The organism is Actinomadura sp. NBRC 104425, assembly GCF_030269545.1.
Lineage (GTDB): Bacteria > Actinomycetota > Actinomycetes > Streptosporangiales > Streptosporangiaceae > Spirillospora > Spirillospora keratinilytica.
This window is the reverse complement of sequence record NZ_BSTN01000039.1, coordinates 1-41,550: the sequence shown is the minus strand read 5'-3', so window position 1 is coordinate 41,550 and position 41,550 is coordinate 1. Positions and strand designations below refer to the sequence as shown.

Genomic DNA, 41,550 nt, shown 5'->3' with positions numbered 1-41,550 from the left:
TACGCCAACGCACCCCACAGCTCCCACACGGTGAAGTCGAAGGCGTAGGAGTGGAACAACGTCCACACATCATCCGGCCCGAAATCGAACCAGCACTCCGTCGACCGCAGCAACCGCACCACATTGCCATGCGGAACCACCACACCCTTCGGACGACCCGTCGAACCCGAGGTGTAGATGACGTACGCCGGATGGTCCGGCGACAGCGGGACGTTGAGGTTCGTGTCGTCGTAGCCGGGCGCGTCCACATCCTCCGGCCCGAGGACCAGCGCGGGACGGGCGTCGTCGAGCATGAAGGCGATCCGGTCGGCCGGATAGTCCGGGTCGATCGGCACATACGCCGCCCCCGCCTTGAGCACCCCCAAGACCGCCACGACCAGGTCCACCGAACGCGGCAACCGCAACGCCACGAACCGCTCCGGACCGGCCCCCCGCTCCACCAGGCGACGCGCCAACCGATTCGCCCGAGCATTCACCTCCCCATACGTCAACGACACACCCTCACACGACACCGCCACCGCACCCGGACGAACCGCCGCCTGCGCCTCGAACAGATCAACGATCGTCGAGGAATCCGACGGTTCGCCGGCGGTGCCGCCGGCCCACTCTTCGAGCAGGACGCGGCGTTCGGCGGGGTCCAGGACGTCGATCGCGCTGATCGGGGTGCCGGGGTCGGCGAGCAGCGCCGCGAGGAAGCGTTCGAAGCGGGCGGCGAGGCGTTCGACGGTCGGCGGGTCGTAGAGGTCGAGGGCGTATTCGAGTTCGCCGTCGAGCCCGGCGGGCCGGCCGGAGGGGTCGAGCCGCTCGGTGAGGATCATGAGCAGGTCGAAGCGGGACACGCCGGCGTGCAGCGGTTCGGGTTCGGCGCTGAAGCCGGGTGCTTCGAGCCGGGCCTGCGGGTTGTTCTGGAACGTCAGGCCGACCTGGAACAGCGGGTGGCGGCCCATGTGGCGCGGCGGGTTGAGCACCTCCACCAGGCGTTCGAACGGCACGTCCTGATGGGCATAGGCGGCCAGATCGGCCTCCCGCACCCGCGCCACCAGCTCGCGGAACGACGGATCGCCAGAGGTGTCGGTCCGGAAGACGAGCATGTTGACGAACATGCCGACCAGGTCGTCCAGCGCGTCATCCGTACGCCCCGCCACAGGCGACCCGATCGGAATGTCGGTCCCGGCACCCAGCCGCGTCAGCAGGGCGGCGAAGGCGGCCTGGGCGACCATGAAGGGGCTGGCGCCGGTCTCGCGGGAGACCCGCAGCAGGGCCTCGTGCAGGTCGGCGCCGAGCCGGAAGGGGACCGTGCCGCCGCGGTAGGACGCCTCGGCCGGACGCGGCCGATCAGCAGGCAGCGCCAGCTCCTCCGGGGCGCCCGCCAACGCCTCACGCCAGAACGCGATCTGCCGCGAGATCAGACTGTCCGGATCGTCCTCCGAACCGAACAGCTCCCGCTGCCACAACGCATAATCCGCATACTGCACCGGCAGCTCCGCCCACCCCGGCGCACGCCCCTCCACCCGCGCCGCATACGCGCCGATCACATCGCGCGCCAGCGGCGCCATCGACCAGCCGTCACCCGCGATGTGGTGCAGCACCAGCAGGGCGACATGCTCGTCGGGGGCGAGGCGGAACAGGTGGGCGCGCAGCGGCGGTTCGGCGGAGATGTCGAAGGGGTGTCCGGCGGCGGCCGCCAGCAGGACCGGCAGTTCGGCGTCGGTGGTGTCGGTGACGTGCAGTTCGGGCCGGGCGGCGGCCGGGTCGAGGATGAGCTGGCGCGGCACGCCGCCGCTGTCGGGCAGGATCGTGCGGAGCGACTCGTGCCGGGTCACCACGTCGCCGAGGGCGGCGCGCAGCGCGTCGTGGTCGAGGGCGCCGCGGATGCGCAGCGCCAGGGGCATGTTGTAGGTGGCGGACGGGCCTTCGAACCGGTTGAGGAACCACAGGCGCCGCTGCGCGTACGACGGCGGGATCACCTCGGGCCGGTCCCGGCGTTCCAGCGGCGGGCGTCCCGTTTCGCGGGCGGCGCCGAGGAGGGCGCACAGCCCCGCGACGGTGGGCGCCTCGAACAGGGCCCGCACGGGCAGTTCGACGCCGAGGGCGCGGCGGACGCGGCTGACGACCCGCATCGCGATCAGCGAGTTGCCGCCGAGCGCGAAGAAGTCGTCGTCGATGCCGACGCGGGCGACGCCGAGCAGGTCGGCGACGATGGCGGCGACGGTCTTCTCGCGGGCGTCGCGCGGCGCGCGGTAGGGCGCCGCGGCCGGCGCCGCCGCCAGGTCGGGGCGCGGCAGGGCCTTGGTGTCCACCTTGCCGTTGGGGGTGAGGGGCAGCTCGTCCAGCACGACGACGGCGGACGGCACCATGGCCTCGGGCAGGTGCTCGCGCACGTGGGCGCGCAGTTCCTCGACGTCGATCGTCTGGCCCGGGGCGGGGACGACGTAGGCGACGAGCCTCTTCACCGGTGGCGGGGCGGCGGGGCGGCGGAGGTCGTCGGCGCCGGGCAGCCGCAGCGCGCCGATCGTCACCTCGGGGTCGGCGGCGACGGCCTCCAGGACGTCGACGTACCAGGTGGCGAGGCGTTCGGCGGTGTCGCGGTCGAACAGGTCGAGGGCGTACTCGACGGTTCCGGTGAGGCCGCCGCCGTCCCGGGCCGGTTCCAGCATGAACTCCAGGTCGAACTTGGCGACCGCGGCGTCCACCGGTTCCACGGCCACGCGCAGGCCGGGCAGGTCGGTCGACGCCTCGGGGTTGTTCTGCAGGGTCAGCATGACCTGGAACAGCGGGTGCCGGGCCAGGGACCGCCGCGGGTTCAGCACCTCCACCAGACGCTCGAACGGCACGTCCTGATGGGCGAACGCCGCCAGGTCCGCCTCCCGCACCCGCTCGAGCAGCTCGGCGAACGCCGGGTCGCCGGAAGTGTCGGTACGCAGCACGAGAGTGTTGACGAACACGCCCACCAGGTCGTCCAACGCCCGGTCCGTGCGTCCCGCGACCGGCGAACCGATCGGGATGTCGGTGCCCGCGCCGAGCCGGGTGAGCAGCCCCGCCAACGCCGCCTGCAGCACCATGAAGACGCTGACGTGGTGGCGGCGGGCCAGGTCGGCGAGCGCCTGGTGGAGCCGTTGCGGCACGTCGAAGGAGACCTGGCCGCCCCGGTAGGAGGCGCGGTCGGGGCGGGGCCGGTCGGCGGGCAGGGCGATCTCGTCCGGCAGGCCCGCCAGCGCCGTGCGCCAGAACGCGATCTGCCGTGCGGCCAGGCTGCCCGGGTCGTCCTCGTCGCCGAGCAGGTCGCGCTGCCACAACGCGTAGTCGGCGTACTGGACGGGCAGCGGCTCCCAGTCGGGGGCGTGCCCGTCGCGGCGGGCGAGGTAGGCGGTGATGACGTCGCGGGCGAGCGGCGCCATAGACCAGCCGTCGCCGGCGATGTGGTGCAGCACGATCAGCAGCACGTGCTCGTGCTCGCCGAGCCGGTACAGGTGGGCGCGGACGGGCAGGTCCCGGGACAGGTCGAAGCCGCGGGTGGCGGCCGTGAACAGCGCGCCGGGCAGGTCGCCGCCGGGCGCGATGCCGGTGATCTCCAGCGGCGGGTCGGCGTCGGCCAGGACGCGCTGATGGGCGCGGCCGTCGTGGTCGCCGAAGACGGTGCGGAGCGACTCGTGCCGGGCCACGACGTCGCGCAGCGCGGCGCGCATGGCCGCGTAGTCGAGCGCGCCGGTCAGCCGCAGCGGGATCGGCATGTTGTAGGTGGCGGTGGGTCCCTCCAGGCGGTTGAGGAACCACAGCCGTTCCTGCGCGTGCGAGACGGGCAGCGGGTCGGGGCGCTGGTCGGGGGGCACGGGCCGCAGCGGGGGGCGTTCGGCCCGTGCGCCGGACGCGGCGCGTTCGGCGAGCCCGGCGACGGTGGAGTTCTCGAACACCGCGCGGACGGGCAGCTCCACGCCGAGGGCGGCGCGGGCGCGGGCCGCGACGCGGGTGGCCTTGAGCGAGTCGCCGCCGAGGTCGAAGAAGTCGTCGTCGATGCCGACCCGTTCCACGCCGAGCACGTCGGCGAAGATCCCGCACAAAATCTCCTCGCGGGCGTCGCGCGGGGCGCGGCCCCCGGCGGAGGCGGCGGCGAGGTCGGGGGCGGGCAGCGCGGCCCGGTCCAGCTTGCCGTTGGGAGTGAGCGGCAGCGCGTCCAGCACGACCACGGCCGACGGGACCATGTAGTCGGGTAGTGTCGTGGCGGCGAACGTGCGCAGTGCCGCGGTGTCCGGGGCGGCGGCGCCCGGCGCGGGGACGACGTAGGCGACCAGGACGGTGTCTCCGGCGGCGTCGGTGCGGGCGATGACGACGCTCTGCGCCACGTCCGGGTGGCCGGTCAGGACCGACTCGATCTCGCCGGGTTCGATGCGGAACCCGCGCACCTTCACCTGGTGGTCGACGCGGCCCAGGTACTCGATGTCGCCGGTGCGGGTCCAGCGCACCAGGTCGCCGGTGCGGTACATGCGCTCACCGGGCGGGCCGAACGGGCAGGCCACGAACCGTTCGGCGGTGAGCGCCGGGCGGCCCAGGTAGCCGCGGGCCAGGCCGTCTCCGGCGATGTACAGTTCGCCGGGCACGCCGACCGGCACCGGCCGCAGCGCCCCGTCCAGCACGTAGGCGCGGGTGTTGGCCATGGGGCGGCCGATCGGCGCCGTGCCCTCGGCGTTGCCGTCGTCGAACCAGCCGGTGACGAACACGGTCGCCTCGGTGGGCCCGTAGATGTTGGACAGGCGCGCGCCGGGCACGCGTTCGCGGGCGTCCCGCAGCAGCCGCGCGGGCAGCGCCTCGCCGCCGAACGCCAGGTCGTCGACGCGCAGCCGCAGGCCGTCGCGGGCCAGCAGCACCGCCAGGGCGGAGGGGACGCCGCTGACCAGAGTGCCCTCCCAGCCGCCGCGTTCGGCGACCTCCAGCAGGTCGCGCACCACCTCGACGCGGCCGCCGACGGTGAGCGGGACGAGCCACTCGAAGACCGACACGTCGAAGTTCAGCGACGTGGAGAACAGCACGCGGCGCAGCCGGTCGGCGCCGTAGAACGCCGTGCCGCCCGCGCAGAAGTCGGCCAGGGCGGAGTGCGGGATGACGACGCCCTTGGGGCGGCCGGTGGACCCGGAGGTGTAGATGACGTACGCGGCGTGGTCCGGGCGAAGGGGCCGCACCCGGTCGGCGTCGGTGACGTCGGCGTCGGAATGCGCGGCCAGGTCCAGGGCGTCCAGCTCGACGCGCGGTGCACCTGCGGGCAGCGTCGTCGCGGTCGTGGTGACGACGCAGGCCGGGGCGGCGTCGTCCAGCATGAACGCGATACGGTCCGCCGGATAAGCCGGGTCGATCGGCAGGTAGGCGGCCCCGGTCTTCAACACCGCAAACGCCGCCACCACCAGGTTCACATCACGCGGCAGCGCCAGCCCCACCCGATCCTCCGGGCCGACGCCCAGACCGATCAGATGACGCGCCAGCCGGTTCGCCCGCGCGTTCAGCTCCCCATACGTCAGCGTCGCCCCGCCGTGCGCGACGGCAGGCGCGTCGGGCGTGCGGGCGGCCTGCGCCTCCACCAGCTCGGGTGCCAGGGCGTCCGGGACGGGCAGCGCGGTGTCGTTCCACTCGCCGAACAGGCGGTGCCGTTCGGCCTCCTCCAGCAGGTCGATCTCGCCGAGCCGGCGGCCGGGGTCGGCGGCGACGGCGGCGAGCAGCCGTTCCAGGCGGGCGGCCATGGACCGGGCGGTGTCGGCGTCGAACAGGTCGGCGGCGTATTCCAGACGGCAGTCGATCCCAGCGGGGTTCCCGGCGGCGTCGCGGCGCTCGTCCACCAGCAGCGCCAGGTCGAAGCGGGACACGCCGGTGTCGACCGGCTCCAGCGCGACCGTCAGCCCCGGCAGCTCCACCCGCGCCGACGGATTGGTCTGCATCGAGATCATGACCTGGAACAGCGGGTGCCGGGCCAGGGACCGCCGCGGGTTCAACACCTCCACCAGACGCTCGAACGGCACGTCCTGATGGGCGAACGCCGCCAGGTCCGCCTCCCGCACCCGCTCGAGCAGCTCGGCGAACGCCGGGTCGCCGGAAGTGTCGGTACGCAGCACGAGCGTGTTGACGAACACGCCCACCAAGTCGTCCAACGCCCGGTCCGTACGACCCGCGACCGGCGAGCCGATCGGGATGTCGGTGCCCGCGCCGAGCCGGGTGAGCAGCCCCGCCAACGCCGCCTGCAGCACCATGAACAGGCTGGCGCGGCGCTCGCGGGCCAGGTCGGCGAGCGCGGCGTGCAGCCCGGCGGGCAGTGTGAACGGCACCTGTGCGCCCCGGTAGGAGGCCCGTGCGGGGCGCGGCCGGTCGGCGGGCAGTTCGAGCTGGTCGGGCAGCCCGGCCAGGGCCTGTTTCCAGTAGGCGAGCTGCCGTGCGGCCAGGCTGCCCGGGTCGTCCTCATCGCCGAGCAGGTCGCGCTGCCAGACCGCGTAGTCGGCGTACTGGACGGGCAGCGGCTCCCAGTCCGGCGCCCGGCCCTCGGCGCGCGCCGCGTACGCGGTGATCAGGTCGGCGGCCAGCGGCTCCATCGACCAGCCGTCCCCGGCGATGTGGTGCAGCACGATCAGCAGCAGGTGCTCGTCGCCGTCGTCGCGGCGGCCGAGGCGGAACACGTGCGCGCGGACGGGCAGGTCGCGGGTCAGGTCGAAGCGGCGGGTGGCGGCGGCGAGGATCTCCCGGCGGCGTTCGTCGTCGGTGGCGTCGGCGAGGTCGGCGACCGTCAGCACCGGGTCCACCTCGTCGGGGTGGCGCAGGATCCGCTGGTGCGGCTCGCCGCCGATCTCGGTGAACACGGTGCGCAGGGCCTCGTGCCGGGCCAGCATGTCGTCCATCGCGGCGCGCACCGCGTCCAGGTCGAGCCTGCCGGTCAGCCGCAGCGGGATGGGGATGTGGTAGACGGCCGAGCCGCCGTCCAGGTCGTTGACGAACCACAGCCGCCGCTGCGCGTACGACACGGGGAGGGGGTCGGGCCTGGGCCCGGCCGTCAGCGCGGGGCGCCGCCCGCCGGAGGTGTCGAGGCGCGCGGCCAGGGCGGCCACGGTGGGCGCCTCGAACACCGCGCGGACGGCGAGATCGCCGCCGAGGGCGGCGCGGGCGCGGGCCGCCACGCGGGTGGCCTTGAGCGAGTCGCCGCCGAGGTCGAAGAAGTCGTCGTCGATGCCGACCCGTTCCACGCCGAGCACATCGGCGAAGATCCCGCAGAGGATCTCCTCGCGGGCGTCGCGCGGGGCGCGGCTTGCGGGGGACGCGGCGAGGTCGGGGGCGGGCAGCGCGGCCCGGTCCAGCTTGCCGTTCGGGGTGAGCGGCAGCGCGTCCAGCACGACCACGGCCGACGGGACCATGTAGTCGGGCAGTGTCGCGGCGGCGAACGCCCGCAGCGCCGCAGGCTCGGCGGTCCGTCCGGGGGCGGGGACGACGTAGGCGACCAGGGTCGTGTCCCCGGCGGCGTCGGTGCGGGCGATGACGACGCTCTGCGCCACATCCGGGTGGCCGGTCAGGACCGACTCGATCTCGCCGGGTTCGATGCGGAACCCGCGCACCTTGACTTGATGGTCGGCCCGGCCCAGGTACTCGATGTCGCCGGTGCGGGTCCAGCGCACCAGGTCGCCCGTGCGGTACATGCGCTCACCGGGCGGGCCGAACGGGCACGCGACGAAACGTTCGGCGGTGAGGGACGGGCGGCCGAGGTAGCCGCGGGCCAGGCCGTCGCCCGCCAGGTACAGCTCTCCGGGGGCGCCCACGGGGGCCGGACGCAGTGCCGCGTCGAGCACGTAGGCGCGGGTGTTGGCGAGGGGCCGGCCGATCGGGGCCGTGCCTTCGGCGTTGCCGTCGTCGTACCAGGCGGTGACGTAGACGGTGGTCTCGGTCGGGCCGTAGATGTTGGAGATGCGCGCGTCGGGCAGCAGCCGCCGCAGCTCGCGCACCAGCCGGGGCGGCAGCGCCTCGCCTGCCAGCACCACGTCCGTCGCCGACAGGTCCAGGCGGCCCGCGCCCAGCAGCGCCGCCATCGCCGACGGCACACCGCTGATGAGCGATCCGTGCCAGCCGCCCCGTTCGGCCACCTCCAGCAGGTCGCGCACCACCTCGACGCGGCCGCCGACGGTGAGCGGGACGAGCCACTCGAAGACCGACACGTCGAAGTTCAGCGACGTGGAGAACAGCACGCGGCGCAGCCGGTCGGCGCCGAAGTCGCGCGCCGCCCACGCGCAGAAGTCGACGGCGTTGGCGTGGGACACCACGACGCCCTTGGGCCGGCCCGTGGAACCGGAGGTGTAGATGACGTAGGCGGCGTTGCCGGGGCGCAGCGGGCGCACCCGGTCGGCGTCGGTGACGTCGGCGTCGGAATGCGCGGCCAGCTCCAGGGCGTCCAGCTCGACGCGCGGTGCACCTGCGGGCAGCGTCGTCGCGGTCGTGGTGACGACGCAGGCCGGGGCGGCGTCGTCCAGCATGAACGCGATACGGTCCGCCGGATAAGCCGGGTCGATCGGCAGGTAGGCGGCCCCGGTCTTCAACACCGCAAACGCCGCCACCACAAGGTTCACATCACGCGGCAGCGCCAGCCCCACCCGATCCTCCGGGCCGACGCCCAGACCGATCAGATGACGCGCCAGCCGGTTCGCCCGCGCGTTCAGCTCCCCATACGTCAGCGTCGCCCCGCCGTGCGCGACGGCAGGCGCGTCGGGCGTGCGGGCGGCCTGCGCCTCCACCAGTTCCGGCACGACGGCCGGCGGCACCGGCACGGCGGTGTCGTTCCACTTCTTCAGCACCAGGGCGCGCTCGGCGGCGTCCACGATCTCCACGTCGCCCAGCCGCGTGGCCGGATCGACCCGGCCAAGCGCCCGCAGCAGCCGCAGGTACCGCTCCTGGTGGGCGGCGACCTCTTCGGGCGTGTAGAGGGCGGGGTGCGCGTCGAAGTCGACGCGCAGGCCGGCGCCGTCGAAGTTGTCGTAGATGTTGATCGACAGGTCGTCCACCGGCCCGGTGGTGAGGGCGTGCATCCGCCCGGGCAGGCCCGCGAAGTCCAGCCGGTAGTCGAAGGGCATGATGTTGATGACCGGGCCGTGCAGGCGGCGCCGCTCGCCGAGCAGCCGCAGGTCGCGCAGCAGGTCCTCGCGCCGGTAGCGCTGGTGGCGCAGCAGCCGGGCGGCGGTCCGGGAGGTGGTGCGCACCAGCTCCTCGACGGTCATGCCGGGCCGGACGGCCACCCGCAGCGGCAGGATCGTGGCCAGCATCGCGGGCGTGGCGAGGGCCAGCTGCGACGCGCGGCCGCTGACCGCCATGCCCAGGATCACGTCGTCGGTTCCGGTCATCCGCGCGACGTACGCGGCGGTCGCGGCGATCGCCAGCGCGGGCGAGGCGGTGCGCAGCCGCCGCGCGCCGGCCGCCAGCGCGGCCGTCTCCTCCGGTGACAGCCGGGCGATGCGGCTGAGGTAGTCGGCGGTCGGTTCGGCCAGGCCGTCGCTCAGGCCGACGGCGAGGGGGCGGTCGGCGAACCGCTCCGTCCAGTAGGCGCGGTCGCGCCGGAAGCGGTCGGACGCGCGGTAGGCGGCCTCCTCGGCCAGCACCTCCCGGTACGAGCCGCGCGGGGCGGGCCGGTACTCCTCGCCGCGGGCCAGCCGCGTGTACAGCTCGGCGGCGCGGCGGCTGATGATCGAGCCGCTGTAGGCGTCCTGGATGACGTGGTGGGCGCGCAGGAACCACCAGTGCAGGCCGGGCGCGAGGCGCAGCAGGGCGGTCGTGTACAGCCGGTCGGCGTCCAGCGGCAGCGGCTCGGCCAGGCGGGTGCGCATCCAGGCGCGGGCGGCGGCGCGCGGGTCCGCCTCCCCGGTCAGGTCCACCAGCGGGATCGCCGCCGTCGGGTCCGGGTCGAGGATCTGGCAGGGCTCCCCGTCGCGTTCGACCAGGCGCACGTGCAGCGCCTCGACCTCGTGCGCGGCGATACGCGCCACGCGGTCGAGCAATTCGTGGTCGACCGGGCCCTCGATCTCGATGTACTGCGCGATGTGAATCGGCGTATCGGGCGCCAGCTGCTGGGCGTACCAGATCGCCCGCTGCGCCGACGAAAGGGGCACGTACTCAATGGAGGACATCAAGGCAAATGCTTTCCCGGTCGCGGGGGGATTCGATTTTCGCGAAGAGTGACCACCGAACTTCGGGCCGTTTCTCCGTCCCCTTTCCCCGAGTACCGCCCGGCACCCCGTGCACCGAGCGCGCCGCCGCGGTCGCGGTCCGGCTGGACGGACGGGTGCGCGCGACCGCCACTCCGCCGGCCCGGATGGGGGTCCGCCCTCCGACCTCGCCTACCGCCGAGTAGCGGGCCCACAGTCAACCAGCCCGCGCAGCGCACTGGCAATCCCCCAAAAAGTAGAAGTTGACCACGTGAAATGCTCACGACCGTGACAAAAGAGCGGGCACACCGCCCCGCCCCGCGGCCTCCGGACGCGCAGGATGTGACAAAGGAGGACAACCGAAAAGGGACGGCGTGATTACGCTGCGTTATGATCCGGGGGGCGCCTCGTGGACGACGACGGCGGCGGCGCCGACGGACGGATGCCGCCGCAGCACGGCCTCGATCTCGCCCAGCTCCATCCGGACGCCCGCGATCTTGACCTGGCGGTCCACCCGGCCCAGGTACTGCAGCACGGGCCGGTCCCGTCCGCCCTCCCCCGGCGGCAGCAGCCTGACCGCGTCGCCGGTCCGGTAGAGGCGTCCGCCCGAGTCGAACGGGTCGCGGTAGAACGCGGCGCGGGTGCGTTCGGGGTCGCCCAGGTAGCCGCGTCCCACGCAGATGCCGCCGACGAACAGCTCGCCGGTCTCGCCGATCTCGCAGGCGCTCCAGGGGCCGCCCTCCCCCTCCTCGGGCGAGGGGGCGCGCAGCACGTACAGGCGCGCGTTGATGATCGGTGTGCCGATGGGCAGGCGCAGCAGGTCCAGGTCGCCCTCGGTCACGGTGTGGTGGGTGACGTCGTCGGAGCACTCGGTGGGGCCGTAGGCGTTGAGCAGCCGCGCCTGCGGCATCGCGGCCAGCCAGCGGCGGGCCAGCTCGGCGGGCAGCTCCTCGCCGGTGGCGATCATCCAGCGCAGCCCGGCCAGCGCGTCGGCCTGGCCGGGCGCGGCCGCCAGGTCGTCCAGCAGGTGCCGGACCATGGTCGGCACCAGCTCCGCCACCGTGATGGCGCGGCGCCGCACGGCCTGCGCGAACGCGACCGGGTCGTGCGCCGTCGCGTCGTCGACCACCTCCACCCGGCCGCCCACCAGCAGCGGGCACAGCATCTGCCAGACCGAGATGTCGAAGCCGAGCGGGGCGGTCTGGGCCACCGCGTCGGCCCCGGTCAGCCCCAGGTCGACGATCTTGGCGTACAGGTGGTTGATCATGCCGCGGTGCTCGACGACCGCGCCCTTGGGGCGGCCGGTCGAGCCCGAGGTGAACAGCACGTACCGGGGCTGGTCCAGGGACTCCAGCCGGGCCGGGCCCGGCCACGGCGGGCACCCCGCGGCGTCCCCCGCGCGCACGATGCGGCAGCCCGCCGCGCGCGCCCCCTCGGCCAGCGCCGAGCCCTCCGCTGAGGCGTCGTCGGCGGCCAGCAGCAGGCCGGCCCCCGCCTGGGTCAGGACGTCGCGGACGCGGGCGGCGGGCCAGGCGGCGTCGGCGGGCACGTACAGCGCGCCGACCAGCTCGATCGCCAGGAACGCGGCCACCACGGCGGCGCACCGCTCCCCGCCGACGCCCACGACCGTGCCCGGACCGGCGCCCGAGCGCTCCAGCAGCGCGGCCAGGCGGCGCGCCTCGGCGGCCAGCTCGGCGTAGGTCAGCGCGCGGTCGCGGTCGCGCACGGCGGGCCGGTCGCGTTCGGCCGCGATCCGCTCGATCCGCGCGATGACGGGTTCGTCCAGGTCGACGGCGTGCTCGCGGGTCATCTTGTGCCGGTCGGCCAGCCGCCTGGCGCGGGCGACCTCGGTCTCCGGCAGCGGCGGGACGGGCAGTTCGTCCAGGGTGAGCAGCCGGTCGACGGCCCGTCCGCGAACACTCATGATCACTCTCCGTGAGATCAGACGTCGTCCCCGTCATCGGCGGAAAACCGCCGCGGCGTCAGCTTATGGCGCCTTGTGGGCAGATTCCCGCTTTCCACACTACCCACGGGTAAGCAGGGGGTTGCGGGGCGACATGCCCGAAGGTACGGTGATGATCCGCCATGGGACTCTTCGTCTCGGGCGTGGATTCGGGGGGAACTCGGGAAGCGCACGGAAAGTCATTCGCGGAGAATTCGGCACGGTTCCGGGGGCCTCCACCGAACCGCTAATTGATATTTTGTTCGAGGGTGGCAGCGTGCCCATCATCAGCTCGCCGCAGGACTTCAATGTCGAGGATCTCTACGTGGACCTCCGGCCGGTGCTCGGCTGTCCCCTCTACCTCAAGTGCGAGGGCTTCAATTTCGCCGGGTCGGTCAAGCTGAAGGCGGCCGCGCAGATGGTCGACGCGGCCGAGCGGGACGGCTCGCTGACCCCCGACTCGATCCTGGTGGAGTCGTCCTCGGGCAACCTGGGGGTGGCGCTCAGCATCATCGCCGCCGCCCGCGGCCACCGGTTCGTCTGCGTCACCGACCCGCGCTGCAACCCCGCCACCATGCGGCTCATGCGGGCCCTCGGCGCCGAGGTCCGGGTCGTCTCCCGCCCCGACGCGGCCGGCGGCTACCTGGCCAGCCGCATCGCCTACGTGCGGGAGCTGTGCGCCTCCGACCGCCGGTACCTGTGGCTCAACCAGTACGCCAACCCCAACAACTGGCTCGCGCACTACCGCGGCACCGCGCCCGCCATCGACCGCGGCTTCCCCGGCCTGGAGGTGCTGTTCGTCGGCGCGGGCACCACCGGCACCCTGATGGGCTGCGCCCGCTACTTCCGCGAGCGGGGGCGCCCGGTCACGATCGTGGCGGTGGACGCGGTCGGCTCGGTCACCTTCGGCGGCGTCCCCGGGCGGCGGCTCGTCCCCGGCCTGGGCACCAGCTGCCGCCCCGCGCTGGTCGACGAGTCCTACATCGACGACGTCGTGCACGTCCCCGAGGCCGACACCATCCGCACCGTGCACCGGCTGTCGGCGCACGGCTTCATGTTCGGCGGCTCCACCGGCACCGTGGTGTCGGGCGCCGAGCGGTGGCTGGCCGCCAAGTACCCCGGGGCCGACCCGGTCGCCGTCGCGATCGCACCCGACCTGGGCGAACGCTACCTGGACTCGCTGTACGAGGAGCACTGGCTGCGCCGCCACTTCCCCGACCTGGTGCCCGAGCTGTTCCCCGGCGCCGAGCCCGACCTGCAGGAGCCCGCCGAGGAGCCCTGCGCCGCGCCCGTCGGCGCGCCCGCCGACGCGCCCGGCGGCGAAGCGGCCCGGGAGCTGACCGCCGTCACCGACCTCACCGATCTCACCGACCCGCACCGGAGCCGCCCATGAACCAGCCCCCCTCCTTCGCCGTGATCTCCGGCGACCAGGTGAAGGACGCACTCGACGGCCGCGAGCAGCGGGTCGTCGAGACCGTCGAGGCCGCCTACCGGCGGCACGGCGAGGGCGGCACCGTCAACCCCGACTCCTACTTCCTGCGCTTCCCCGACCGGCCGTCCAGTCGGATCATCGCGCTGCCCGCCTCGCTCGGCCACGTGCACGGCATCAAGTGGATCTCCAGCTTCCCGGAGAACGTCGCGGCCGGGCTGCCCCGCGCGTCCGCCGTGCTGATCCTCAACGACGCCGAGACCGGCTACCCGTTCGCCTGCCTGGAAAGCTCGATCATCAGCGCGGCCCGCACCGCCGCGTCCGCCGCCCTGGCCGCGACCCGGCTCGCCGACGCGCGCGGCGCCCGCCCCCGCCGCGCCGGGTTCGTCGGCGCCGGGCTGATCGCCCGCTACATCCACACCTACCTGCGCGCCGCCGGGTTCGCCTTCGACGAGGTCGGCGTGCACGACCTGGCCGCCGCGCACGCCGAGGGCTTCAGCGGCTACCTGCGGCGCGCGGGCGAGACCGCCGTGACCGTGCACGACAAGGCCGAGGACCTCATCCGCTCCTGCGACCTGGTGGTCTTCGCGACCGTGGCGGGCGAGCCGCACGTCACCGACCCCGGCTGGTTCGCGCACGCGCCGCTGGTGCTGCACATCTCGCTGCGCGACCTGTCCCCCGAGATCATCCTGGCGTCCTGGAACGTCCTGGACGACGTCGACCACTGCCTGAAGGCCCGCACCTCCCCGCACCTGACCGAGGAGCTCGTCGGGCACCGCGACTTCGTCGCCGGGCCCCTGTACGACGTACTGACCGGCGCCCTCGTCCCGCCCGCCGACCGGCCCGTGGTCTTCTCCCCGTTCGGCCTGGGCGTGCTCGACCTGGCCGTGGGGCTGCACGTGTACGAGCACGTCGCCGCCGCGGGCGGGCTGCGCACCGTCCCCGGCTTCTTCCGCGAACTCGACCGCTACGGCTGAATCGCCCGCCCCCCGGCGGGCATGGGCCGGGCATGACCGAACAACGCGGCGACGTCCAGGAACTCACCGACTTCGAACTGGCGGTGTACGAGGCGGTCGCCGAGATCGACACCGACGGCGGCACCGCCGGCCTCGCCACGCTGACCCGGCAGCTCGACCGCCCCGAGGAGGACGTCCGCGCGGCGCTGGCGCACCTGCTGGCCGTGGGCCATCTGCGTACGTGCGGCACGGGCTTCGTCCTGGGGCCGCACGACTGGTCCCCGTGAGGCGCGTCCGATCAGAAGTGGCCGCTGACGGCGTGCGGCCGGTAGGGCGCCTCCAGGCGGGCCTTCTCGTCGTCGGTGAGCGTCAGCTCGGTGGCGGCGATCGCCTCGGCCAGGTGGGCCTCCTTGCTCGCACCGATGATCGGCGACACCACCCCGGGCCGGTCGAGCAGCCACGCGAGGGCGACCTGCGCCATCGACACGCCCCGCTCGCCGGCGACCGCCCGCACCGCGTCCACGACGTCGAAGTCGTTGTCGTCGGTGTAGAGGCTCTCGGCGTACCGGTCGGTGCGGGACCGAACCGTGTGGCGGCCGCCGTCGCGGTCGCGGGTGCCCGCGAGCAGGCCGCGGGCCAGCGGGCTCCACGGCGTGACGCCCACCCCCTGGTCGAGGCAGAACGGGATCATCTCCCGCTCCTCCTCCCGGTAGACCAGGTTGTAGTGGTTCTGCATGGACACGAACCGGGTCCAGCCGTTGAGCCGCGCGACGTACTGGGCCTTGGCGAACTGCCAGGCGAACATGCTGGACGCGCCGATGTAGCGGGCCTTGCCCGCCCGCACGACGTCGTGCAGCGCCTCCATCGTCTCCTCGATGGGGGTCTCGTAGTCCCAGCGGTGGATGATGTACAGGTCCACGAAGTCGGTGCCGAGCCGCCGCAGCGACGCGTCGATCCCGTCCATGATGTGCTTGCGCGACAGGCCCCGGTCGTTGGGCCCGGGCCCCACCGGGTTGTAGACCTTGGTGGCGAGCACGTAGTCGTCGCGGCGGGCGAAGTACTCGCGCAGCAGCCGCCCGGTGATCTCCTCGCTGGCGCCCTCGTTGTACATGTCGGCGGTGTCGAAGAAGTTGACGCCCGCCTCGACCGCCGCCCGCACGATCGGCGCCGCCGCGGCCTCGTCCACCGCCCAGGGCCGCGTCTGGCTCACCCCGAACGTCATCATGCCCAGGCAGATCCGCGACACCTTCAGCCCGCCGGCGCCCAGCCGCACGTACTCCATTGCACCGCCCCCGCGTAGACGATCTTTTTCAAGATCCTACGCGGGCGTCAGAACAGCTCGGAGGTGTCCAGCTCGAAGGCGAACGGCTCGGGCAGCCCGATCGGCCTGCCGAACGGCACGCGCACGTCGGCGAAGTAGTCGTCGTCCTTGGGCTCGCTGAACAGCGTGACCGTCTTCTTCTCCCGGTCCACCAGCAGGTACAGCGGTATCCCGGCGCGCGCGTAGCAGTGCCGCTTGTTCACCCGGTCGCGCTCCGGGTTCCTGGCGGTGACCTCAAGCACCATGTCGACGCCGTCGGCGGGCGACCACGAGCTGTCATCGTTGTAGAGGTCGGCCTCTTCACGGGCGAACGTGCCGTCCGGGGTGACGTGGTTCTCCGGGCTTCGGCCGTCGCCCGGAGCGACGAGGCCCTTGCTCCCCCAGAAGTCGAACCGGGTGTCGCTGTTCTGGTGGACCTGCCGGACGATCCTGCCGATGTTCTTGTCATGCCCGCCGCCGGGGGGTGGTGTCACGACGATCTCTCCGTCGATCAGCTCTGCTCGGTAACCGTCCGGGGTGTCAAAGGCGAGGAAGCCTTTGAGGAGGGTGCCCTCCTGCGTCCATGGTTCGTGGGCCGCGACGGTCATGCCCTGCTCCCTTCCTCGTCCCCGAGATTGTAGTCGCAGAACGCCACAGTTCATGTGCAGTTCGTAACGACCGACTCGCCCCCCGCGAGCCCGAGGTGGCACGTGCCCGCAGCCGTGCGGCAGGATGTGATTACCAAGCGGGCGTTTGGTTGGGAGGTTGGGAGATGGGGCCGGCTGTCGGCACCGAGGAGCAGCGGGAGCTGCGGGAGACGCTGCGGCGGTTCTTCGCCGACAAGTCGCCGAGCGCGCAGGTGCGGCGGCTGATGGCGACGGACGAGGGGTACGACCCGAAGGTCTGGGCGCAGATGGCCGAGCAGCTGGGGCTGCAGGGCCTGGCGATCCCCGAGGAGTACGGCGGGGCCGGGTTCGGGATGCGGGAGCTGGCCGTCGTCATGGAGGAGATGGGGCGGGCGCTGGTGTGCGCGCCGTTCCTGTCCTCGGTGGTGCTGGCCGGTTATGCGCTGCTGAACTGCGGCGACGAGGACGCCGCGCGCGAGCTGCTGCCGGGCATCGCCGACGGAAGCACGCTCGCCGCGCTGGCGTGGATGGAGGACGAGCGGTGGGACGTCCGGCACGTGCAGATGACCGCCCGGCCCGCCGAGGACGGCTGGGTGCTCGACGGCGTCAAGACCTACGTGCTCGACGGCCACGTCGCCGACCTGGTCCTGGTGGTGGCGCGCCGGGAGGGGCGGCCCGCGCTGTTCGCCGTGCACGGCGGCGCGGACGGGCTCACCCGGGCGCCCCTGACCACGCTGGACCAGACGCGGAAGATGGCGCGCCTGGAGTTCGACGGCGTGCGGGCCCGACCGGCCGGGGTCTACGACCCGCGCGTCATGGACATGGCGGCGGTGGCGCTGGCGGCCGAGCAGCTCGGCGGCGCTCAGCGGGCGCTGGAGATGACGGTCGAGTACGTCAAGGTGCGCCGCCAGTTCGGCAGGCCGATCGGCGGCTTCCAGGCGGTCAAGCACCGGTGCGCGGACATGTTCGTGCTGGTGGAGTCGGCCCGGTCGGCGGTGCTGCACGCCGCGGACACCGCCGACCGCGACCCGGACGGGCTGCCCGTCGCCGCCGCGCTGGCCAAGGCGTACTGCTCGGAGGCGTTCTTCCGCGTCGCCGCCGAGGCCGTCCAGCTCCACGGCGGCATCGGCTTCACCTGGGAGCACGACGCGCACCTGTACTTCAAGCGGGCGAAGGCGTCGCAGGAGCTGTTCGGGTCCCCGGCAGCGCACCGGGCCCGGCTGGCCGGGCTCGCCGGCATCACGGGTGCAGCGGCAGGCCCTTGAGCATCTTGTCCAGGGGGTTCTTCTTCTCGTACAGGGCCAGACCGACCAGCGGCATCTCCTCGGCGGCGACGGCGCGGACGGTGGCGCGGTTGTCGGCGTCGTTGCCGGTCTTGAACATGTCCTCGATGTAGACGGCCATGCTCGTCCCGCGGGCCAGGGCGCGGGCGTGGACGCGGGCGAGGTCCTCGGCGGTGCCCGCGTACACCAGCACGGGCTGCCGGAACATCGGCAGGTAGCGGTCGCCCGAGGCGTTCTCGTAGGGCTCGCCGATCAGATCCGGGTGCCCGGCGGCGACCGCGCCGGCCAGGAACGCGGTGACGTTCATCCGCTGCCAGGCGGCCAGGTCGTCCCGCACCACGATGGCGATCTTGGTGTCGAAGCGCATGCGGGCCATGCTGGCCGGGGGCGCCCTGGGCCGTCTTGTACGCTCGTGCGCATGACCGGCGAGTGGACCCGCTACTGGCGCGCCGGGGACCGGCCGCTGGAGGCCATGCACGCCCGCTTCGAGCGGCGCTCCTACCACCGGCACAGCCACGAGACGTACTCCTTCGGCGTCACCGAGGAGGGGCAGCAGGCGTTCCGGTGCCGGGGCGCGGCGCACACCAGCGCGGCCGGGATGGTCATGGCGTTCAACCCCGACGACCCGCACGACGGCGGGCCCGCCGACCGGATGGGGTTCACCTACCGGATCGTCCACCTGGGGCCCGAGCTGGTCGGCGACGTGCTCGCCGACATCGCCGGGCGCCCGGCAGGGCTGCCGCTGTTCGCCTCCCCCGTGGTGGAGGACCCGCTGCTGGCACACGGCCTGCGGGCCCTGCACCGCGCGCTGCTCGGCGACGCGACGCGACTGCGCCGGGACGAGCTGCTGACCCGCACCGTGGCGTCGATGGTGCGCCGCGCCGCCGCCCGCCCGGGCCGTGCGCCCGCACCCGTCCTGCCGCGGGGTGACGCACTGGTCGTCGAACGGGCCCGGGCGCGGCTGCACGACGGCCTCCTGGACGACCTGTCCGCCGACGAGCTGGCCCGCGAGGCCGGATGCAGCCGGTTCGCGCTGTACCGGGCGTTCCGGCGGGCGTACGGGATGGGCCCCAGCGACTACCAGCGCCAGCTGCGGCTGCGCGCAGCCCGCCGCCGCATCGCCCGGGGCGAGCCGATCGCCGAGGCCGCCGCGTGCACCGGCTTCGCCGACCAGAGCCACCTGACCCGGTGGTTCGTCCGCTGCTACGGCGTCACCCCGGCCGCCTACCGCCGCGCCGTCCGGTGACGCGGCGATTACGGCAGAATGCACGGCGAGGCGACGGTGAGGAGGAAATGTGGCGGGACGGGCCAGCGGCAGCATCTTCGGGCTGGCGTACGGGGACGCGCTGGGAAAGCCGACCGAGTTCCTCGACATGCGGCGGATCGAGGAGCGGTACGGGCCCGGCGGGCCGCGCGAGCCGGAGGGCGACCCGGCGCTGGTGACCGATGACACGCAGATGGGCCTCGCGGTGGGCGAGGGGCTGCTCGACGCGCTGGGCGACCCGCCGTTCACGCCCGATCTGATCACGCCGATCTGGCGGCGCCGGTTCATCGACTGGGCGCGCAGCCCCGACAACAACCGGGCGCCGGGCAACACCTGCCTGGAGGCCATCGGAAGGCTGGCCGAGGGATGCCCGTGGACGGAGGCGACCGTCATCGGCTCCAAGGGCTGCGGCGCGAACATGCGCGTCACGCCGCTGGGGCTGGCCCCGGGGCTGACGGACGAGCAGCGGTCCGGGGCGGCGCAGCTCCAGGCGGCGCTCACCCACGGCCATCCCACCGGGCTGGCGGCCAGCGAGCTGACGGCCTACACGGTGTGGTGGCTGCGGGAGGGGCTGGTGGCTCCCGAGGAGCTGCCCCGGGCGTTGCGCGAACGATGCCATGCGCAGCGCACCACGTACCACGAGCGGTGGCTGGGCGAGCTGTGGCGGCGGTCCGGCGCGCCCACCCCGCAGGAGTTCATCGCGCGCGGCTGGGACGAATGCCTGGCGGCGCTCGACCGCCTGGAGGCGGCCCTCGCCGCGGCCGACCGCGACGCCGACCCGTGCGCGGTGACCGGCGGCGGCTGGATCGCCGAGGAGGCGCTGGCCACGGCGCTGCTGTGCTTCCTGCTGTTCCCGGACGACCCGGTGGCGGCCATCCGGCGCGGCGCGGCCAGCTCGGGCGACTCCGACTCGATCGCATGCCTGGCCGGGGCGTTCGCGGGCGCCCGCCTGGGCATGGACGCCTGGCCCGCCGAATGGGCGACGCGGATCGAGTACGCCGACCGGCTGGCGCGCCTCGGCCGGGCGTGGGACTGAGCCGCCCGCAGTGCGTCACCCGGACGCCGACCAGCCGCTCCACGCGTCGATCGTGACGGCGATGACGGGCCCCTCGGGCGGCCGGTCGCGGTACTGGGCGTAGCGGTCGCGCAGCAGGGCGATCGGCGCGGCCATCTGCGCGTCGTCCTCGATGACGCGGGCGTGGCCGTCCGCGCGCACCCACCACAGGCGCTCCCAGTCGTCGTCGTAGTGGTCGGCCAGCACCGACACGTGCGGGTTGGCGCGGATGTTGGCCAGGCGGCGCAGGTCGCGGGACCGCTTGGGCTTGTGGTCGACGGCGGTGTAGAGGACGCCCCGGCGCACGGCGAAGGTCACCGGCACCAGGTGCGGGCGACCGTGCTCGTCCACGGTGGCCAGCCGGGCGACCGGGGCCGAGGTGAGCCGCGCCCACGCGGCGTCCTGCGTGAGCCTGGGCATACCCGCAGCCTGCCACGGATGCCGCCCGCGGCCCAGGGCGGGCCCGGGACGCGGCCGGGCGGCTCCGCGGCGGCGGCGAGGGGTGCCGTCACGCCTTGCGGCGCGGGTACTGCGGCGGGCGCAGGCCGCGCTCGGTGACCTTGGCCAGCTGCTCCTCGGTCAGGATGCGCGGCTCGCCGATCATCTTGGCGCGCACGTACACGCCGCACAGCCACTCCAGCAGGCGGGCGTTCTCGTACGCCTCGTCCAGGTCGCCGCCCAGGGTGACGCCGCCGTGGTTGCCCATCAACGCGGCCCGCCGGTCGCCCTCCAGGGCCTTGCGCACGTTGGCGGCCAGCTCAGGCGTGCCGTAGGTGGCGTACTCGGCGACCCGCACCACCCCGCCGAGCAGCAGCGTCGTGTAGTGGATGGCGGGCAGCTCGGTCATGGTGCTGGCGACCACGGCCCCGTAGGTGGAGTGGGTGTGCACGACCGCCGAGGCGTCGGACGCCTCGTAGATCGCCAGGTGCATGGGCGTCTCGGAGGACGGCGCCCGCTCCCCCTCCACGACCTGCCCCGACATGTCCAGGACCGGGCAGTCCTCGGGGGTCATCCGGTCGAGCATCATCCCGCCGGGGGTGACCGCCACCAGGTCGCCGACGCGCACGCTGATGTTGCCGGAGGACCCGGTCACCAGCCTCGTCTCGGCCAGCTGACGGCCGATCCGGCACACCTCGGCGCGTTCGTCCGCGAGCAACATGGAAATCTCCTTCACCTTTACTGGCTGCCACGCCGTACGCTATGGCTTTGCCGATCCGAAGGAGCGCCGGTCAAGATCGCGGTCAATGCGTCGGGGGCCGTCGGCGCCGGGCCGGGCGCGATGCCGGGCATCGGCTGCGTCCTGACAGCGCCGAAGGCGGGGGCGCTAGATGCGGCGGTCGTGGTCCTTCCAGTACGGGTCGCGCAGGATGCGCTTGTAGAGCTTGCCGGTCGGGGTGCGCGGCATGGCGTCGACGAAGTCGACCGAGCGGGGCGCCTTGTATCCGGCGAGCGCGGCGCGGCAGTGCGCGATCAGCTCGGCGGCCAGCGCGTCGGACGGCGCGAACCCGTCGGCCGGCTCCACGGCGGCCTTGACCTGCTCGCCGAACTCCTCGTCGGGCACCCCGAACACCGCCACGTCGCGCACCGCCGGATGGGTGATCAGCACGCCCTCGATCTCGGCGGGGTAGATGTTGACCCCGCCACTGATGATCATGTCGATGGCCCGGTCGGCGAGGTAGAGGTAGCCCCCCTCGTCGAGGTAGCCGATGTCGCCGGTGGTGAACAGGCCGTCGGGGCGGTGGATGGAGCGCGTCTTGTCCTCGTCGCCCCAGTACTCCACGTCGTCGCCGCTGGTGTAGCGGAACCACAGCCTGCCCGGTTCGCGGGGCGCGGCGGGGGTGCCGTCGTCGCGTAGCACCCGCAGCTCGGTGGTGGGCAGCGGGCGGCCCACGCTGCCCGGCCGCTCCAGCCACTCCGCCGAGCTGATCACCGAGTTCACCGACGCCTCGGTGGAGCCGTAGTACTCGTACACGACCGGCCCCAGCCAGTCGATCATGCGGCGCTTGACCTGCGGGGAGCAGGGCGCGGCGCCGTGCCAGACGGCCCGCAGGCTGGAGCCGTCGAACGCGGCGCGGACCGCCTCGTCCAGGCGCAGCAGCCGGACGAACTGGGTCGGCACCAGGTGCACGTTGGTGATCGCGTGCTCGTCGATCAGCCGCAGCGTCTCGGCCGGGTCGAAGCGGCGCCGCATCACCACCGGGCGGCCGCGCAGCAGGAAGACATGCGAGAACAGCCACTGCGCGGAGTGGTAGACGGGCCCGACCAGCAGGGACCGGCCGTCCTCGGGGATGTGCAGGATCTCGGCGAAGGTGTCGCCGATGAGCACGGCGGTGTCCAGCGGGGCCCCGGCGGTGACGAGCTTGCGGGTGACGCCCTTGGGCCGTCCGGTGGTGCCGGAGGTGTACATCATCGGGTAGCCCATGACCTGGTCGGCGGGCTCCCCGTCCGGCCCGCCGGCCAGGAACTCCTCGTAGGGGGCGAACCCGGGGACATCGCCGCCGACCGCGATGCGGGCGGCCAGGTCCAGGCCGTCTGCGGCCTCGGCGGCGACGTCGGCGAACGCGGCCTCGCTGAACAGCGCCCTTGCCCCCGAGTCGGTGAGCACGTAGCGCAGTTCGCCGGCCGTCCAGTGCCAGTTGACCAGCACGTAGCGCAGGCCGATGTGCCCGGCGGCGCACATCAGCTCGAAGTACTCGCGGCGGTTGCCGGAGTGGACGGCGATCGTGTCGCCGGTGCGCAGCCCCAGGGCGCGCAGGGCGTTGGCGAGGCGGTCGGTTCGGGCGTTCAGCTCGGCCCAGGTCGTGGCGCCCCGCTCGTCGGTCAGCGCGGCCTGGTCGGGACGGGATTCGGCGTAGGGACGCAGCAGCTCGGCCATGGCGACCTCCCGGCTGGACAACGGCTCCAGAACCGGACTCTAGTCCTCCATGTGACCGGCGTCACGGGTGCGGGCAGGGGAACGGCCCGGTGACGCGACCGCGCCGCCGCGTCATCGGGCCGTTCGGGAAACTTAGACGCCGCCGATATCCCGGTGGTTTCTCCCTGGTTAAGAAGTACGCACCAAATCGATGCCCTTCGTCCCGCTTTCCCGGCCGCCGCCGAGCACCGCCTCGGCCGCGCCCACCAGCTGCGCGAGCCGGAACACCTCGGTGCGGTGGAACGGCGGGGCGTCCTTGCGCGCCACCACCAGCACCCACGCGCCGTCCTCCGGCTCCCCGATCGGGCAGATCGCGTACTGGGTGCCGTCGGGGGCGGTGAACGCGCGCGGCCGCAGCGGCGCCAGGTCCGGCAGATCCGGCTCCGGCCCGGCGACAAGGCTGCAGTGCACCAGCGCGTGCCCGTCCGGCCCGCCCTCGGCCAGGCCCGCCCAGTCGGCGCTGAGCAGGCCCGGCACGGCGTCGGCCAACGTCAGCGGCCCCCGCTCGGGCGCGGCGGCCAGCTGCCCGATCAGTGCCGCGTCCGGAAAGGCGCCCTGCGGCTCCACGGTCGGCCAGATGCCGACCGGCTGCACGCCCGGCACCGATCCGAGCCCGTCGAGCAGGCGTTCGAAGCCCGCCCCCGCGGGCCACATGACGGTGAAGTCGTCCAGGGCCCGCCCGCCGTCGCGTTCCAGGACGGCCATCTGCACCACGTCGGCGCCCGCGGCCCCCAGCATCCGCGCCACTCTGCCCAGCGAGCCGGGACGGTCCGGCAACCGGACGCGAATCCGCAGCAACATGGCCCACCTCCTGTGCTCGAACAGTTCGGTTCAGGTTGCGAGAGCCGCGTTTCGGATCTGTTACCGCCGCATGTCGAAGCCGACAAACAGGTGGAGGTAGGGCAAACCTACGACGAAGCGGGTCAACGAAAAGTCCCGGGAAGGTCAACGGCGGACCTACCCTCGTCCCCGGCGGCCCGTTAGGGTTACTGCACGTGTCGAGCGCTCCGGACCGCCGAGTTGACGAGGTCTCCGCCGAGGTCTCCGATGACGTCTCAGCCGAGGCCGCCGCGCGCCCGCCCGCCGGGACCGGTGAGCCCGACGAGGCGCCCGCGGCCGCAGCGGCCGATGAGGCCGGCGCCGCCGACGGGGACGCGCTCGCCGGGATCCGCGACGCGCTGGCCGCCCTGGCCGAACGGCTCGACCGCGAGCACGAGCGGGCCGCGCACCGCGAGGCCGTGATCGACCGCCTGCACGAGGAGAACGAGCGGCTGCGCCGCGGCGAGCTGCAGGCGGCCCTCGAACCGCTGCGCGCCGCGCTGTACCGGCTGCACGACCAGGCCCGCCGCGAGGCCCGCCGCTGGTCCGAGCCCGACCCGCCCGAACCGGCGCACGCCGCCGCGCTGCTGGAGGCGGTGGCCGACGAGATCGCCGACGCGCTGGCCCGGTCGGGCGTGGAGCGCTACACCGTCCGGCCCGGCGAGCCGTTCGACGCGGCGCGGCACCGCCCGGTGGCGGTCGAACGCGTCGCCGACCCGGCACTGGCGGGCACCGTGCTGTGGGCGCGCTCGGACGGGTTCGAGCAGTCCGGACGGGTGGTGCGCAAGGCCGAGGTGTGCGTCGCCAAGTCCGCCGCGGGCCCGTCCGCCGACACCGCCGCCCCGGTCAGGGACGCCGCCGCGGCCGCCGACCCGGCCGCCGGACGCGCCGCCGGCTCGGCCGCGGGACCGGATCCGGCCTGCGCCGCCGATCCAACGAGTGGGCAAAGTCACCCACGCGAGGCCGGGAGAGGCGAGACGATGTCCTCAACGGCGTCGCCCACGGCGTCAACCGCATCGGCAACGCCGCCCTCCGCGTCCAGCGCCCGCCGCGCCACCGCGAGCGGCGTGCCCGGACCAGGTAGCGATAGGTGAAGGGGACATGGCCGTCTACGGGATCGACCTGGGAACCACCTACTCCTGCATCGCCTGCATCGACGACGTGGGGCGACCCACGGTCCTGCGCAACCTGGAGGGCACCGACACCACGCCGTCGGTGGTGTACTTCGAGAGCGGCGACAACGTGATCGTCGGCGCCACCGCCAAGGACACCGCGGTGCTCGAACCGGAGAACGTGGTCAGCCTGATCAAGCGGGACATGGGCCGCGACGTGACGCGCACCATCCACGGGTTCGACTACACCCCCGAGGAGCTGAGCGCGTTCATCCTGCTCAAGCTGGCCACCGACGCGCGCACCAGCACCGGCGAGGAGGCGCGCGACGTGGTGATCACGGTGCCCGCCTACTTCGGCGCGGCCGAGCGCGACGCCACCCGCAAGGCCGGGCGGATCGCCGGACTGAACGTCATCGACATCGTGTCCGAGCCGATCGCCGCGGCCGTCACCTACGGGGTGCTCAACCCCGACACCGACCGCACCATCCTGGTGTACGACCTGGGCGGCGGCACGTTCGACACCACCGTGATCGCGCTGCGCGGCGGGCACATCGAGGTGGTGTGCACCGACGGCGACCACGAGCTCGGCGGCGCCGACTGGGACGCCCGGCTGGTGGAGTACCTGGCCGAGCGGTTCCGCGCCGAGCACCCGGACGCCGGCGACCCGCTGGACGACCGGCAGACCGAGCAGCAGCTGCGCCGCGACGCCGAGGACGCCAAGAAGGCGCTGAGCACCCGCACCTCCCACACCGTCCGGGTGATGCACGACGGGCGGGTCGCCGCGATCGAGGTGACCCGGGAGAAGCTGGAGGAGCTGACCAAGGACCTGCTCGACCGCACCATCGAGATCACCGGGCGGACGCTGGCCACCGCCGCCGAGAAGGGCGTGCGCGACTACGACGACCTGGTGCTGGTGGGCGGCTCGACCAAGATGCCGGTCGTGGCGGCGCGGCTGGAGACCGAGCTGGGCCTGACGCCCCGGCTGCAGGACCCCGACCTGGCGGTGGCCAAGGGCGCCGCGCTGTACGCGTTCGAGGAGACCTACCGGCGGCTGGTCGCCGAGGGCGCGGCCGACCGCGCCGAGGAGATGGCCAACCGCGCGGGTCTGACCACCGAGCAGCGGCGGCAGATCGCCGGCCGGCAGATCAAGACGGTCGCCTCGCACGCGTTCGGCATCGTGGTGGTGGACCGCGAGACCGGCGCCGAGCACGTGGCGCACCTGGTGCACGCCAACGACGAGCTGCCCGCGGCCAAGACCGAGGATTTCTTCACCGTCCACGACGACCAGACCGCCGCCGACATCCGGGTGATGGAGCAGGCGGGCAGCGTGGAGTCGGCCGAGGTCGCCGACAACAACGAGATCGCCACCGGCGAGGTGCGCATCCCGCCGGGCAAGAAGGCGGGCTGGCCGGTGGAGGTGACGTTCGCGCTGGACTCCTCCGGCCTGCTCAACGTGACGGCGGTGGAGAAGGAGACGGGGGACACGCTGGAGTTGAAGATCGACGTGGGCGGCATGTCCGAGGAGGAGGTCGAAAAGTCCCGCCGCGCCCTGTCGCGGGTGCAGGTGAGCTGACGCCCGGGAGGGGGAGACGCCCTCGGTGGGCTTCGACGAGGACTACCAGCGGGAGGTGCTGGAGCCCGCCCGCGCGGCCGGCGACCAGCCGCCGGAGGACCTGCGGCTGCGCTACGCGCTGCCCGACCGGCTGGACCCGGAGGCGGTGGCGGCGCAGGTCAGGCTGGTGCGGCAGTGCTGGCGGCGGTCGCGCGGCCAGCTGAAGTACCGCCGGCTGATCGACCGGCTGGAGGCCGAGCACCGCGAGCTGGCCCCGGTGTTCGCGGCGGCCGAGCGCGGCGACCTGCGGCCGCTGACCGAGCGGCTGCGCGGCGGGCGCGAGCGCGCCCGGCGGCGCCGGTCGCAGGCGCGGGCCCGGCTGGCCGACGCGGCGGGCGCGCCGCGCATGGTGACGCCCGCCGAGCTGGAGAGCATCGCCCGCACCTGCGGGGTGCCGCGCGACGAGCTGGCCGGGCAGGCCCGCGACGACCGCATCGAGGTCCGCGAGCCCGACCCGCTGCCGGCCGCGGCGCCGTACGCGGCGTACCGCAAGGTGCGCGAGTCGCTGGACGTGCTGGGCCGCCGCCATCTTGCCGACTTCGTGTTCGGCGGGAACCTGGCCGGTCCGATGCGAGTGCTGGGCGGGTTCTCGGCGCCGGCGTCGCGGGGCGGCGCGCTGCGGCTGGACGAGGAGGCCGTGGCGGCGGTGGCGGCGCGGTGGGCGCGCCGCGGCCGCGACTCCAGCACCGTGCACGCCGACACGGTCGCGGCGGCGCTGCGGTCCGGCGCCGACCTCGACGAGCTGGTGCTGTACGACGTGGCGGACCGGCTGCGCGAGCGGCTGCGGCAGCGCGCGTCCGAGCGGGCGCTGCTGCGGTTCGCGGTCGAGGACCTGCAGGTCGATCCGGAGGACGCGCGGCGGCTGGTGTTCGCGGTGGTGCGCGAGAGCGGCCCGGGCGGCGGGCTGGCGGGCCGGCTGCGGGCGCTGCTGGACGCCGGCGAGGTGTACGCCGCCGCCCAGCTCGCGGGGGGCGCCGCCGGGTCCGGCGAGTCCGGCGCGTCCGCCGAAGACGGGCCGCAGGACGAGGCCGCGCTGCTCGCCGCCGAGGCGCGGCAGCGGCTGGAGGCGGCGGTGCGGCTGCGCGAGGAGGCCGCCGGGGAGGCCGACCCGGACCGGGCCTGGCGCCTGCTGGCCGACGCGCTGCGGCTGGTCGCCGACCTGCCGGAGGCGGCCGAGCTGCAGCGGCGGCTGGCGCCGCGGCCGGTGCCGTCGCTGCACGCCGACGTGGAGGACACGGTGGTGCGGCTGTCGTGGCCGCCGTCGCCGTCCACGGCGGGCGAGGTGACGTACCGGGTGGTGCGGCGCCGCGACCGTCCGCCGCTGAACGCCTCCGACGGCGAGGTCGTGGCGGGCGCGTGCGACGAGCGGCCGCCGGTGAACGTGCCGCTGTACTACGGGGTGGTCGCGCTGCGGGGCGAGGCCGCCGCCGAACCCGCCGTGGCGGGGCCGGTGTTCGTGCGTCCGGAGCTGTCGGAGGTGGAGCTGCTGCCCGCCGACGGCGCGGTGACGGGCCGCTGGCGGTGCCCGGCCGAGGCCGCGCGGGTGCTGGTGATGCGCGGCGGGCGCCTGGTGCCGGCGGGCCGCGACGGGTTCCGCGAGCGGGTGCCCAACGGCAAGACGTACCACTACCGGCTGTGCGCGGTGTACCTGGACGCGCACGGCCGCGAGGTCGTCACGCCGGGGGTGCGGGTGTCGGTGACGCCGAGCGCGCCGCCCGAACCGGTGTACGAGATGGACGTCGAGGCCGATCCGGACGACCCCGGGATCCTGCAGGTGCGGTTCACACCGCCGCGGTTCGGGACGGTCGAGCTGCTGCTGCTGGACGGGCCGCCGCCGTGGCCGCGCAGCGCGCTGCTGCCCGCGGAGGAGGTGCGGCGGGCGGGGCGCCGCCTGTCGGCGGTGCCGGCGCCGGGCGGCGGGCTGACCGTGCGGCCGGGGGTGAGCGGCTGGCTGCTGGCGGCGACCGTCGCGGAGGGCAGGGCCGCGGTCGGCGCGCACCACCGGCACGTCAACCTTCCGCCGCCGCGCCGCCTGGTGGCCGAGCGGCGCGGCACGCGCGTGCACGTGGGGTTCGACTGGCCGCCGGACGTGCCGGAGGTGCGGGTGACGCGCCGGGTCGGCCCGGAGGAGATCGCGGCGGGCCGCAGCGACCCGGACGCGGGTGTGCACGAGATCGTCACGCGGGCCGCCTACGACGCGCAGGGCGGGCTGCGCGTGCCGGCGCCGGAGGACCAGCCGGTGGAGGTGGCGGTGGCGTCCTCCTGCGCGGTCGGCGACTCCCGCGTCACGGGGCCCGCGGTGAGCGTGCAGGTGCGGGCCCGCACGGTGGTGCGGTACCAGGTGGAGCGGACGGGCCCGCCGTGGCGGCGCGCGCTGACCGTGCGGCTGTCGGCGCCGCAGCCGATGCGGATCGGGCGGCTGACGCTCGTGCTGCGCGCCGGGCGGGTGATGCCGCATCGGCGCGACGACGGGGAGCCGATCGGCGCGTGGACCGAGGTGTCGGTGCCGGGCGAGGTGTCGGTGCCGGCGCCGTCGGCGCCCGGGCCCTACTGGGTGCGGTGCTTCACCGATGATGATGTCATCGAGTTGGCCGACCCCCCGGTCCGCCAGCTCCACGTCCACCGTTAGCCCCGCCGACCGTACCGCCAGGAGGAGGCCGTGTCGCTGACGTCGCGGGTCCCGATTCCGGGTGCGCGCGCCCGGCAGGGCCTGACGTGCCCGTACTGCTTCGCCGTCGTGCCGTTGCAGGACGTGCGGTTCCGCTGCCGCGGGCGTGCGGGGCGGCGGCCCGGGTGCGATCCGGTCCTGGACGAGACGCTCGCCGAGTACCTGGGGTCCACGGCGGGTGCGTCGCTGCCGCCGGTGTTCTCCGCGGCGGGGCGGCGTACGCGCGCCACGTGCCCGGGCTGCGGGCAGGAGACGGGCAACCGCGTCTGCCCCGAGTGCCACAACCCGTTGCCGTCGGCGTACTGCGACTCCCCCGGGCGCATCGTCGCGCTGGTCGGCGCCAAGAACGCGGGGAAGAGCACCTACATCGCGGTGCTGCTGCACGAGCTGATGAACCGGGTGGGCACCGAGCTGGACGCGTCCCTGGTGGCCTGCGACGACCGCACCATCGACCGGTACAAGCGCGACTTCGCCCGGCCGCTGCTGGAGGAGCGGCGGCTGCTGCCCACCACCGCCAGCGCGGCCACCAGTGCGCGCGAGCCGCTGGTGTACCTGCTGACGCGCACCCGCACGCGCCGGGGCCGCGGCCCGCGGCTGGGCGGCGGGCGGCTGCGCGGGGGGCGGCGCACCGAGTCGCTTGCGCTGGTGCTGTTCGACACCGCGGGCGAGGACCTGCGCAGCCGCCACGTCACCGACCTGCACCTGCGGTACCTGGAGGCGGCCGACGCCATCATCTTCCTGGTGGACCCGCTGGAGCTGCCCGGGGCGCGGGCCTCGGTGACCGCGGTGCCGCCGGGGGCGGGCGCCGGCGACGACCCCGACAGCGAACCGATCAACATCATCGCGCGGGTGACCGACGCGCTGCGGGCGCGGCACGGCATCCCGCCCGGGCGGCGGCTGCCGATCCCGGTGGCGGTGGCGCTCACCAAGATCGACGCGTTGCGGCCGGGGCTGCTGCGGCAGTCGGCGCTGCACCGCACCCGCAGCGGCGAGGGCGCGCTCGACCTGGACGACCGGGAGGCCGTGGACGCCCAGGTCCGCGCGCTGCTGCACGAGTGGCACGCCGGGCAGCTGGACGTGTACCTGGACCAGCAGTACTCCGACTACGCGCTGTTCGGGGTGTCGGCGCTGGGCGGCATGCCGGAGGACGGCAGGGTCGGTCCCGGCGGCGTGCGGCCGTACCGGGCGGAGGATCCGCTGCTGTGGCTGCTGTACCGGTTCGGCATGCTCGACGGCGTGCGGCCGCAGCCGGCCGGCCTGGATTCGGGGGGATGAGGGCGCATGGCCTGGCAGATGCACTACACGTCGGCGCGCAGCGGCCCGACCGGCCGGTCGGGGTTCCAGTTCGTGGCCGAGACGCCGGGCGTCCCGGAGGGGGTGCGCGCGCAGGTGGCGCCGTTCCTGTCCTACCGGCCGCCGCCGGACGCGCCGCTGTCGCCCGACGACGGGGAGCTGGCGCGGTTCCCCGTGGCGTTCCTGTACGACCGGGTGGGCGGGCGGCCGCTGCTGCTGCGCTGCCGTTACCTGGGGCGCGACTACTCGGGCCGCTTCGGCAACTTCTTCGCGCACGCGGTGGTGGCCGACCCCGAGGAGATGGAGGGGGTGCGGGCGGCCGAACTGTGGCAGGCGCCGCTGTGGGCGGACGCGCCCTCGGAGGCGCACGAGCTGGCGGCCCTGGAGGAGCTGACGCCCGGCCCCGCGATGTCCCCCGAGGCGCTGGCGGAGTGGCTGGCGGGCGCGCCGGGCGACCCGTACGCACTGCTGACCCGCCTGGTGGACGCGGTGACGGCCGTGCTCGCGCAGGGGCACGGGCGGGTGGTGCTGGTCGCCTCCGACGTCGAGCTGACGGCGCGGTGGATCGCGGTGCTGTCGTACTCGCTTCCCATGGCGGCGGCCGCGCGCATGTCGTTCGTGACCTACAGCGCCGATCCGGACGGCGCAGCCCAGCGTCTCGTGGGCACGACCCCGGACGTGTGGGCGGCCGCCCAGCACCAGGGCGCGCCGCAGTGGTTCCCCGTGGAGCAGTCCCTCGCGCAGCCCGCCGGCCTGCCCGCGGCGGAGGCCCCGCCGGGCGGCGGGGAGAGCCGGTTCGCGCGCACGGTGGCGCGCTGCTGGCGCGAGTTCGACTTCGCGGGTCTGGACGCCCTCGGCGAGCTGGCGCTGCTCGGCTCGTCCCCGCCCCTGGGCTCCGCGGCGCCCGCTTCGTCCCCGGCCCTGGATCCGGGCGGTCTGGAGCGGGCCGCGGGGCTGCTGGCGCTGTGCCGGGGCGACTCGGCCGCGGCGCCCGCCGACGAGAAGGCCGCGGCGGCGCTGCTGGCGCGGCACGGCGCCGAGGTCCCCGAATGGGTGTGGCGCGAGCTGGCGGACGGGGTGTCCGCGATGGGGTTCGAGTTGGCCCTGACCGTCCACGACCGGGCGCGTGCGGCGGGCGCCGCCGACACGGCCGCGCGGTGCGTGCGGCGCGCCCTGGCCTGCGCACCCGATCTGACCGAGGTGGCGCGGACGGCGGCCGTCGCGGCCCGCGCGGGGACGCGGCTCGACCCGGCCGAGCTGGGCGCGGCGGCGGCGGACCGGGCGCGGGGCGGCGCGGCCGACGTCCCGGCGGCGCTCGGGGCGTGCCCGCCGCACGCGCTGGAGCCGCTGCTGTCGGGCATGCTGCGGGGCCTGGCCGCGGCCGGCGACACCGCCCGGGCGAAGGTGCTCACGGACGCGGCGTGCGACGCGCTGTACGAGCACGCCGCCGTGCTCCAGAGCGCGCCGTCGCAGGTCGTCGCGCTGGTGCTGGCGTCGATCGGGCGCCGCCACCGCGACCGCCGCGTCGCCGTCACCGGCCGGCTCGTCCGGCTGGGCCCGGCCGACGCGGCACTGCGGGAGATCTGGGAGGCGCCGCCGACGCCCGCGGAGTGCCTGGAGCTGATCGACGCCCACCCCGAGGCGGTCGCCGCGTACGCGCCGCTGGCCGTCCTGCCGTGCCGCGTGTTCGCGCGGGCCGCCGCCCGCGACGCGGCCGCCGGGAGCGAGGAGTTGACCGCGACGGCGACGCTGCGGCTGGCGGCGGCGGTGCGGGCGGCGTTCCCCGACGGCCGCGCCGCGCACGACGCCGCGCTGGTGCAGGCGTACGCCGAGGCCGTGTCGTCGCCCCGGCCGCGCGTCGTCGCGCAGGCCCTCGGCACGCTGCTGGCCGGGCCCGGCGGCTCGCGCCTGGCCGAGGACGCGTTCACCGCGGCGGCGCGCAGGCTGGCCGGCCACCGGCCCCGGTTCCGTGCCGCGCTGCTCGCCGCGGCGGACGTCCCGGTGCGGGCGCGGCTGGGCGAGCGCTGGACGGCCGACCTGCCCGACCGGTCCCGCACGGGGCGGTCGCCGCTGCGCGCCGCCGAGATCGCCCAGCGCAACGAGCTGGTCGAGGTGGTGCTGCGGCTGCGGCGGCGCGGGGTGCCCGAACCGGGGCTGGAGGCGTGGGCGCGGGCGGCGGCCGCCAAGTGGATCTCCGGCCGCCAGCTGGAGGCGTACCTGGCGGCCGAGCCGGAGCTGCGCGCCGTGCTGCGCGACCTGCTCGACGAGGGACGCGCGGGAGGCGGGTGACCCGTGCATCCGGTCGTCATCCTGCTGCTGCTGGCCGCGTGGGCCGGGGCGATGTGGCTGGGCTTCGTCATCGTGTTCCCCGTCCTGTTCCCGGTCTCGCTGGTCGTCGCCGGGGGCGCCGCGCTCGGCCTGTACTACCTGCACGCGTGCCAGGCCCTGGCGACCTCCAGCGTCGCCGGCCCGTCCCCGGTGACCGAACCGGAGGTGGCCTACCGGCACTACCTGCTGGTGCAGGTGTGGCGCGACTGGTGGGCCATAGCCCGCACGGTCGTCCCCCGCATCTGGGTGATGGCCCGCAACGTCGTCGTGTGGCTCACCCGGATGCTCTTGGGCGGCCCCTGGGGGTACTTCACCTTCCCCGTGTGGCTGGCTTTGTGCGCGGGCATCGCGGCCGCCGCGGTGCCCGCCGCCGCCCTGGGCGTCGTCTTCTCCGTGCTGTACGCGGTGGTGGCCGCCGTGGGCCTGACGGGGTGGCTGGCGTGCGTGCTGGTGCTGGCGGCGGTGGAACGCGGGTTCATGGTGTACGGGCGCATCCTGCAGACCTGCCCGCACCCGTCCTGCTACGAGAAGATCGCGCTGCCGGTGTACGAGTGCCCCGGCTGCGGGGTGCGGCATCCCCGGCTGGCCCCGGGGCGCGCGGGCGCGTTCCGGCACGTGTGCCGGTGCGGGGCGCGGCTGCCGACGACGGTGCCGCTGGGCCGGTTCCGCCTGGCCGCGTACTGCCCCCACTGCGGGGGGCGGCTGCCCGAGCGGATCGGACGCGTCCGCGTGGAGCCCCTGCCGTTCGTGGGCGGCCCCGCGGCGGGCAAGACCACGTTCATGTTCCTGGGCATCCGGGCCCTGCACGCACGGGCGCGCGCGGTGGGCGGGCGGCTAGCGTTCGTGGAGCGGCGCCACGCCGAGGCCTACGCGGCCGCCATCCGGGAGTTCGGACGCGGCGGCCGCCCCGCCAAGACCGGCCCCGAACTGCCCCTGGCGACCATGGTGGACGTCGACCTGCCCGGCGGAGCGCGCCGCATCCTGTACCTGTTCGACCCGGCGGGCGAGCACTACACCGGCGCCACCGAGGTGGAGTCGCTGCGCTACCTGGACCACGGAGAGGCGCTGCTGTTCGTGGTCGACCCGTTCGCGCTGCCGCTGGTGCGCCGGTCGCTGACCGCCGCGGAGCGGCGGCTGGTGGACGCCTCCGCCGCCTCGTCGGAGGAGGACCCCGCCGACACCTTGCAGCGGGTGCTGAACGAGCTGCGGTCGCGTCCCGACCGGGGCCGGCAGAAGCGCGTCGCCGTTGTCGTCACCAAGACCGACCTGCTCGAGCGCACCGGGATCGGGCAGGGCGCCGGCGGCCCGGAGGAGGGGGTGCGGCGCTGGCTGGAGGGCGTGGGCCTGGGCAACATCGTCCGCGCGCTCGACCAGGTGGCCGGGGAGGTCCGCTACTTCGGCTCGGGCCTGGACACCCCGCCCGCCGAGGTGGCCGACCTGCTGAGCTGGGTGGCGGGGCTGCCGGCCGGAGCGCAGGCGCCGCAGGCTGACGCCGCCGACACCGCCCAGGAGGTGCCGGGCACGGCCCCGCTGCGCGCGCCCTGGCCGGTGCGGGGCCGCGACAGCGCCCGCGTCCCCGTCGGCTACCAGGTGGGCCGGTGGGCGCTGCTGACGGGCCTGTCGGTGCTGACCGTCGCCACCCTCGCCGGGGCGGTCGTGGCGGCGGCCCTGCGCCTGCCCCACCTGCCCTACTGACCCCGCCCGGCCGGCGGTGTGACCAACCCCACTGTCTGACTCGGCAGATAATCCCTCGCCATCCCGTTAGGGGTCAGCAGGAAACGCCGTCGGAAGCCACCAGAAGGGGACCCATGACCGCCATCGTGTCCGGCAACGCCCTCGCCCTCGACGAGGCGGCGCAGGACCTGCTGTTCCGCGAGGCCCGCACCGCCAACGCCTTCACCGACGAGCCGGTGTCCGAGGAGCAGATCCGCGCGATCTACGAGCTGGTCAAGTGGGGCCCCACCGCCATGAACGGGCAGCCGATGCGGCTGCTGCTGGTCCGCTCCTCCGAGGCCAAGGCGCGGCTGCTGCCGCACATGGCCGAGGGCAACCGGGCCAAGACCGCCTCCGCGCCGCTCACCGCGATCGTCACCGCGGACGGCGACTTCCACGAGCACCTGCCGACCGTCTTCCCGCACCGGCCGGGCATCCGCGACTCCATGGCCGCCAACCCCGGCCGCCCGAACGTGGCCCGGTTCAACGCCGCCATCCAGCTCGGCTACCTGATCGTCGGCATCCGCGCGGCCGGTCTGGCCGCCGGGCCCATGACCGGGTTCGACGCCGAGGGCATCGAGCGCGAGTTCCTGGCCGGCACCGGGCAGCAGGCGATCGCCGTGGTCAACATCGGCCGGCCGGCGCCCGACGCCTTCTTCCCCCGCAACCCGCGCCTGGCGTTCGACCAGGTCGTCTCCACCCTGTGAACCGGTAGCCCGGCGAAGCCCCATGGCACGAGCGCAATCACGTCCGCCCACCGAGGCGGGAGGCAGCGGCACCGGGCGCCGGCGCGAGCCGACCGCCGGACGGCTCCGGACGATCGTCATCCTCGGCGGGCTCACCGCCGTCGCGCCGCTGTCGCTCGACATGTACCTGCCAGCGCTGCCGCAGCTGGCCGACGACCTGTCGACCAGCGCGTCCACGGCGCAGCTCACCCTCACCGCCTGCGTGTTCGGGCTCGCCCTCGGCCAGGCCGTCGCGGGCCCGCTCAGCGACGCGTGGGGGCGCCGCCGCCCCCTGATGATCGGGCTGGCCGCGTACGCGGTGGCGTCCCTGCTGTGCGTGGCCGCGCCGAACGTGCAGACGCTGATCGCGCTGCGGCTGGTGCAGGGCATGACGGGCTCGGCGGGCATCGTCATCGCCCGCGCGGTCGTGCGGGACCGCTACGACGGGGCCGCCGCGGCGCGGTACTTCTCGGCGTTGATGCTCGTCAACGGGCTGGCGCCGATCCTGGCGCCGGTGCTGGGCGGGCAGCTGCTGCGGGTGACGCCCTGGCCGGGCGTGTTCGCCGTGCTGGCGGGCATCGGCGTCGCGCTGCTGCTGGCGGCGCTGGCGTGGCTGGAGGAGTCGCTGCCGCCGGAGCGCCGCGCGACCAGCGGGCTGGGCGCCACGCTGCGCACGTTCCGGTCGCTGCTGGCCGACCGGACGTTCGCCGGGTACGCGGCGGCCCTGGCGCTGTCGTTCGCGGGGCTGTTCGCCTACATCTCCGGGGCGCCGTTCGTGCTGCAGGACATCTTCGGCCTGTCGCCGCAGGCGTTCAGCGTGGTGTTCGGCGTCAACGCGCTGGGCATCGTGGCGGCCGGGCAGGTCGGCGGGCGGCTGGCGGGGCGGGTTGCGCTGCGGCGCCTGCTCGGCGTCGGCCTGGCGGTCGAGACGGTCGGCGCCGCGGCCCTGGTGTCGGCGGTGCTCGCCGGGGCGGGCCTGGCGGCCGTGCTGCCCGCGCTGTTCCTGGTGGTCGCGGCGCAGGGCCTGGTCATGCCGAACTCCACGGCGCTGGCGCTGTCGGGCCGTCCGCCCCGGGTGGCGGGCAGCGCGTCGGCGCTGGTCGGCGTCGGGCAGTTCGCGATCGGCGGGGCCGTCGCGCCGCTGACCGGGATCGCGGGGCCGGACACCGCCGTGCCGATGGCGGTGACGATCGCGGTCGTCGCGGTGGGCGCCGTGGCCGCCGCCGTCGCCGCCCGGCCGAGGATTGCCTCGCCCGGCTGACCGGCCGTACGGTCGGTAGGGTGATCATCCGCATCGGCTTCGCGCCTCCGCTCGGCTCGGCCCTGGCACCCGACGCCCTGGCCGCGCTGGCGTGCGGCCTGGAACGGGAGGGCTTCGACTCGCTGTGGGTCAGCGAGCGCGCCACCGGCCCGTCCGGGGATCCGCTGGTCAGCCTGGCCTACGCCGCCGCGCTCACCACCCGGCTCAAGCTCGGCACCGCCGTGCTGGCGCTGCCCGGGCGGCCGCCCGCGCTGCTGGCCAAGGAGCTGGCCACCCTCGACCGGCTGTCGGGCGGGCGGCTGCTGCCCGCCGTGGGCCTGGGCATCCGCCACCCGGGCGAGCAGCAGGCGTTCGGCGTGCGCCGCGAGGAGCGCGCCGCGCTCCTGGAGGAGGTGCTGCCGCTGCTGCGCCGCTTCTGGGCCGAGGACGAGGTCACCCACGACGGCCCCCGCTACCGCTACGAGCGGCTGCGGATCCTGCCCAAGCCCGCCGCGGGCGGCTTCGACGTGTGGATGGGCGGCGCGGCCGACGCCGAGCTGCGCCGCGCCGGGCGCCTGGCGGACGGCTGGCTGGCCTCGTTCGTCACGCCTCCCGACGCCGAACGCGGCCGCAAGACCGTGCAGCGGGCCGCGGCGGAGGCGGGCCGCCAGATCGAGGAGGAGCACTTCGGCGCGGTCGTCCCGTACCGGCGCGGCCCGCTGACGCCTGCGGCCGAGGAGCGGTTCGCCCGGGTGCGCGCCATCCGCGGCCCGGCCCCGCTCGGCTCGGTCATCCCCACGCTGGAGCAGACCGAGGCCCATCTCGGGCGGCTGGTCGGCGCCGGCCTGTCGAAGTTCGTCCTGGTCCCGCTGGACGCGCCGGCCGACTGGGACGCCGAGCTCGCCGACGTCCGCGACGCCGTCCTGCACCTACAGGACCGACCGGGTATGTGAGCAGGAGGAGTTCATGCCGGCAGTCGAGACAGTGCGCGGACCGGTGGACGTCGCCGACCTCGGCCGGACGCTGATGCACGAGCACGTGTTCGTGGTGTCCGCCGAGTACGCGGCCAACGGGGCCTGGTGGGACGAGGAGGAGCGCGTCGCCGACGCGGTGGCCCGGCTGCGCGAGCTGCGCGACCTGGGCGTCACCACGATCGCCGACCCCACCGTGTGGGGCCTGGGCCGCTACGTGCCGCGCATCCAGCGGATCGCCGAGCAGGTGCCGGGCCTGAACATCATCGTCGCCACGGGCCTGTACACCTACAACGACGTGCCGTTCCCGTACCTGCACCGCGGCCCGGGCGCGCTGCTGGACATGCCCGACCCGATGGTCGGCGACTTCGTGCGCGACCTGACCGAGGGCATCGGCGACACCGGCGTCAAGGCCGCGTTCCTCAAGTGCGCGGTGGACGCCCCCGGCCTCACCCCGGGCGTGGAGCGCGTGCTGCGGGCCGTGGCCGCCGCGCACCGCGAGACCGGCGCCCCGATCACCGTCCACACCCACAGCCCGAGCGAGGCGGGCCGCCCCGTGCTGGACCTGCTCCGCGCGGAGGGGGTGGACCTGACCAGGGTCGTCGTCGGGCACGCCGGGGACAGCAACGACCTGGACTACCTGGCCGCCCTGGCCGACACCGGAGCCATCTTGGGCATGGACCGCTTCGGGCTGGACGTCCTCAACCCCACCCCCGACCGGGTCGCCACGATCGCCGCGCTGTGCGAGCGCGGCTACGCCGACCGCATGGTGCTCAGCCACGACGCAAGCTGCTTCATCGACTGGTTCGGCCCCGATCCGGAGAACGTGCGCAAGCTGGCGCCCAACTGGCACTACCGGCACATCAGCGACGACGTCCTGCCCGCGCTGCGCGCGGCCGGGGTCACCGACGCCCAGATCGACCAGATGCTCGTCGGCAACCCGCGCCGCTACTTCTCCGCCCGCTGACCGCTCCCCCGGGCGGCGGCGCCGGCCAGGCCGGCGTCCCGCCCGGGGGCGTCTGGCCATACGGGTGCCGGACCTGCGACATTAGAAGGGACGTCGGCTGAACTGGGAGGGCGTGACGATGCCGCGTAAGGCGCCGGTGGACGACTTCGACGACTCGGGCCTGGAGGTCTCCAAGCCGAAGACGTGGGCGGCGGGCGTGCCCGGCGTGGCCACCGCGCTGCGCCATTCCTGGGAGCAGATGGGCGCGCGGCGCTCCGCACTGACCCTGCTGCGCGTCAACCAGAAGCAGGGGTTCGACTGCCCGGGCTGCGCCTGGCCCGAGGGCGAGCACCGGCACGTGGCCGAGTTCTGCGAGAACGGCGCCAAGGCCGTCGCCGAGGAGGCCACCGCCCGACGCGTCACCCGCGAGTTCTTCGCCCGGCACACCGTGGCCGAACTGGCCGAGCGCAGCGACCACTGGCTGGGGCAGCAGGGCCGCCTCACCGAGCCGATGCTGCGCCGCGCGGGCTGCGACCACTACGAGCCGGTGTCGTGGGAGGAGGCGTTCGCCCTGCTCGCCCGGGAGCTGAACGCGCTGTCCTCGCCCGACGAGGCCGTCTTCTACACCTCCGGCCGCACCAGCAACGAGGCCGCGTTCGCCTACCAGCTGTTCGCCCGCGCGTTCGGCACCAACAACCTGCCCGACTGCAGCAACATGTGCCACGAGTCGTCCGGGTCCGCGCTGACCGAGACGATCGGCGTCGGCAAGGGCTCGGTGCTCCTGGAGGACCTGTACCGGGCCGATCTGATCTTCGTGGTGGGGCAGAACCCCGGCACCAACCACCCGCGCATGCTGTCGGCGCTGGAGAAGGCCAAGAAGGCGGGCGCGCGGATCGTGGCGGTCAACCCGCTGCCGGAGGCGGGGCTGATGCGGTTCCGCAACCCGCAGCGGCCGTCCGGCGTCGCCGGGCGCGGCACGGCGCTGGCCGACCGGTTCCTGCAGATCCGGCTGAACGGCGACCTGGCCCTGTTCCAGGCGCTCAACCGCATGCTGCTGGAGTCGGACGCGCCGAACGCGCTCGACCGCGAGTTCATCGCCGCGCACACCACCGGGTTCGACGAGTTCGCCGCGCACGTCAAGGCGCTGGACTGGGACGACGTGCTGGAGGCCACCGGCCTGACCCGCGCCGAGATCACCGCGGTGCTCGGCGACGTGCTGACCGCCGACCGCATCGTGGTGTGCTGGGCGATGGGCCTCACCCAGCACCGCAACTCCGTGCCCACCATCCGCGAGATCGTCAACTTCCTGCTGCTGCGCGGCAACATCGGCAAGCCGGGCGCGGGCGTGTGCCCGGTGCGGGGCCACTCCAACGTGCAGGGCGACCGGACGATGGGCATCTACGAAAAGCCCAAGCCCGAGTTCCTGGACGCGCTGGCCGCGGAGTTCTCCTTCGAGCCGCCGCGCCGGCACGGCCTGGACACCGTCAACGCCATCCGCGCCATGCGCGACGGCAAGGTCAAGGTGTTCTTCGGCATGGGCGGCAACTTCGTCCGCGCCACCCCCGACTCGGCGGTGACCGAGGCGGCGATGCGCAACTGCCGGCTCACCGCGCACGTGTCCACCAAGCTGAACCGCTCGCACGCCGTCACCGGGGAGCAGGCGCTGATCCTGCCGACGCTGGGCCGCACCGAACGGGACGTGCAGGCGTCCGGGCCGCAGCTGGTGTCCGTGGAGGACTCCATGGGCATGGTGCACGCCTCCCAGGGGCGCCTGGCGCCCGCCTCGCCGCACCTGCTGTCGGAGGTGTCGATCGTGTGCCGCCTGGCCCGCGCCGTGCTCGGCGAGGAGACCGGCATCGACTGGGCGGCGATGGAACGCGACTACGACGTGATCCGCGACCACGTGTCGCGGGTGGTGCCGGGCTTCGAGGACTACAACGCCCGGATCCGCAGGCCCGGCGGGTTCACGCTGCCGCACCCGCCGCGCGACGGCCGCCGCTTCCCCACGCCGTCCGGCCGCGCCGCGCTCACCGTGAACGAGCTGGAGGTGCTGCGCGTCCCCGAGGGGCGGCTGCTGCTGCAGACCGTCCGCAGCCACGACCAGTACAACACCACCGTCTACGGGCTGGACGACCGCTACCGCGGCATACGGGCCGGGCGCCGCGTCGTGTTCGTCAACCCCGCCGACCTGGACGCGCTCGGCCTGGCCGACGGCGACACCGTCGACCTGGTGTCGGAGTGGAGCGACGGGGTGGAGCGGCGCGCGCCCGCGTTCCGCATCGTGGCGTACCCGACGGCGCGCGGCTGCGCGGCCGCCTACTTCCCCGAGACGAACGTGCTGGTCCCGCTCGACAGCACCGCCGAGGTGAGCAACACGCCCACGTCCAAGTCGATCGTCGTCCGCCTGGAGCGCCGGTAGGGCGGCGCCGCCGGGGTTAAGCTCGGCACATGACCGACCTCCCCGAGCGGCGCGACCCCCCGCCCGCGCCGGAGCTGCGCGCCTCCGACGCCGACCGCGACCGCGTCGCCGCAGTACTGCGCGAGGCGGCCGGCGACGGCCGGATCAGCATGGACGAGCTGGAGGAACGCCTGGAGGCGGTGTACTCGGCCAAGACCTACGCCGAGCTGGAGCCGCTGACCCGCGACCTGCCGGCCGCCCGCGGTGCGGCGCCGCCGGTCCCGGGCACCGACGCGTGGCTCGCCACCGGCGAGGAGCCCACCTGGCGCACCGGGATCGGGGTGCTGAGCGGGTTCAACCGGGTGGGCGTGTGGGCCGTGCCGCGGAAGTTCACCGCCTTCGCCTTCTGGGGCGGCGGCAAGATCGATCTGCGGGACGCGCGGTACACCTCGGGCGAGGTCCGCATCCGCGCCATCGCCGTGATGGGCGGCGTCGAGATCATCGCCCCGGACGACGTCACGGTGCACGTCAAGGGGCTGGGCGTCATGGGCGGCTTCGACGGGCGGGCCAGCGGCCCGGGCGCCCCCGGCGCGCCCCGGGTGGTCATCAGAGGGTTCTCGTTCTGGGGCGGGGTGAACGTCAAGCGCAGGGCCCGCGACCGCAAGCGCGGCGACCGCGAGGACGGCGACTAGCTGTACTGACCATGGACGTTGGTGACGGCGACACAGCTGGATGATCTTGAAATGGGGAGGACCTCCTGGCGTGGTGTGAGTCGACGAAACTTCGCACCACCCGCCGGGAGGTCCTCGTGC

27 protein-coding genes are annotated in these 41,550 nt (G+C 74.6%); 18 read left to right on the top strand and 9 right to left on the bottom strand.

Annotated elements, in window-relative coordinates; genetic code table 11:
* The coding region (locus QSK22_RS31550; RefSeq protein ID WP_285498135.1) for a non-ribosomal peptide synthetase at positions 1-10,127 on the bottom strand (10,127 nt) is incomplete at its 3' end.
* A 406-nt stretch (positions 10,128-10,533) separates the two neighbouring features.
* A complete protein-coding gene (locus QSK22_RS31545; RefSeq protein ID WP_285498134.1) occupies positions 10,534-12,069 on the bottom strand; it encodes an amino acid adenylation domain-containing protein in 1,536 nt (511 codons plus the stop codon).
* Positions 12,070-12,364: 295 nt separating this feature from the next.
* On the opposite strand from QSK22_RS31545, the gene sbnA reads away from it, so the two are divergent.
* Genes sbnA through QSK22_RS31530 form a run of 3 tightly spaced genes read left to right on the top strand, consistent with a single transcriptional unit; the run spans position 12,365 to position 14,759 of the window.
* Positions 12,365-13,480, top strand: coding sequence for a 2,3-diaminopropionate biosynthesis protein SbnA (sbnA, locus tag QSK22_RS31540; protein ID WP_285498133.1), 1,116 nt, complete (start codon positions 12,365-12,367; stop codon positions 13,478-13,480).
* A complete protein-coding gene (gene sbnB, locus QSK22_RS31535) occupies positions 13,477-14,493 on the top strand; it encodes a 2,3-diaminopropionate biosynthesis protein SbnB (protein WP_285498132.1) in 1,017 nt (338 codons plus the stop codon). The genes sbnA and sbnB overlap by 4 nt, the downstream gene beginning before the upstream one ends.
* A 32-nt stretch (positions 14,494-14,525) precedes the next feature.
* Positions 14,526-14,759 (top strand): hypothetical protein, encoded by a 234-nt coding sequence (locus QSK22_RS31530; protein ID WP_285498131.1) that lies wholly within the window; start codon positions 14,526-14,528, stop codon positions 14,757-14,759.
* An 11-nt stretch (positions 14,760-14,770) separates the two neighbouring features.
* Here QSK22_RS31530 and QSK22_RS31525 read toward each other — a convergent pair whose 3' ends face one another.
* Together QSK22_RS31525 and QSK22_RS31520 are read right to left on the bottom strand one after the other, a co-directional pair.
* Positions 14,771-15,754: an aldo/keto reductase gene (locus tag QSK22_RS31525; protein WP_285498130.1), complete on the bottom strand. Its 984-nt coding sequence runs from the start codon at positions 15,752-15,754 to the stop codon at positions 14,771-14,773.
* A 47-nt stretch (positions 15,755-15,801) separates the two neighbouring features.
* Complete coding sequence (locus QSK22_RS31520; RefSeq protein ID WP_285498129.1) at positions 15,802-16,380, bottom strand: Uma2 family endonuclease; 579 nt, start codon at positions 16,378-16,380, stop codon at positions 15,802-15,804.
* 164 nt (positions 16,381-16,544) lie between these two features.
* Between QSK22_RS31520 and QSK22_RS31515 the strand changes: the two genes are divergently transcribed.
* Positions 16,545-17,663: an acyl-CoA dehydrogenase family protein gene (locus tag QSK22_RS31515; protein ID WP_285498128.1), complete on the top strand. Its 1,119-nt coding sequence runs from the start codon at positions 16,545-16,547 to the stop codon at positions 17,661-17,663.
* Here QSK22_RS31515 and QSK22_RS31510 read toward each other — a convergent pair.
* On the bottom strand, positions 17,638-18,048 hold the full coding sequence (locus QSK22_RS31510) for a DUF2000 domain-containing protein (protein ID WP_285498127.1): 411 nt from the start codon (positions 18,046-18,048) through the stop codon (positions 17,638-17,640). The genes QSK22_RS31515 and QSK22_RS31510 overlap by 26 nt on opposite strands.
* A 51-nt stretch (positions 18,049-18,099) precedes the next feature.
* Here QSK22_RS31510 and QSK22_RS31505 point away from each other — a divergent pair, with 51 nt between their 5' ends.
* Complete coding sequence (locus QSK22_RS31505; RefSeq protein WP_285498126.1) at positions 18,100-18,927, top strand: AraC family transcriptional regulator; 828 nt, start codon at positions 18,100-18,102, stop codon at positions 18,925-18,927.
* Positions 18,928-18,976: 49 nt separating this feature from the next.
* A complete protein-coding gene (locus QSK22_RS31500) occupies positions 18,977-19,981 on the top strand; it encodes an ADP-ribosylglycohydrolase family protein (protein WP_285498125.1) in 1,005 nt (334 codons plus the stop codon).
* A gap of 15 nt (positions 19,982-19,996) precedes the next feature.
* Here the strand turns inward: QSK22_RS31500 and QSK22_RS31495 are convergent, their stop codons facing one another.
* The 4 genes from QSK22_RS31495 to QSK22_RS31480 all read right to left on the bottom strand — a co-directional run bounded on the left by QSK22_RS31495 (position 19,997) and on the right by QSK22_RS31480 (position 23,714).
* Positions 19,997-20,419, bottom strand: coding sequence for a TIGR03668 family PPOX class F420-dependent oxidoreductase (locus QSK22_RS31495; protein WP_285498124.1), 423 nt, complete (start codon positions 20,417-20,419; stop codon positions 19,997-19,999).
* An 88-nt stretch (positions 20,420-20,507) separates the two neighbouring features.
* The gene (locus tag QSK22_RS31490; RefSeq protein ID WP_285498123.1) at positions 20,508-21,158 is read right to left on the bottom strand and encodes a class II aldolase/adducin family protein; all 651 of its coding nucleotides are present in this window, start codon (positions 21,156-21,158) and stop codon (positions 20,508-20,510) included.
* A gap of 165 nt (positions 21,159-21,323) precedes the next feature.
* Positions 21,324-22,874, bottom strand: a complete 1,551-nt coding sequence (locus QSK22_RS31485; protein ID WP_285498121.1) for an AMP-binding protein — start codon at positions 22,872-22,874, stop codon at positions 21,324-21,326.
* Between the two features lie 168 nt (positions 22,875-23,042).
* Positions 23,043-23,714: an ACT domain-containing protein gene (locus QSK22_RS31480; protein WP_285498120.1), complete on the bottom strand. Its 672-nt coding sequence runs from the start codon at positions 23,712-23,714 to the stop codon at positions 23,043-23,045.
* A 194-nt stretch (positions 23,715-23,908) separates the two neighbouring features.
* Between QSK22_RS31480 and QSK22_RS31475 the strand changes: the two genes are divergently transcribed.
* The 12 genes from QSK22_RS31475 to QSK22_RS31420 all read left to right on the top strand — a co-directional run bounded on the left by QSK22_RS31475 (position 23,909) and on the right by QSK22_RS31420 (position 41,430).
* Positions 23,909-24,826: a nucleotide exchange factor GrpE gene (locus tag QSK22_RS31475; RefSeq protein ID WP_285498119.1), complete on the top strand. Its 918-nt coding sequence runs from the start codon at positions 23,909-23,911 to the stop codon at positions 24,824-24,826.
* A 7-nt stretch (positions 24,827-24,833) separates the two neighbouring features.
* Positions 24,834-26,417: an Hsp70 family protein gene (locus tag QSK22_RS31470; RefSeq protein WP_285498118.1), complete on the top strand. Its 1,584-nt coding sequence runs from the start codon at positions 24,834-24,836 to the stop codon at positions 26,415-26,417.
* A 25-nt stretch (positions 26,418-26,442) separates the two neighbouring features.
* Entirely contained in the window at positions 26,443-29,085 is a 2,643-nt protein-coding gene (locus QSK22_RS31465; RefSeq protein WP_285498117.1) for a SaeA-related protein, read from the top strand.
* A 30-nt stretch (positions 29,086-29,115) separates the two neighbouring features.
* The gene (locus tag QSK22_RS31460; protein ID WP_285498116.1) at positions 29,116-30,399 is read left to right on the top strand and encodes a GTPase; all 1,284 of its coding nucleotides are present in this window, start codon (positions 29,116-29,118) and stop codon (positions 30,397-30,399) included.
* 6 nt (positions 30,400-30,405) lie between these two features.
* Entirely contained in the window at positions 30,406-32,706 is a 2,301-nt protein-coding gene (locus QSK22_RS31455) for a GAP1-N2 domain-containing protein (protein WP_285498115.1), read from the top strand.
* Between the two features lie 3 nt (positions 32,707-32,709).
* Positions 32,710-34,440, top strand: a complete 1,731-nt coding sequence (locus QSK22_RS31450) for a TRAFAC clade GTPase domain-containing protein (RefSeq protein ID WP_285498114.1) — start codon at positions 32,710-32,712, stop codon at positions 34,438-34,440.
* A gap of 113 nt (positions 34,441-34,553) precedes the next feature.
* Positions 34,554-35,165 carry a malonic semialdehyde reductase gene (locus tag QSK22_RS31445; protein WP_285498113.1) on the top strand — a complete coding sequence of 204 codons (612 nt, stop codon included), beginning with the start codon at positions 34,554-34,556 and terminating at the stop codon, positions 35,163-35,165.
* Between the two features lie 22 nt (positions 35,166-35,187).
* Positions 35,188-36,444 (top strand): multidrug effflux MFS transporter, encoded by a 1,257-nt coding sequence (locus QSK22_RS31440; protein WP_285498112.1) that lies wholly within the window; start codon positions 35,188-35,190, stop codon positions 36,442-36,444.
* A gap of 20 nt (positions 36,445-36,464) precedes the next feature.
* Positions 36,465-37,376, top strand: a complete 912-nt coding sequence (locus tag QSK22_RS31435) for an LLM class flavin-dependent oxidoreductase (RefSeq protein ID WP_285498111.1) — start codon at positions 36,465-36,467, stop codon at positions 37,374-37,376.
* 13 nt (positions 37,377-37,389) lie between these two features.
* Positions 37,390-38,361, top strand: coding sequence for a phosphotriesterase family protein (locus QSK22_RS31430; protein WP_285498110.1), 972 nt, complete (start codon positions 37,390-37,392; stop codon positions 38,359-38,361).
* 118 nt (positions 38,362-38,479) lie between these two features.
* On the top strand, positions 38,480-40,759 hold the full coding sequence (locus QSK22_RS31425; RefSeq protein WP_285498136.1) for an FdhF/YdeP family oxidoreductase: 2,280 nt from the start codon (positions 38,480-38,482) through the stop codon (positions 40,757-40,759).
* A gap of 29 nt (positions 40,760-40,788) precedes the next feature.
* Entirely contained in the window at positions 40,789-41,430 is a 642-nt protein-coding gene (locus tag QSK22_RS31420; protein WP_285498109.1) for a DUF1707 SHOCT-like domain-containing protein, read from the top strand.
* Positions 41,431-41,550 lie beyond the last annotated feature (120 nt).

Bases quoted from the DNA above. Each gene is read 5' to 3' on its own strand.
- QSK22_RS31490 (WP_285498123.1), bottom strand. From the start codon at position 21,158: ATGTTGCTCGCGGACGAACGCGCCGAGGTGTGCCGGATCGGCCGTCAG.
- QSK22_RS31420 (WP_285498109.1), top strand. From the start codon at position 40,789: ATGACCGACCTCCCCGAGCGGCGCGACCCCCCGCCCGCGCCGGAGCTG.
- QSK22_RS31525 (WP_285498130.1), bottom strand. From the start codon at position 15,754: ATGGAGTACGTGCGGCTGGGCGCCGGCGGGCTGAAGGTGTCGCGGATC.
- QSK22_RS31505 (WP_285498126.1), top strand. From the start codon at position 18,100: ATGACCGGCGAGTGGACCCGCTACTGGCGCGCCGGGGACCGGCCGCTG.
- QSK22_RS31425 (WP_285498136.1), top strand. From the start codon at position 38,480: ATGCCGCGTAAGGCGCCGGTGGACGACTTCGACGACTCGGGCCTGGAG.
- QSK22_RS31515 (WP_285498128.1), top strand. From the start codon at position 16,545: ATGGGGCCGGCTGTCGGCACCGAGGAGCAGCGGGAGCTGCGGGAGACG.
- QSK22_RS31470 (WP_285498118.1), top strand. From the start codon at position 24,834: ATGGCCGTCTACGGGATCGACCTGGGAACCACCTACTCCTGCATCGCC.
- QSK22_RS31520 (WP_285498129.1), bottom strand. From the start codon at position 16,380: ATGACCGTCGCGGCCCACGAACCATGGACGCAGGAGGGCACCCTCCTC.
- QSK22_RS31440 (WP_285498112.1), top strand. From the start codon at position 35,188: ATGGCACGAGCGCAATCACGTCCGCCCACCGAGGCGGGAGGCAGCGGC.
- QSK22_RS31430 (WP_285498110.1), top strand. From the start codon at position 37,390: ATGCCGGCAGTCGAGACAGTGCGCGGACCGGTGGACGTCGCCGACCTC.
- QSK22_RS31530 (WP_285498131.1), top strand. From the start codon at position 14,526: ATGACCGAACAACGCGGCGACGTCCAGGAACTCACCGACTTCGAACTG.
- QSK22_RS31445 (WP_285498113.1), top strand. From the start codon at position 34,554: ATGACCGCCATCGTGTCCGGCAACGCCCTCGCCCTCGACGAGGCGGCG.
- QSK22_RS31495 (WP_285498124.1), bottom strand. From the start codon at position 20,419: ATGCCCAGGCTCACGCAGGACGCCGCGTGGGCGCGGCTCACCTCGGCC.
- QSK22_RS31480 (WP_285498120.1), bottom strand. From the start codon at position 23,714: ATGTTGCTGCGGATTCGCGTCCGGTTGCCGGACCGTCCCGGCTCGCTG.
- QSK22_RS31455 (WP_285498115.1), top strand. From the start codon at position 30,406: ATGGCCTGGCAGATGCACTACACGTCGGCGCGCAGCGGCCCGACCGGC.
- QSK22_RS31485 (WP_285498121.1), bottom strand. From the start codon at position 22,874: ATGGCCGAGCTGCTGCGTCCCTACGCCGAATCCCGTCCCGACCAGGCC.
- QSK22_RS31510 (WP_285498127.1), bottom strand. From the start codon at position 18,048: ATGCGCTTCGACACCAAGATCGCCATCGTGGTGCGGGACGACCTGGCC.
- sbnB (WP_285498132.1), top strand. From the start codon at position 13,477: ATGAACCAGCCCCCCTCCTTCGCCGTGATCTCCGGCGACCAGGTGAAG.
- QSK22_RS31545 (WP_285498134.1), bottom strand. From the start codon at position 12,069: ATGAGTGTTCGCGGACGGGCCGTCGACCGGCTGCTCACCCTGGACGAA.